At 61.7% G+C, this 57344-nt stretch carries 49 protein-coding genes, 5 tRNA genes and 1 riboswitch (2 of these 55 only partly in view); of the genes, 24 read left to right on the forward strand and 30 right to left on the reverse strand.

The features are described 5' to 3' along the window. The 5 genes from AACW18_RS15065 to AACW18_RS15085 form a co-directional block, all read right to left on the reverse strand. Nucleotides 1-154, reverse strand: partial view of a cytochrome c oxidase assembly protein gene (locus tag AACW18_RS15065; RefSeq protein WP_218389122.1) — the 5' portion only. It extends 401 nt beyond the left edge of the window; 154 of the gene's 555 nt are visible here — the first part of the coding sequence; the start codon lies at nt 152-154; the stop codon falls past the left edge of the window. Nucleotides 155-163: 9 nt separating this feature from the next. Next, complete coding sequence (gene ctaD / locus AACW18_RS15070; protein WP_033129467.1) at nt 164-1750, reverse strand: cytochrome c oxidase subunit I; 1587 nt, start codon at nt 1748-1750, stop codon at nt 164-166. 9 nt (nt 1751-1759) lie between these two features. After that, nucleotides 1760-2944, reverse strand: a complete 1185-nt coding sequence (coxB, locus tag AACW18_RS15075) for a cytochrome c oxidase subunit II (protein WP_256351898.1) — start codon at nt 2942-2944, stop codon at nt 1760-1762. Between the two features lie 254 nt (nt 2945-3198). After that, a complete protein-coding gene (locus tag AACW18_RS15080; RefSeq protein ID WP_218389123.1) occupies nt 3199-5271 on the reverse strand; it encodes a tRNA(Met) cytidine acetyltransferase TmcA in 2073 nt (690 codons plus the stop codon). Beyond that, a complete protein-coding gene (locus AACW18_RS15085) occupies nt 5268-5582 on the reverse strand; it encodes an HlyU family transcriptional regulator (RefSeq protein ID WP_218389124.1) in 315 nt (104 codons plus the stop codon). Before AACW18_RS15085 ends, AACW18_RS15080 begins: the two co-directional genes overlap by 4 nt. A 138-nt stretch (nt 5583-5720) precedes the next feature. Here AACW18_RS15085 and AACW18_RS15090 point away from each other — a divergent pair, with 138 nt between their 5' ends. The 4 genes from AACW18_RS15090 to AACW18_RS15105 all read left to right on the forward strand — a co-directional run bounded on the left by AACW18_RS15090 (nt 5721) and on the right by AACW18_RS15105 (nt 9406). Next, nucleotides 5721-5927: a bacterioferritin-associated ferredoxin gene (locus AACW18_RS15090; RefSeq protein WP_218389125.1), complete on the forward strand. Its 207-nt coding sequence runs from the start codon at nt 5721-5723 to the stop codon at nt 5925-5927. Between the two features lie 144 nt (nt 5928-6071). Then, nucleotides 6072-6551, forward strand: a complete 480-nt coding sequence (bfr, locus tag AACW18_RS15095) for a bacterioferritin (RefSeq protein ID WP_042653177.1) — start codon at nt 6072-6074, stop codon at nt 6549-6551. A gap of 201 nt (nt 6552-6752) precedes the next feature. Continuing rightward, entirely contained in the window at nt 6753-8858 is a 2106-nt protein-coding gene (locus AACW18_RS15100) for a DUF885 domain-containing protein (RefSeq protein ID WP_218389126.1), read from the forward strand. Nucleotides 8859-8947: 89 nt separating this feature from the next. Then, on the forward strand, nt 8948-9406 hold the full coding sequence (locus AACW18_RS15105; RefSeq protein WP_218389127.1) for a methylglyoxal synthase: 459 nt from the start codon (nt 8948-8950) through the stop codon (nt 9404-9406). Nucleotides 9407-9670: 264 nt separating this feature from the next. Here the strand turns inward: AACW18_RS15105 and AACW18_RS15110 are convergent, their stop codons facing one another. Then, nucleotides 9671-10258 (reverse strand): superinfection exclusion B family protein, encoded by a 588-nt coding sequence (locus AACW18_RS15110; protein ID WP_033129473.1) that lies wholly within the window; start codon nt 10256-10258, stop codon nt 9671-9673. Nucleotides 10259-10428: 170 nt separating this feature from the next. Continuing rightward, a riboswitch (yybP-ykoY riboswitch) is annotated at nt 10429-10538 on the forward strand. Between the two features lie 88 nt (nt 10539-10626). On the opposite strand from AACW18_RS15110, the gene AACW18_RS15115 reads away from it, so the two are divergent. Then, a complete protein-coding gene (locus AACW18_RS15115) occupies nt 10627-11613 on the forward strand; it encodes a sodium:calcium antiporter (RefSeq protein ID WP_218389128.1) in 987 nt (328 codons plus the stop codon). 102 nt (nt 11614-11715) lie between these two features. Here AACW18_RS15115 and ansB read toward each other — a convergent pair whose 3' ends face one another. The 3 genes from ansB to AACW18_RS15130 all read right to left on the reverse strand — a co-directional run bounded on the left by ansB (nt 11716) and on the right by AACW18_RS15130 (nt 14267). Further along, nucleotides 11716-12774, reverse strand: coding sequence for an L-asparaginase 2 (ansB, locus tag AACW18_RS15120; RefSeq protein ID WP_218389129.1), 1059 nt, complete (start codon nt 12772-12774; stop codon nt 11716-11718). Nucleotides 12775-12903: 129 nt separating this feature from the next. Beyond that, a complete protein-coding gene (locus tag AACW18_RS15125) occupies nt 12904-13098 on the reverse strand; it encodes a heavy-metal-associated domain-containing protein (protein WP_042653182.1) in 195 nt (64 codons plus the stop codon). Nucleotides 13099-13316: 218 nt separating this feature from the next. Beyond that, complete coding sequence (locus AACW18_RS15130; RefSeq protein WP_218389130.1) at nt 13317-14267, reverse strand: AEC family transporter; 951 nt, start codon at nt 14265-14267, stop codon at nt 13317-13319. A 153-nt stretch (nt 14268-14420) separates the two neighbouring features. On the opposite strand from AACW18_RS15130, the gene treR reads away from it, so the two are divergent. The 4 genes from treR (at nt 14421) to AACW18_RS15150 (ending at nt 19394) form a co-directional block, all read left to right on the forward strand. Beyond that, the gene (gene treR / locus AACW18_RS15135; RefSeq protein ID WP_218389131.1) at nt 14421-15368 is read left to right on the forward strand and encodes a trehalose operon repressor TreR; all 948 of its coding nucleotides are present in this window, start codon (nt 14421-14423) and stop codon (nt 15366-15368) included. Nucleotides 15369-15559: 191 nt separating this feature from the next. Next, nucleotides 15560-16984 carry a PTS trehalose transporter subunit IIBC gene (gene treB / locus AACW18_RS15140; RefSeq protein WP_218389132.1) on the forward strand — a complete coding sequence of 475 codons (1425 nt, stop codon included), beginning with the start codon at nt 15560-15562 and terminating at the stop codon, nt 16982-16984. A gap of 91 nt (nt 16985-17075) precedes the next feature. After that, the gene (gene treC / locus AACW18_RS15145) at nt 17076-18737 is read left to right on the forward strand and encodes an alpha,alpha-phosphotrehalase (RefSeq protein ID WP_218389133.1); all 1662 of its coding nucleotides are present in this window, start codon (nt 17076-17078) and stop codon (nt 18735-18737) included. A 21-nt stretch (nt 18738-18758) separates the two neighbouring features. Further along, nucleotides 18759-19394, forward strand: coding sequence for a sugar O-acetyltransferase (locus tag AACW18_RS15150; protein WP_305730703.1), 636 nt, complete (start codon nt 18759-18761; stop codon nt 19392-19394). A gap of 85 nt (nt 19395-19479) precedes the next feature. On the opposite strand, the gene AACW18_RS15155 is transcribed toward AACW18_RS15150, so the two are convergent. The 8 genes from AACW18_RS15155 to plsY all read right to left on the reverse strand — a co-directional run bounded on the left by AACW18_RS15155 (nt 19480) and on the right by plsY (nt 23095). Further along, a complete protein-coding gene (locus AACW18_RS15155; protein ID WP_042653188.1) occupies nt 19480-20076 on the reverse strand; it encodes a Yip1 family protein in 597 nt (198 codons plus the stop codon). A 374-nt stretch (nt 20077-20450) separates the two neighbouring features. Further along, nucleotides 20451-21455, reverse strand: coding sequence for an OmpA family protein (locus AACW18_RS15160; protein ID WP_042653189.1), 1005 nt, complete (start codon nt 21453-21455; stop codon nt 20451-20453). Nucleotides 21456-21690: 235 nt separating this feature from the next. Beyond that, nucleotides 21691-21764, reverse strand: a tRNA-Asn gene (locus AACW18_RS15165). Between the two features lie 218 nt (nt 21765-21982). Beyond that, nucleotides 21983-22058 (reverse strand) — tRNA-Asn (locus AACW18_RS15170). A gap of 44 nt (nt 22059-22102) precedes the next feature. Further along, nucleotides 22103-22178: transfer RNA gene (locus AACW18_RS15175), tRNA-Phe, on the reverse strand. Between the two features lie 3 nt (nt 22179-22181). Then, a tRNA-Thr gene (locus AACW18_RS15180) sits at nt 22182-22257 on the reverse strand. Between the two features lie 52 nt (nt 22258-22309). Further along, a tRNA-Phe gene (locus tag AACW18_RS15185) sits at nt 22310-22385 on the reverse strand. Between the two features lie 47 nt (nt 22386-22432). Next, the gene (gene plsY, locus AACW18_RS15190; protein ID WP_042641224.1) at nt 22433-23095 is read right to left on the reverse strand and encodes a glycerol-3-phosphate 1-O-acyltransferase PlsY; all 663 of its coding nucleotides are present in this window, start codon (nt 23093-23095) and stop codon (nt 22433-22435) included. 171 nt (nt 23096-23266) lie between these two features. Here plsY and folB point away from each other — a divergent pair, with 171 nt between their 5' ends. The 3 genes from folB to AACW18_RS15205 all read left to right on the forward strand — a co-directional run bounded on the left by folB (nt 23267) and on the right by AACW18_RS15205 (nt 24781). Next, nucleotides 23267-23638 carry a dihydroneopterin aldolase gene (folB, locus tag AACW18_RS15195; protein ID WP_218389134.1) on the forward strand — a complete coding sequence of 124 codons (372 nt, stop codon included), beginning with the start codon at nt 23267-23269 and terminating at the stop codon, nt 23636-23638. 38 nt (nt 23639-23676) lie between these two features. Continuing rightward, on the forward strand, nt 23677-24186 hold the full coding sequence (gene folK, locus AACW18_RS15200) for a 2-amino-4-hydroxy-6-hydroxymethyldihydropteridine diphosphokinase (protein ID WP_218389190.1): 510 nt from the start codon (nt 23677-23679) through the stop codon (nt 24184-24186). Nucleotides 24187-24292: 106 nt separating this feature from the next. Next, the gene (locus AACW18_RS15205; RefSeq protein WP_218389135.1) at nt 24293-24781 is read left to right on the forward strand and encodes a YbaK/EbsC family protein; all 489 of its coding nucleotides are present in this window, start codon (nt 24293-24295) and stop codon (nt 24779-24781) included. A 41-nt stretch (nt 24782-24822) separates the two neighbouring features. Here the strand turns inward: AACW18_RS15205 and mdtD are convergent, their stop codons facing one another. The 7 genes from mdtD to AACW18_RS15240 all read right to left on the reverse strand — a co-directional run bounded on the left by mdtD (nt 24823) and on the right by AACW18_RS15240 (nt 37655). Next, nucleotides 24823-26217, reverse strand: coding sequence for a multidrug transporter subunit MdtD (gene mdtD, locus AACW18_RS15210; RefSeq protein ID WP_218329439.1), 1395 nt, complete (start codon nt 26215-26217; stop codon nt 24823-24825). 83 nt (nt 26218-26300) lie between these two features. Further along, a complete protein-coding gene (locus AACW18_RS15215; RefSeq protein WP_218389136.1) occupies nt 26301-27428 on the reverse strand; it encodes a CobW family GTP-binding protein in 1128 nt (375 codons plus the stop codon). Nucleotides 27429-27437: 9 nt separating this feature from the next. After that, entirely contained in the window at nt 27438-28832 is a 1395-nt protein-coding gene (locus AACW18_RS15220) for a D-arabinono-1,4-lactone oxidase (RefSeq protein ID WP_218389137.1), read from the reverse strand. Nucleotides 28833-28987: 155 nt separating this feature from the next. Next, nucleotides 28988-30553 carry an EAL domain-containing protein gene (locus AACW18_RS15225; RefSeq protein ID WP_218389138.1) on the reverse strand — a complete coding sequence of 522 codons (1566 nt, stop codon included), beginning with the start codon at nt 30551-30553 and terminating at the stop codon, nt 28988-28990. Nucleotides 30554-30665: 112 nt separating this feature from the next. Then, nucleotides 30666-32240, reverse strand: a complete 1575-nt coding sequence (locus AACW18_RS15230; RefSeq protein WP_218291529.1) for an EAL domain-containing protein — start codon at nt 32238-32240, stop codon at nt 30666-30668. 329 nt (nt 32241-32569) lie between these two features. Further along, nucleotides 32570-35167, reverse strand: coding sequence for a bifunctional aconitate hydratase 2/2-methylisocitrate dehydratase (gene acnB / locus AACW18_RS15235; RefSeq protein ID WP_042641451.1), 2598 nt, complete (start codon nt 35165-35167; stop codon nt 32570-32572). Nucleotides 35168-35396: 229 nt separating this feature from the next. Beyond that, nucleotides 35397-37655, reverse strand: coding sequence for a patatin-like phospholipase family protein (locus AACW18_RS15240; protein ID WP_218389139.1), 2259 nt, complete (start codon nt 37653-37655; stop codon nt 35397-35399). Between the two features lie 262 nt (nt 37656-37917). Here AACW18_RS15240 and AACW18_RS15245 point away from each other — a divergent pair, with 262 nt between their 5' ends. From AACW18_RS15245 to AACW18_RS15255, 3 genes are all read left to right on the forward strand, one after another. Beyond that, nucleotides 37918-39828 (forward strand): methyl-accepting chemotaxis protein, encoded by a 1911-nt coding sequence (locus tag AACW18_RS15245; protein WP_218389140.1) that lies wholly within the window; start codon nt 37918-37920, stop codon nt 39826-39828. A 146-nt stretch (nt 39829-39974) separates the two neighbouring features. After that, on the forward strand, nt 39975-40187 hold the full coding sequence (locus AACW18_RS15250) for a hypothetical protein (RefSeq protein ID WP_163154529.1): 213 nt from the start codon (nt 39975-39977) through the stop codon (nt 40185-40187). Nucleotides 40188-40813: 626 nt separating this feature from the next. Further along, a complete protein-coding gene (locus tag AACW18_RS15255) occupies nt 40814-41128 on the forward strand; it encodes a hypothetical protein (RefSeq protein ID WP_163154525.1) in 315 nt (104 codons plus the stop codon). 86 nt (nt 41129-41214) lie between these two features. On the opposite strand, the gene lpdA is transcribed toward AACW18_RS15255, so the two are convergent. The 5 genes from lpdA to ampD form a co-directional block, all read right to left on the reverse strand. Next, nucleotides 41215-42642, reverse strand: a complete 1428-nt coding sequence (gene lpdA / locus AACW18_RS15260) for a dihydrolipoyl dehydrogenase (RefSeq protein WP_042653200.1) — start codon at nt 42640-42642, stop codon at nt 41215-41217. A 153-nt stretch (nt 42643-42795) separates the two neighbouring features. Then, nucleotides 42796-44685 (reverse strand): pyruvate dehydrogenase complex dihydrolipoyllysine-residue acetyltransferase, encoded by a 1890-nt coding sequence (gene aceF, locus AACW18_RS15265; protein WP_218389141.1) that lies wholly within the window; start codon nt 44683-44685, stop codon nt 42796-42798. Between the two features lie 167 nt (nt 44686-44852). Beyond that, complete coding sequence (gene aceE / locus AACW18_RS15270) at nt 44853-47513, reverse strand: pyruvate dehydrogenase (acetyl-transferring), homodimeric type (RefSeq protein ID WP_218389142.1); 2661 nt, start codon at nt 47511-47513, stop codon at nt 44853-44855. A 69-nt stretch (nt 47514-47582) separates the two neighbouring features. Then, nucleotides 47583-48347, reverse strand: a complete 765-nt coding sequence (pdhR, locus tag AACW18_RS15275; protein ID WP_042653203.1) for a pyruvate dehydrogenase complex transcriptional repressor PdhR — start codon at nt 48345-48347, stop codon at nt 47583-47585. A gap of 276 nt (nt 48348-48623) precedes the next feature. After that, complete coding sequence (gene ampD, locus AACW18_RS15280; protein ID WP_218389143.1) at nt 48624-49196, reverse strand: 1,6-anhydro-N-acetylmuramyl-L-alanine amidase AmpD; 573 nt, start codon at nt 49194-49196, stop codon at nt 48624-48626. Nucleotides 49197-49330: 134 nt separating this feature from the next. On the opposite strand from ampD, the gene AACW18_RS15285 reads away from it, so the two are divergent. From AACW18_RS15285 to yacG, 9 genes are all read left to right on the forward strand, one after another. Next, nucleotides 49331-49801 carry a retropepsin-like aspartic protease family protein gene (locus AACW18_RS15285; RefSeq protein WP_042653204.1) on the forward strand — a complete coding sequence of 157 codons (471 nt, stop codon included), beginning with the start codon at nt 49331-49333 and terminating at the stop codon, nt 49799-49801. A gap of 3 nt (nt 49802-49804) precedes the next feature. Continuing rightward, nucleotides 49805-50662, forward strand: a complete 858-nt coding sequence (nadC, locus tag AACW18_RS15290; RefSeq protein ID WP_218389144.1) for a carboxylating nicotinate-nucleotide diphosphorylase — start codon at nt 49805-49807, stop codon at nt 50660-50662. 323 nt (nt 50663-50985) lie between these two features. Continuing rightward, nucleotides 50986-51426, forward strand: a complete 441-nt coding sequence (locus tag AACW18_RS15295; protein ID WP_218389145.1) for a pilin — start codon at nt 50986-50988, stop codon at nt 51424-51426. A gap of 3 nt (nt 51427-51429) precedes the next feature. Continuing rightward, nucleotides 51430-53136 (forward strand): PilB family type IVa pilus assembly ATPase TapB, encoded by a 1707-nt coding sequence (tapB, locus tag AACW18_RS15300; protein WP_218389146.1) that lies wholly within the window; start codon nt 51430-51432, stop codon nt 53134-53136. Nucleotides 53137-53267: 131 nt separating this feature from the next. Beyond that, nucleotides 53268-54509: a type II secretion system F family protein gene (locus AACW18_RS15305; protein WP_218389147.1), complete on the forward strand. Its 1242-nt coding sequence runs from the start codon at nt 53268-53270 to the stop codon at nt 54507-54509. Nucleotides 54510-54614: 105 nt separating this feature from the next. Further along, entirely contained in the window at nt 54615-55487 is an 873-nt protein-coding gene (locus AACW18_RS15310) for a prepilin peptidase (RefSeq protein WP_218389148.1), read from the forward strand. 18 nt (nt 55488-55505) lie between these two features. Next, entirely contained in the window at nt 55506-56120 is a 615-nt protein-coding gene (coaE, locus tag AACW18_RS15315) for a dephospho-CoA kinase (protein WP_218389149.1), read from the forward strand. A gap of 37 nt (nt 56121-56157) precedes the next feature. Next, on the forward strand, nt 56158-56880 hold the full coding sequence (zapD, locus tag AACW18_RS15320) for a cell division protein ZapD (protein WP_218329451.1): 723 nt from the start codon (nt 56158-56160) through the stop codon (nt 56878-56880). 16 nt (nt 56881-56896) lie between these two features. After that, the gene (yacG, locus tag AACW18_RS15325; protein ID WP_218389150.1) at nt 56897-57091 is read left to right on the forward strand and encodes a DNA gyrase inhibitor YacG; all 195 of its coding nucleotides are present in this window, start codon (nt 56897-56899) and stop codon (nt 57089-57091) included. Nucleotides 57092-57147: 56 nt separating this feature from the next. Here yacG and mutT read toward each other — a convergent pair whose 3' ends face one another. Next, nucleotides 57148-57344 carry the 3' end of an 8-oxo-dGTP diphosphatase MutT gene (gene mutT / locus AACW18_RS15330; protein ID WP_218389151.1) on the reverse strand. 211 nt of this gene lie beyond the right edge of the window, so only the last 197 of its 408 coding nucleotides appear in the window; its start codon lies off the right edge, out of view — the gene reads right to left on this strand; its stop codon occupies nt 57148-57150.

A 57344-nucleotide genomic window follows, 5' to 3' on the forward strand; every position in this document is an offset into this window, starting at 1 on the left:
CGGCCGAGGCCGGCTGGGCGGCTGTCTTGCCATTGAGGCCGGTGATCCGGCAAAAGACGTCATAGAGTGGCACCAAGGCAAAGGCAAAGCCGAACATAACGACGATCACCAAAGCCAGTTTCCTGAGCAGGGGGCCGTGATTCACTTGTGTCATATGTCCTCCCTACTGCACTTCTGGTGGGGTCTTGAAACTGTGGTAAGGCGGGGGAGAGGGCAAGGTCCACTCCAGCCCTTCCGCCCCCTCCCACACCTGGGCTGTGGCTGGCTTTCCCCCCCTGATACATCTGATCACGCCCCAGACGAAGAGCAGTTGCGACAACCCGAAGGCAAAGCCACCAATACTGATAAACATATTGAAATCAGCAAATTGCAACGCATAGTCGGGGATCCGGCGGGGCATGCCCGCCAGCCCGACGAAGTGCATGGGGAAGAACAGCATGTTGACCGAGATCAGCGAGCACCAGAAATGCCACTGCCCCAGCCGCTCGTCATACATGTGCCCCGTCCACTTCGGCAACCAGTAATAAGCCGCGGCCAGGATAGAAAAGACGGCGCCGGTGACCAGCACATAATGAAAATGGGCCACGACAAAATAGGTGTCGTGATATTGGAAATCGGCCGGGATCATAGCCAGCATCAACCCCGAGAAGCCCCCTATGGTGAACAGGGTAATGAAGGCGATGGCAAACAGCATGGGGGTCTCGAACGTCAGGGAACCCCGCCACATGGTGGCAACCCAGTTAAATACCTTCACCCCGGTCGGCACCGCGATCAACATGGTGGCGTACATGAAGAACAGTTCGGCGACCACGGGCAGCCCAGTCGTGAACATGTGGTGAGCCCAGACCATGAAGGACAGCAACGCTATGCTGCTGGTGGCATAGACCATGGAGCGATAGCCGAACAGTTTCTTGCGGGAGAAGGTGGGAATGATGCTGGATACGATGCCAAAGGCCGGCAGTATCATGATGTACACCTCCGGATGGCCAAAGAACCAGAATATGTGCTGGAACATCACCGGATCCCCTCCTCCGGCCGCATCGAAGAAGCTGGTACCAAAATACTTGTCCGTCAGCACCATGGTCACCGCCGCCGCCAGTACCGGCATGACCGCAATGAGCAGGAAGGCCGTGATCAGCCAGGTCCAGACAAACAGCGGCATCTTCATCCAGCCCATGCCCGGCGCCCGCAGATTGAAGATGGTGACGATGACGTTGATGGCCCCCATGATGGATGAGATCCCCATGATATGGATGGCGAAGACGAACAGCGCCGTGCTGTTGCCGCTGTATTTGGTCGACAAGGGGGCATAGAAGGTCCAGCCCGAACTGGGGCCGCCGCCCTCCATGAACAGGCTCGACAGCAGGATCAGGAAGGCAAACGGCAGGATCCAGAAACTCCAGTTGTTCATCCGGGGCAGCGCCATGTCCGGCGCCCCGATCATCATGGGGATCAACCAGTTGGCCAGGCCGGTGAAGGCCGGCATCACGGCACCAAAGACCATGATGAGGCCATGCACAGTGGTCATCTGATTGAAGAACAGCGGCTCGACCAGTTGCAGCCCAGGCTGGAACAGCTCGGCCCGGATCACCATGGCCATGGTGCCGCCGGTGAAGAACATGGCCAGGGCGAAGAGCAGGTAGAGGGTGCCGATATCTTTGTGGTTCGTGGTATAGAGCCAGCGCCTCAGCCCCGATGCCGGCCGGTGGGAGTGGTCTGCGTGCAGGGTATCCGTGATTCCATCACTCATGCCGGCTCCTCACTTGTCATTTTTCAGAAGGGACTGCACATCGGCAGCCTGAATGAGGTCACCGGTATTGTTGCCCCAGGCATTGCGTTCATAGGTCACCACGGCGGCAAGCTCCTGGACCGTGAGCTGCTTGCCGAAGGGCTGCATCGCAGTCCCGCTCTTGCCATGCAGGACCAGGTTCAGGTGCTGGGCCCGGTTCTCGGCCAGGGTGGTGATCTTGCTGCCCTTCAGCGCGGGGAAGATGCCGGGCAAGCCGGTACCCGCGGGCTGATGGCAGGCGGCGCAGTGACCCAGGAATACCTTCTCCCCCAACTCCATGGCCTGCGGCAGAGTCATGGTTTGGCTGACCAGGTCTTGCTGCTGGGCCTTGGCGGCGGCCTGATCATCTGCAGTCTTGGCAATCCAGCCATCAAACTCTTCGGCCGGTTTTGCCACCACCACTATGGGCATGAAGCCATGATCCTTGCCGCATAGCTCAGCACACTGCCCCCGATAGGTGCCGGGTCTGTCTATCCTGGTCCAGGACTCATTGATGTAGCCCGGGTTGGCATCCTTCTTCACCGCGAAGGCGGGCACCCACCAGGAATGAATGACATCATCCGAGGTCATCAGGAATCTGATTTTCTTGCCGACGGGCAATACCAGGGGGTGGTCGACCTCCAGCAAATAGGTGTCGCTCTTGGGCTGCTCACCCGAGATCTGTTTCTTGCTGGTGGCCAGCAGGGAATAAAACTCCACCGGGTGCTCGAGATACTTGTAATGCCACTTCCATTGGGATCCCGTGATGAGCACGGTCAAGTCGGCCTTGGAGGTATCTTCCATCTTCAACAGGGTCGAGGTGGCCGGGGCGGCCATCGCCACCAATATCAGCACGGGGATGGCGGTCCATAGCAATTCGATACGGGTGCTCTCATGGAATTGGGCGGCCTTGGCGCCACGGGATTTCCGATGATGGATGATGGACCAGAGCATGGCCCCGAACACGAGCAGCCCGATCAGACAGCAGATATAGAAGATGGTCATGTGCAGGTCATAGACCCGCTGACTGATAGCGGTGGCCCCGCGCGTCATGTTGAATGTTATTTCGCTGGCGGAAACACTGCCGCCAGCGAGACATATCAGCCATGCGCCATGGTTAATTGCATTTTTTCCCACATGGCACTCCCTGTGCACGCTAGAAAAGATGGTGAGCATTAACCGCTGACATAACTAACCATCTGAAAATAATGCATTTATTAAAATCACTTTCACAATCAAGTATTAGTCCATATTCCGAAAAAGCCAAAATGAGGCCGATCAAGATGGACTCATCAGAGCGATTTTCATCGAATCCGATGGTGAGCCGCGCTCCTGAAGAGTGGCAGATAAACAAGGGGCGCATGGCGCCCCTTGTTTATCTATGCTGACTCACCATGCCGGTTTGCCGACCCGGGCCGTCCCCTCCTGCCTCAGCCCCTGTCCTCGCCCCCGTCCAGCAACCGGGCCACCAGGGTCCTCAGGGATTTGATCAGGGCAGGCTTGCCCGCCAGTTTCAGCGCCCTGGCCAGCTCAGACCAGGGGGCATATTGCCAGATGCTGGCGATCAGCAGCCGGCGCTCGTCGGGCACCAGCTCATCCAGTGCGGCCACCCGGGCAGCCAGCCAGCGTTGCAGGCTGGACTGACACAGCTCGAACGGCTTGTGATGATGGGCAAAGCACATCAGCTCCTGGTGCTCAAACTCATCCGGCTCGGCCACATCGGTGACCATATCCCCGCTCAGGCACTGCCAGATCAGCTCGGTGTCCAGCCCCCTGAGCTCTCCCGCCAGCAGGGTCGGCAACTGACGCACGAAGCGCCGCCGCCATCCGGTCAGCTCCGGCTCCAGCGCCGTTTTCAGCGGCTTGAGCAGCAGGGCAGCATGGCTGCCGCTGGCCGCATCCCGTTGCAGGCCGATGCGCAGCACCCTCAGCCCCGCCTTGCGCCAGAAGGGGAGCAAGTCGGCACTGGCGGAAAAGGCGGAGCCCAGATAGTCGAGCCCCAGTGCGCGGTAATGTGTCTCCAGCTTGCCCAGCAGCAAGGAGCCCAGCCCGTGGCGATGCAGCAGCGGATGGATGGCGATGCGCATCACCCTGGCATAGCTGCGCTCGCCCGCCGTGGTGAACCCGGCGTGGGCGAGCAGGGACTGGGGCAACAAATGACCCCGGGGTCGTCGCCGCCCGGCCCAGATATCGCGGGCCAGCGCCGGCGCTATGTTGCCTTCCCGTGCCACCAGCGCGACCCCGAGCAGGCTCTGCTCTTGCTCCAGCAGGTGGATGTCGAGATCCGGGCTCTCCAGCAGGGATCTGAGATCGCTCGGGCTGGTCTGGTAGTGGGCCAGCACCAGCAGGCCGAATACCTGATCGAGCAGCGCCTCATCCTCCGCCAGCTTGTCTTGCCCGATCTGCCGCCAGCCTGGCGCCGTCGGGGGCGGTGGTGACAGGACCTCGGCATTGAGGCCGAGCAGGCGGAACACCAGTGGCTCCAGCGGATCGTGCTGGCTCCAGCGAATGGGTTCGGCCAGGTGTAGCTCCTGCCAATCCGGGGTCTGCCGATCCAGTACCCGCTTGAAACGCAGATGAAAGCCGCGTCCCGTGCCCTCATAGCCGTGCTCCGTGGTCGCGAAGACGATGCGGCTGTGGCGAGCCAGCATGGCCTCCAGCAGCGGGGTCGGGATGGCGGCCGCCTCGTCCACCAGCAGCAGCGCCGGCTGAAGATCCCCCTGTACCAACCGGTCCGGTGATACATAGCTCAGCCCGGCCAGCCGCTCCGGCGTGCTCGCCAGCGCCTCGGCGGCATGGGCAAACAGGGTCGCGACCGTGGCCTGGGACGGGGCCGTCACCACTATCTGCAGGGCGGGATCCTGACGCAGCAAGTCGGCGGCGGCGAGACCGAGCAGGGCGCTCTTGCCGCGGCCACGGTCGGCGCTGAGCACCAACGGGCGGCCACGATGACCATGCAACACCTTGTGGATCGCGGGCAGGGCATGAGCCTGATCGGCACTGAGTGGCCGGCCGGGTCCCAGGGGTTGCCAGGGTTCCACCCCGGTCGGCGGGCTCAGGGAGAGCGCAGGATCCCCCGCCAGCAACCGCACCAGCCGGGCGATAAAGCCGTGCCCCGCCCGGCCCGCATCCTCCGGCTGGGCCACCAGCCGCAGCCGGTCCGGATCCGGATAAGTGGGCCACTGCGCCCGGGGCGGTGTCAGCAGCAACAGCAGACCGCCGGCGCGCAGCGTGCCGGCCAAGGCGCCGAAGGCATCGGGATGAAAACCGCTGAATGCGTTTAGCACGAGCGTGTCGCACTCCTGACCCAGCCGCTGCAACGCCTTGGCGGCCGGCAAGGGGGCGTACCGCTCAGGCCCCTCCCCCAGCCAGAAGACAGCCTCCCCGAGCAGGGGCTCGGCCCGGGCAATGCAATCCGCCTCCACCCCTTCCAGCCAGATCAGACGCCGCTCGCCACCATGGGCAAGCGCCCGGCGCAGGGTACTCGACTCGGCGGGGGTCATGAGGCGCCGTGGTCGCCGGATTTGACGCGGGGCTCGAACATGCGCTCCCCCATCTGATCGATGAAGGTATGCGCCTTCTGCACCATGAAACGCTCGGCATCGGCCGGGCTCGCGAACAGATCGGAGCGGATGAAGCGGTGGGTCAGCAGGGCGCCATCCACCTCCTTGGTGATGCGGCCCGCCAGCCGGTACTGGCCCACTTCCGCCATGGGCTCGGGGTAGATGAGATAACCGGCGTATTCGGTCGGGGTCACCTCGACAACCGGTGTCGGTTGGCCTTTGAACAGGGTGCTAAACAGTTTCTTGAGCATGGTAGTTTCCTCTCTGATGGGAGCATTGTCCCCAAGGGGCGAATGGCTGGCAAGCGGGTGAGCTTATTCCTAATTGTTATTTGCATTGCGAACAGTTCTCATTTAGATTTCATCTCAATCCAGCATGAGGTCAGAATTATGTACGTGTGTTTGTGCCGCGGCATCACAGATACCCAGATCCGCAAGGCGGTACAGGCAGGCAAGACCGAGTTCCGTCAACTGAAACAGTCGCTGGAAGTGGGTGCCCAGTGCGGCAAGTGTGTACGTACGACCATGGAGATCATCGCCGCCGAACTCGACAAGGTGGAATCGGATCAGGAACCGCTCTATTACGAAGTGGCCTGATACCGCGATTTGATTTTCTACGCAGATCCCTCATGGGATCCCCGCACCCTCAGGCGAGCCAATTCGTCAGCCCTCTTATGGTCATCTTTCTGGACTAAGCTCTAGTGATCGACGCCGCAGGCACGAACATAAGGAGTAATGTCGATGAAAGGAGATCCCAAGATCATTGCCCACCTGAACAGGGTGCTGGCCAATGAGCTGGTTGCCATCAACCAATACTTCCTGCATGCCCGTATCTACGATGACTGGGGCCTCAAGGGGCTCGGGCACAAGGAATACCATGAATCCATCGACGAGATGAAACACGCCGACGAGCTGGTCAAGCGGGTGCTGTTTCTCGAGGGGCTGCCCAACTTGCAGGATCTGGGCAAGCTGCGCATCGGCGAAACAGTGGAAGAGATGCTGCGCTGCGATCTTTCCCTGGAGATGGATGCCATCCCCGACCTGAAGGTGGCCATCACCTACGCCGAGTCCGTGCATGACTACGTCAGTCGCGACCTGTTTCAGGATATCCTGGAGGACGAGGAGGAACATGTCGACTGGCTGGAGACCCAGCTCGATCTCATCGATCGCATCGGCCTGGAAAACTATCAGCAATCACAGCTCCACTCGGGCACATCCTGAATAGTTATCGCATGAATAAACGACTCCAAAACCCGCTGAGGCGGGTTTTTTATGCTCCCCATGCATAGCTTTTCATCACGCTTATACATATGAAAAGCAAGGTTATTTTTGTTAAGCAAGTCGCAAAAAACCGATCCTCGGAGGTGCACTATTGGAACCCCTTTGGGAGTTCACAATAACAATGCTTTAAAGGACTAAAACATGCACTTCTTGCCCAACAAGGTGACGCTGGCCTGCGCCATCGCCCTCACGCTGACCGCCTGCAACGACAACAGCTCCACTGCCCCGGCGGATCCCGCCGCCACCAAGGCCGCCCTGATGCAAACCATGGACGATGCTCTGCGCGAGAGCCAGGCGCTGGATCCCTATGGCTTTGCCATCGATGAACAGACCCTCGCCAAACGCAAGGCGCTCGACGGGTCGCTGCTCAAGCGACTGGACGCCATGGACCCGAACGTACTGAGCGAGCGGGATCGGTTGTTCTACGACATGATCCGCTGGGATCTGCAGATCAACCTGGCCGGCTACGAACTGCCCCAATCCCAAATCCCCATCCATCACTTCCGCAACCGGGTGGTGGATCTGGCCGATGAGGTCGGCACAGCCCCCGCCAGTGGCAGGGCCGCCCGCACCGTCGGCAGCGGCTTCGACTATTTCGAGCAGAGCTCGGCAGATAGGGTGGCCCCGGGTGATGCCGCCTGGCGGCGGGATCTCGACCGCACGGCCACGGCACCTGCGCCGGCCACTCAGGCGCGGGCGGCGACGGCCCCCCTGGCCTGGTATCAGGAGCATCTGACCTGGCTCAAGGCCTATGACGCCTATCTGGCCGAGGTAAAGCACCAATTCGAACTGGGCAGCGCCCAGGGCAACACCCTGCCGGATGAGCTGGTGGACAGGCTGCTGGCCCAGCTGAACAGCAAGCTGGATGGTGAGGCGATCGCCGGCGCCTATCTCGGCTGGCAACAACTGCCGGGGGAGGCCGACGAGGCGCTGCGCACCGACTACAAGGGGGTGCTGGACAGAATCAACGGCAGCTATCTGGCGCTGCGGGACTATCTGGATTATCGGCATGGCGGTGCCTATGCGGTACGCCTGGGCAGCGGTGAGTGCGACGACGGCTTCTGCGGCATGACCAATGGTCGCGACTGGTATCGCTGGCTGCTGAAGAAGCACAGCACCACTAACATGACGCCGGAGGAGGTGCATGAGCTGGGGCTGAGCGAGGTGGATCGGATCTTCGGCGCCATGGTCAAGGTGTGCCATACCGTCGGCAAGTGTGACAGCAAGGAGGTGGCCAAGAGCAAGCAGAACGGCCAGATCTACGCCTTCTTCCGCTACCTCAACGAGCCGGGCTTCTTCTACCAGAATCCGCTGTCGGCCTGGTCTGCCGGCCTCAATCCGGGCAACGCGGCCGGGGCTGCGCTGAGCGAGCCGCAGCAACAGGCGCTGGCCGAGCATGAGCGGGCGCTGCGGGAGTACAACGCCTTCAAGAGCAAGGCGGCGCTGGTGCTGCCGGACTTCTTCGATGCCGAGCGCACCATCCCCAAACTGGACTACGAGGTGGTGCCCGTCGCCTACGGGGATGCGCCCTACGGCGGGGTCGCCTGGTATCAGGACGGCAACCCGCAGACCGGGCGCAAGGGGCAGTTCTTCCTCAACACCTTCTACCCCTATGGCCTGCAGAGCTGGAATATCAGCACCCTGCTGGCCCACGAGGGCGCGCCGGGCCACCACTTCCAGATCACCATAGCGCAGGAGCTGGCGGCCAAGGATCCCGACTTCCCGCAGTACGTGGCGAACGCCTCCTACACCGCCTATGCGGAAGGCTGGGCACTCTACACCGAATACCTGGCGGATCACGACATGGGGCTCTATCAGGGCCGTGGCCTCTACGACCCCGCAGTGGGAGATGCCAAGGTGGAGGGCTCGCCTGCGTTCAACAACCAGTTGCAGTACTTCGGGCGCCTCAACGAGGAGATGCTCAGGGCCATGCGGCTGGTGGTGGATACCGGCATTCACTGGTATGGCTGGAGCCACGACAGGGCCGTCGGTTACATGCAGGAGAACTCGGCGCTGGGGGCGGGAGACATCAGCTCAGAAGTGCCGCGCTACATGGCCTACACCGGTCAGGCGACCTCCTACAAGGCAGGCCAGCTGGCACTGATCCGGATGCGCGAATCCGCCGAGCAGGCCATGGGCGGCCGGTTCGACCTCAAGGCATTCCACCATCAGGTGCTGGAATACGGCATGCTGCCCATCTCGGTGCTGGAGCGGAAGAATCAGCAGTGGATTGAACAGTCGAAGTGATCACAGTTACGGCGCCCGGCAAGGCAGCGGGCGCCGCTTTCGATTAGGATACAGCCCTACATTCCATCACTATGCTACGGATGATATCCATGGACCAGATTACACGTGAGATGGCGCCCCACAAGCGGGTGGCGCTGGTGGCTCACGACAACATGAAGACCCCATTGCTGAACTGGGTGCTGCGCCGCAAGGAGGAGCTCAAGCTCCACCACCTCTATGCGACCGGCACCACCGGCACCCTGCTCGGCAAGCAGGCACAGCTGCCCATCACCTGCCTCTTCTCCGGCCCCATGGGCGGCGACCAGCAGCTGGGCGCCCTCATCGCCGAGGGCAAGATCGACGTGATGATCTTCTTCTGGGATCCCCTCAATGCCGCGGCGCACGATCCGGATGTGAAGGCGCTGCTGCGCCTGGCGGCGGTGTGGAACATCCCGGTCGCCACCAACGAGGCAACCGCAGACTTCATCATGGACAGCCCCCACATGCAGCGGGCCTTCAGCGTGCAGATCCCCGACTACGCCGGTTACTTGAAAGCCAGAACCGAGTAACGGCAGATCCGCCAATCTGTGCCGGTTATTTGAAAGCCAGAACCGAATAACGGCAGATCCGCCAATCTGTGCCGGTTATTTGAAAGCCAGAACCGAATAACGGCAGATCCGTCAATCTGTGCCGGTTACTTGAAGGCCAGAACCGAATAACGGCAGATCCAACAATCTGCGCCGGTTACTTGAAAGCCAGAACCGCATAAAAACAGCCAGATAGCAAAGAGCCGGACATTGTCCGGCTCTTTTCATGTGAAGGATGACGGCGACTCAGCGCTGGAGGCTCTTCTGGGCGAACTTGGGCCTGGCGTTCATGATCTGCTCCACCTGCTCGTCGCTCATCTTGCCACGGGAGAGCCCCAACACCTTGTAGGTGAGCAGCGGCCGCGCCGGCAGGGCGATCATCAGGGCGCGGATCTGGTTCTCGTCTTCTTTCTCCCGCACCGGCTTGCCGTAGGCATAGGTCAGCACCCCGGCATCCATCAGGTTTTTGACGGCGGGCTCGGTGATCGGCAAGTTTATGACGCTTTTACGCTGCAGCACGAACTCGCGCAGCACCGCCTTCTCGTTGAAATCGAGGAAGCCGATCATCTGGGCCAGCAGCCCCTGCTGACGGCGGGACTGCCACTCGTCACAGGCCCACTCCCAGGCGATCAGGAAACCCTGGCTGCAGAAGTAGGAGATGGCGATCAGCATGCCAACCCCGAGCCAGGCGGCATGTACCGTGGCCCACTGGCTGACGGCCCCCTTCATCAGGCCGGCCGGAAACAGCAAGATGATGCTGCAGCAGAGCAGCAACCAGACCATGAGCCAGTTGAGGCGGTTCAGCTGATAGAAATGTTGGATCCACCGTTTCATCGTTCATCCTTCCCAGAGCATTGTGGACAGTACTCAGCTGATAGCAATCGCTGTGCCAATGCGCAGCTAAGGTGGGCAAGGAAACAGACCGGGCGTTACATCCCCTTACAACTTGTTGATCCCATTATTATTAATTTCCCTTGTGAGACGGCCACCGGGTTGGTAAAAAACCTGCACTGTCATTGGGGAGTAGCAACCCGCCCGTGATCCGGGCAGGGCTCATGTCAACATTCTTGGATCTTTCGGTCCATGGCATGGGCGGCGATAGCATCTATCGCTCTGCAAGACCTTTGGCCTCGATATGCTAGCCAGCCAGGCGAGCCGTATCGGGTCCATCGGTTGTTCTGCTCGCCTGGCGGTTGCCCATCATGCCGATCACCCTGCTGTTGTTCCTGCTCTCCGCCGTCACCATCTATCTCGCCTGCGAATATTTCGTCAACGGCATCGAGTGGACCGGTCATCACCTCAAATTATCCCAGAGCGCCACCGGCTCCCTGCTTGCCGCCCTCGGCACGGCGTTGCCGGAGTGCATCGTCACCCTGAGCGCCCTGCTGATGGGGGATGCCCCTGCTCAGCAACAGATAGGGATAGGTGCCGCCCTCGGCGGTCCGTTGGTGCTCTCCACCCTGGGTTATGCCGCCGTCGGCCTGACCCTGCTGCTCTGCCTTAGCCCCGAGCAGAGGGTCATCGAGGAGGCAGTGCAACGGGAGATAGGCCGGGATCAACTCTGGTTTGCCGGCATCTTCCTGGTGGCGGTGGCGCTCGGCATGGTGAGCTTCGACGGCAAGGCCTGGCTGGCGCCGCTGTTCGTGCTGATCTATCTGGTCTATGTGCGGCGTGAGCTGAGGCAGACCGACAGCCATGAGGTCTCGTTGCCGGCCCCCCTCAAGCTGGATCCCGGGGCCAGGACCCCGGCGCCGGGCAAGGTGTTGCTGCAGACCCTCGGGGCGCTGCTGGCGGTGACGCTGGCGGCTCAACTCTTTGTTCATCAGCTGGAGAGCATGGGCGAACTGCTCGGCCTCTCCCCCGCCTTGGCGGCCCTGTTGCTGAGCCCGGTGGCGACCGAGATGCCGGAGCTGATGAACGTGCTGATCTGGGTGCGCCAGGGCAAGAACCGGCTGGCGCTGGCCAACATCTCCGGCGCCATGATGATCCAGGGCACCATTCCCAAGGCGTTCTGCCTGCTGTTCACCCCCTGGCTGCTGGACAGCACCATGCTGGTCTCCTCGCTGGTGACCCTGCTGGCGGTGGTGCTGCTGTGGTGGGGCTTTCGCCGGGGGAGGATGACGGCGGCCAGGCTGGCCTGGGTGGGGCTGGTCTATCTCGCTTTCTGTGGCTGGCTGGGGGTGAGCTGAGGCCGCGCTGGTTTGTATGCATGACGCCATGAGAAAGGGCAGGATGAGATCCTGCCCTTGTTTATTTTCATGGGGTTATGTCAGCCGGGTTGAGCCCCGGGATCAGAACTGCTGGAACCAGCGCTGGATCTGGGCCGGATCCTTGCTCTGGGTCAGGGAGAGCATCAGCAGGATGCGCGCCTTCTGCGGGTTCAGGGTGCCGGCGGCCACGAAGCCGTACTTGGCGTCATCGATCTCGGCATCCAGGGTGGTGGCGCCGGTCGGCACGCGGGCGGAACGCACCACCCGGATGCCATCCTTGCTCGCCTTGGCCAGGGTATCGAACAGGGTGTGGTAGAGGTTGCCGTTGCCCACACCGGCGCTGACGATGCCGTCAAACTTGGCATCCACCATGGCTTTGGCGGGCAGATCGGTGGCGTTGGCGTAGTTGTAGACGATGCCCACCTGCGGCAGCTTGTCGAGCTTGCTCACGTCGAACGGGGTCTTGCTGGTGTGCAGGCGGGCCGGGCTGCGCTGGTAGTCGATCTTGCCGTTGTGGATGTAACCGAGCGGGCCGAAGTTGGGGGCGGCAAAGGTCTGCACCCCTGTGGTGTTGGTCTTGGTGACGTCACGGGCGTCCAGCACGGTGTCGTTCATGGCCACCATGACGCCACGGCCCTTGGAGTCGGGATCGGAGGCGGTGACCACGGCGTTGTACAGATTGAGCGGGCCGTCGGCGCTCATGGCGGTGGAGGGGCGCATGGCGCCGACCAGCACCACCGGCTTGTCGCTCTTGACGGTGAGGTTGAGGAAGTAGGCGGTCTCCTCCATGGTGTCGGTGCCGTGGGTGATGACGATGCCATCCACGTCATCCTTGGCCAGCAGTTCATTCACCCGTTTGGCCAGCTTGAGCCACACCTCGTCATTCATGTCCTGGGAGCCGATCTTGACCACCTGCTCCCCCTGCACCGCGGCGATGTTCTTCATCTCGGGCACGGCGGCGATCAGCGTCTCGATGGCGACCTTTCCAGCCTCGTAGTTGGACTGGGTCGCAGACTGCCCTGCCCCGGCAATGGTGCCGCCCGTCGCCAGTATGTGCACGCTGGGCAGAGCCATGGCCATGGGGGAGAGGGTCATGCCGAGGACGACGGCGAGCAGGGTCTTGCGGATAGGGTGGGTCATGCTGCAATCCTTTTGGGTTAGTTGACTGCAGCATTTTCATCCATTTTGAATCGTTTTTAAGTGATCACTCTCAACAATAAAAACAAGTAAACAGAATATTGGTCTGATTTTTACCCACATAGGGATAAATCACTCCGCACTGAACCCCTTGGCTTCGATCAGCGCGATCAACTCGGCCTTGCTCAGCTCGCTCTCGATGACGGCCTTGCTGCTGCCAAAGTCGACCCGGGCCTGACTGACGGCGCCTTGGGCCAGCAGGGCCTTCTGCAGACTGGCGGCGCAGCCACCGCAGGACATGCCGGATACTTTGAGTTCTATGGTCATGAGATGTCTCCTCTGTTGATGTGATCTCAGCCTAAAGCTACCGCTAGCGGCAAGGTCAAGCCCCGCTCGTCATCAATAAACATGCCCTGTATTCACCGTCATCCCATCAGTCCCAAGTAGTTCATCAGGGCGGCACCCAGGCTGGTGCTGATCAGCGAGCCCAGGGTGGTGGTGGCGATGACATATTGACGGCGAACACGCCGTCATCGGATGCATCGCTAGCCCATCAGCCCGAGGTAGTTCATCAGGGCGGCGCCCAGGCTGGTACTGATCAATGAACCGAGCGTGGTGGTGGCGATGATGTTGGCGGCCAGCACGCTGTCGCCGCCCATGGCGCGGGTCATCACATAGCTGGCGGCCGCCGTCGGCGTGGAGCTGATCAGGAACAGAATGCCAAGCGCCTGGGTGCTGAAGCCGAGCGCCCAGGCCCCCACCACCAGTAGCACCGGAATACAGAACAGGCGGTTGGCGGTGGCCCAGCCGGTCAGCGTCGCACCGCCGCGCAGGGCCTTGAGATTGAGGCTGGCGCCGGTGCACAGCAGCGCCAGCGGCAGTGTCATGTTGGCAAAGTAGTTGCCGGTGGTGATGACCAGTTGCGGCAATTCGATGCCGAGCAGGCCGAAAGGCAGCGCCGAGAGTATGGCGATGATCAGTGGGTTCTTGGCGATCCCCTTCAGGATCGGCTTGATCCCCCGCCCTCCCCCCAGGCTACGGGTGAGGGTGATGACAGCGAGAATGTTGTAGAGCACGGTCACCGCCCCCACCAGCAGCGCCGCGGCCCCTATCCCCTCTGGGCCATAGGCATTCTGCACATAGGCCAGCCCCATGATCCCCATGTTGCCGCGAAAGCTGCCCTGCACGAAGATGCCGCGCTGGCGCGGCTCCGCGATGAAACGGGACGCCAATGCCTCGAGCACCAGGAAGGCGGCGAGCGTGCCCAGCAAGCCGTAGAGGATGAGCCAGGGACTCGGCATGGTGGAGAAGTCGGTGCGCACCATGCTGAGGAACAGCAGGGCCGGCAGGGTGACCTGGAACACCAGCCGCGAGGCGGACTCGACGAAGCTGTCTGGCAACAGACCGAGGCGCTTGAGCCAGATCCCGAGCAGCAGCACCATGCAGATGGGGCCCGTGATGGAGAGGGAGAAGTGCAGACTTGCCAACAGATCCATGATGCGCGTCCTGTGCGATGCGAGCGGCAGGCCGCCAGCCGGAATGGAGAGGGGAAGAGCCGCCATTCTAACGCCATGGGCTTGTATTCACAGGGGTTAATCACAACAATGTGGGCAATGACCTGCAGCCCTGATGTGGAAAGCACCCGACCTATGGAAAAGAAACTGACCATCCTCGACATCGCCCGTCTCTGTGGCGTCGGCAAGTCGACCGTCTCCCGGGTGCTCAATCAGGACCCCAAGGTCAAGCCACAGACCCGCGAGCGGGTGGAGCAGGTCATCGCCCAGCACGGCTTCGTGCCGAGCAAGTCGGCCAGGGCCATGCGCAACCAGAGCCAGCAGGTGGTGGGCATCATCGTCTCCCGGCTCGATTCCAGCTCGGAAAACCAAGCGGTGCGCGGCATGCTGGAGACCCTCTACGCCCGCGGCTACGACGCCGTGCTGATGGAGAGCAAGTTCTCCCCCGACAAGGTGAGCGAACACCTGGCCGTGCTGGCGCGGCGCGGGGTGGATGGCATCATCCTGTTTGCCTTCAACGATCTCGACTATGCCGCCATGACTCCGCTGCGAGAGAGGTTGGTGCTGGTGGCCCGCGAATACCCCGGTTTCTCCTCGGTCTGCTTCGACGATGGGGGGGCGGTGCGCACCATGCTGACACAGCTGGAAGCACGCGGCGCCCGCGACATCGCCTACCTCGGGGTGGATGCCTCGGATCTCACCACCGGCCAGCGTCGGCTGGATGCCTATCTGGCCTACTGCCGGGAACAGGGTCGCCTACCGCGCTCCGCGCTCGGGGATCTCAGCCTGCAGAGCGGTTATCGGCTGGCGGCCGAGCTGCTCACCCCCACCACCCAGGCGCTGGTCTGCGCCAGCGATACCCTCGCCATGGGCGCGGCCAAATACCTGCAGGAGCAAGGCCGCGGCGAGGTGCTGGTGACCGGCCTTGGCAACAATCCCCTGCTCAGCTTCCTGTTTCCCAACGCCCTCAGCCTGGATCTCGGCTACAAGGGCGCGGGGGAGCAAGCCGCACGCCAGCTGCTCGGTCAGATCGAGCAGGGCAGATCGCCGCAAGCCACCATAGCCCCCTGCCAGCTGTTGTGAGCCTCATCACTCGTTGCTGAGCGAAATTCGCACATTCTGTGACTCTCACCACGAAATGGGAACGTTCCCATTTCTGTCGGGAGCGATTGGTAGCATGCTAAATAGGAACTATACCAAGAACACTTGGGCCAGCAGGCTGGCCCTACAGGGTGATGCATACCAAACTCAATAGAGTCACAGAGGGAAGACTCATGTCCAAGATCAACGCACAACATCTGGCCCAGCTTATCGACAAGATCGGCGGCAAGGAGAACATCGCCACCGTCAGCCACTGCCTGACCCGGCTGCGCTTCGTGCTCAATGACCCTACCAAGGCCGACTCCAAGGCCATCGAGACCATTCCGGCGGTGAAGGGAAGCTTCACCCAGGGCGGCCAGTTCCAGGTGGTCATCGGCAACGAGGTGGAGCAGTGGTACAAGGCGCTCACCGAGGAGATCGGGGTCAGCGGTGCCAGCAAGGATGCCGCCAAGCAGGCGGCGCGCCACAACATGAACCCGCTGGAGCGCGGCATCTCCCATCTGGCGGAGATCTTCGTGCCGCTGCTGCCCGCCATCATCACCGGCGGTCTGATCCTGGGGTTTCGCAACGTCATCGGCGACATCAAGATGTTCGATGGCAAGACCCTCACCGAGATCAGCCAGTTCTGGGCCCAGGTGCACGCCTTCCTCTGGCTGCTGGGTGAGGCGATCTTCCACTTCCTGCCGGTCGGCGTCTGCTGGTCCGCGGTGAAGAAGATGGGGGGCTCCGAGATCCTGGGGATAGTGCTGGGGATCACGCTCGTCTCTCCGCAGCTGATGAATGCCTACGCCATCGGCCAGCAGGTGCCCGAGGTGTGGGACTTCGGTCTGTTCGTCATCGAGAAGGTGGGCTATCAGGCCCAGGTCATTCCGGCCCTGCTGGCGGGGGTGGCGCTCGCCTATATCGAGACCAACCTCAAGCGCATCATCCCGGCCTATCTCTACCTGGTGATAGTGCCCTTCATCTCCCTGCTGCTGGCGGTGATCCTGGCCCACACCCTGATCGGCCCCTTCGGCCGCTGGATTGGTGAAGGCGTTGGCTTCGCCGCCAAGGCCGCCATGACCGGCTCCTTCGCCCCCATAGGCGCGGCCCTGTTCGGCTTCCTCTACGCCCCCCTGGTCATCACCGGCATCCACCACACCACCAACGCGGTGGACCTGCAGCTGATGCAGAGCATGGGTGGCACCCCGATCTGGCCGCTGATCGCACTCTCCAACATCGCCCAGGCGTCCGCGGTGGTGGGCATCATCCTGATCAGCCGCAAGGAGAACGAGCGGGAGATCTCGGTGCCTGCCGCCATCTCCGCCTACCTCGGCGTGACCGAGCCGGCCATGTACGGCATCAACCTCAAGTACAAGTTCCCCATGCTGTGCGCCATGGTGGGCTCGAGCTGCGCGGCCCTCATCTGCGGCTTCGCCGGGGTGATGGCCAATGGCATTGGGGTCGGCGGCCTGCCGGGCATCCTCTCCATCCAGCCGCAGTACTGGGCCATCTATGCCGTCGCCATGCTGGTGGCCATAGTGGTGCCCCTAGCACTGACCCTGCTGGTCTACAAACGCCAGCAGGCGGCCGGCAAGCTGGAACTGACTGCCGCCTAAGTGGCTGGCACAGAGGCGGAGCCCAGGCTCCGCCCTTTTTATCGTCCTTTTTCAATCCGTTACCCGTTTCAACAAGATGAGCGACCCGACCATGAAACAGACTCCCTGGTGGCAGAGTGCCGTGATTTACCAGATCTACCCCAAGAGCTTTCAGGATTCCGGCGCCCGCGGCACCGGCGATCTCAAGGGGATCATGGCCCGCCTCGACTACCTCAAGACCTTAGGGATAGATGCCCTCTGGCTGACCCCGGTCTACGTCTCCCCCCAAATAGACAACGGCTACGACATCGCCGACTACCTGGCGATCGATCCCGCCTACGGCACCATGGCCGATTTCGAGGCGCTGCTGGCGGCCGCCCACGAGCGCGGCATCCGCATCGTGATGGACATAGTGGTGAACCACACCTCCACCGAACACGCCTGGTTCAAATCCGCCATGGGGGATAAACACAGCCCCTATCGCGACTACTATATCTGGCAAGATCCTGTGGCGGGCGGCGTGCCCAACAACTGGCAGTCCAAGTTTGGCGGCAGCGCCTGGGAACTGGACCCCGCCACCGGCCAGTACTATCTGCATCTGTTTGCCCGCGAACAGGCGGATCTCAACTGGGAGAATCCGGCGGTGCGGGCCGAGGTGAAGAAGGTCATCCACTTCTGGGCCGACAAGGGAGTCGATGGCTTCCGGCTCGACGTCATCAACCTCATCTCCAAGGATCAGGCCTTCCCGAACGACGACCTGGGCGATGGCCGTCGCTTCTACACCGACGGGCCGCGCATTCACGAATTCCTGCAGGATATCAGCCGCGATGTCTTCGCCCCGGTGGGCGCCATGACGGTGGGCGAGATGTCCTCCACCTCGCTGGCGCACTGCCAGCGCTACGGCGCGCTGGATGGCTCAGAGCTCTCCATGGTGTTCAACTTCCATCATCTGAAGGTCGACTACCCGAACGGTGACAAGTGGACCAAGGCCCCCTTCGATTTCCTCGAGCTCAAGCGCATCTTCAACCACTGGCAGAGCGGCATGCACGGCAAGGCCTGGTCGGCCCTGTTCTGGTGCAACCACGATCAGCCGCGCATCGTCTCCCGCTTCGGCGACGAGGGCGAGCACAGGGTGGCGGCCGCCAAGATGCTGGCCAGCACCCTGCACGGCCTGCAGGGCACCCCCTACATCTATCAGGGGGAGGAGATCGGCATGACCAACCCCGGCTATGGCAGCATCCATGACTATCAGGATGTGGAGAGTCGCAACATCTTCGCCATCAAGCAGGGCGAAGGGGTGCCAGAGGCGGAGATCCTCGCCATCCTCGGCGCCAAGTCGCGGGACAACTCCCGTACCCCCATGCAGTGGAACGCCGCCACCAACGCCGGTTTCACCAAAAGCACCCCCTGGCTCAAACCCGCCGCCAACTACCCCGAGATCAATGCCGAGGCCGCGCTGGCCGACGCCAACTCGGTGTTCTGGCACTACCGGGATCTGATCCGGCTTCGCAAGGCGCACCCCATCTTCACTCAGGGGGATTATCAGGAGCTGCTGCCGGGGCATGCTCAGATCTGGGCCTATAGCCGCAGCTGGCATGGGCAACGCCTGCTGGTGGTCAGCAACTTCTACGGCGAGCCGGCGGACTTTGCCCTGCCCGAAGGGATGCAAGCAGGCGAGGGACGCCTGCTGCTTGGCAACTACCAAGACAGCCCGGCCAACCCGCAATCTTGCAGGTTGCGCCCCTATGAATCCCTGATCTGGCTGGTGGAGTAGACGATGACTGAAGCAACGACTATGGTGACAACCCAGTCGCAACAGGGGACTCAGCCACAGCCAGAACGTGGCCAGGAATGGCACAAGATGGTAGCGGGGCAGCCCTATGATGCGGCTGACCCCGAGCTCAAGGCGGCGCGCGAGCGCTGCCGCTGCCTCTATCACAGCTTCAACACCCGTTGGCAGGAGAAACCCGAGCGGGACGCCCTGCTGCGCGAGTTGCTCGGCAGCCGCGGCGCTTCCTGTGCCATCAACCCACCCTTCTTCTGCGACTATGGCGCCAATATCTTTGTGGGGGAGAACTTCTACGCCAACGTCAACTGCACCATCCTCGACGTGTGCGAGGTGCATATCGGCGACAACGTGCTGCTGGCGCCCGGGGTGCAGATCTACACCGCCGCCCACCCGATCGCGGTGGTGCCACGGGTGGCCGGGGTCGAGTTCGGCAAGCCGGTGCGGATCGGCCACAACGTCTGGATCGGCGGTAGCACCGTGATCTGCCCCGGCGTCACCATAGGCGACAACAGCGTCATCGGCGCCGGTTCAGTGGTGACCAGGGATATTCCGGCCAATGTGGTCGCCGTCGGCAATCCCTGCAAGGTGCTAAGGCCCATGACGGCGGAGGAGCTGGCAGGGATGGGCCCTGCGGAGGCGTAGTGAACCTGTATCGAACGATGACAAAGGCGCCATAGAGGCGCCTTTGTCATTTCCGATGAAGGACCTGGTGCAGGCCCCTGCCTCGCTAGGTAAACACCGGACCAAAGCCAGAGCCCCACAGAACGGCGGTGGTCGCCAGCACGCAGACCAGCAGCACCAATCCGACCGTGACCACAGAGCTGGCATAGATGAACCCCTGCTCCTTGGGAATGTGCATCAGGATAGGGACGCCGACATAGAGCAGGTAGACGGAGTAGCTGAGCCCGATGAGGCCGATGATCATGACGAACCAGAGATGGGGGTAGAAGGCCGATAGCCCGACCATGAACAGCGGGGTGGAGGTATAGGCTGCCAGCTCGAGTGTCGTAGTGTAGCTGGGGTCGGAGCCGAAGGTGTGACCCATCCAGTGCGCCAGATAGGCCAGGGCAAACACCCCTATGACCAGCGCCACGTACATGGCCACCGACAGCATGAAGGCGCTGTCCGAGGTCAGGGTGATGGGATCGCCTACACCTATGCTCCAGCCGATATGGACGGCGGAGTAATAGGCGCAGACTGACGGGATAAGGGCCACGATAAGAATATGGGTCAGACTGTTTCTGAAACTGTCGTGCGCCTCGTCTATGGTATGCCATTCGGTGTGAGGATGGGCATACAATCCCCATAAGTGGTTTAATATCATAGCGTTATTCCTTTTCAGCTTGGATTGTGAATCGTCGTATACCGCTCGCGCTCCTCTCTATCATTGTTGCATCGCTCGACGGGCCGTCCATTGCAACCGCTACGGCTAGCTTTAAATAAAGCTGCTCCCCTCCCCGGGCGTCAAGGAAGGAACCGGGAACCACAGAAACAGAAAAGCCCGGCGTTGCGGCCGGGCTCTTGAATTGCGCTCTGGGATTTGGCTTGCAGCGGTGATATGCGGAGCTGCAGCCCACAATGCAACGCTCGAACCGCTCGTCACAACCACCTTTCCTGGCCAGCCACGGCTCTGCATTGCGGATAAGCAAAAGGGGATGCCATGGCATCCCCTCTTCGCATTATCTGAGCTGAGTCAGATTACTGCTGTACTTCCTGCACGCCGGAGACGCGGACTTCGACGCGACGGTCCGGGGACAGGCAGGAGACCAGCTGATCCTTGGCGGTGATGCCATCGCACTGGGTGCCGGTTACCGGGTCGGCTTCGCCACGACCTTCGATGGAGATCTTGCTGGTGGCCAGACCCTTGCTCACCAGGAAGTCTGCGACGGTGCGGGCACGCGCCTCGGACAGCTGCTGGTTGTAAGCCTCGGAACCGATACGGTCGGTGTAACCGACAACGACGGCGCTGCCATCTTTCGGCTGGAATTCAACGATTTGCTGATACAGACCGTTCAGGGCTTCAACCCCTTCCGGCTTCAGTTCTGCCTTGCCAAAGGCAAACAGCACGTCTGAGTTCAGGGCAAAGTTCTTCTCGACAACCACAGGGGCCGCTTCTGCAACGACGGGTGCAGCAACAGGCTCAACATAGGAGGTGCGGAACGGGTGATATACCGCTTCCAGCGTCGCTACACTCTGGTTGGACTTGTACTGCTCGCCAGTGGAGGTGGTCAGGTCAGCCACGTCCCACATGTAGCGGTAGCGCGCCTGCAGATCCAGCGCATCGTTCAGCTTGTAGGTCAGACCGATACCGGCCAACGGGGAGACACGGGTATCGCTGTTGTCCAGACCATCGGTGTGGGCCCAGTAGGCACCGGCTTCACCGAACAGGGAGAAATCTTCGCTCAGCGGCAGACGGGCGATACCGGACAGGGTGGCGCCCTGGTTCTCATAGCGCTCGCCATCGGTGCTGCCACGGCCGGCGTACTGGTAACCCAGTTCGGCACCGAAGGTTTCGTTGAAGTTGTAACCCATGAAGAGGTTGGTGGCAGTCGCATCTTCGGTACCATCTTCGACAGCCGCGTTATTCAGGCCGTTGAAGTGGGTGGCGCCGATACCGGCACCAAAATAGATGTCGTCGGTAGCGTGAGCTGCAGTGCTTGCCAATGCCAGTGCAATCCAGACAGGAGTCAGTCGTAAGTTCATCGTATAGCCTCATCAATGCTAAATGGTGGGCGTTCAGCCCTTGTTATGTATGGCCGCCATTCTATAGGCGAAATCATGTACAGGACCTTAAGCGCAGAGACTATTTACCACTCATTTTACTGTTTGTTTTTCATGCACTTCTCTGCCTTCAACAGAAAAACGTTTTCACTCAATAGCGGACTTCTTATGGCCTGGGATATTGGTGATGGATGGCGACTGAGTGAATAACCATGGGCTCCTCCTACTGGACTTGAACCAGTGGCACATGGATCAAACAGACCGCGGTTCTACCGACTGGAATAAGGAGGATATATGCCTTTAGTAGCGGATATACGGGCCCCCATCATCCCGATAGAAGGGCCCAGAAGAAATTGAGGCGGCGGCCAGCGAAGCCCCGACTTTTAAAGATGATATTAAGAAAAGAGGGCAGCGATATATCGATAGCGCCCAGCAAACCTGTCCCCAGATCAACCAACCGTGAAAAACAGGCAAAGAAAAAGCCCAGCTTTGCAGCTGGGCTTTTGTGTTGGCTCCTCCTGCTGGACTTGAACCAGCGACATACGGATTAACAGTCCGCCGTTCTACCGACTGAACTAAGGAGGAATTGTACTTTGGATGCAAGATATCGCTATCTCATCATCCTTAATTGGTGCCCAGAGACGGAATCGAACCGCCGACACGGGGATTTTCAATCCCCTGCTCTACCGACTGAGCTATCTGGGCAAATGGTGCCGGCTACCGGAATCGAACTGGTGACCTACTGATTACAAGTCAGTTGCTCTACCTACTGAGCTAAGCCGGCACACTTTAAACCACTGTGCATGAACACATTTTCACTTCATGGCACCAAATCTTGGTGCCCAGAGACGGAATCGAACCGCCGACACGGGGATTTTCAATCCCCTGCTCTACCGACTGAGCTATCTGGGCGTGGGCGCTATTAAACGGATTTTAGGGCGGGTGGTCAACGGGAAATTTCACTTTCCGTCTCGTTCGTCTCTTTTTTGCGCAGCATCGCCCGTTTTTATCACTTCCGCAGGTGAAGCCACCTCCCGACGGCCCCAGAGTCGAGATTCCTCTCCCTTCAACAGGCGGGTGATGTTCTCGTGATGGCGGATCAGAATGAGGCAGGAGAGCAAGGAGACCGGCAGGGTGTATTCCGGTTTGAGCAGGTAGGTGAAGAGCGGGGTCAGCAGTACGGTGACGATGGAGGCCAGCGACGAATAGCCGCTTACCAGCAGCACCAGCAGCCAGGTGGCGATCGCCGCGCCCCCCATGGCAAAACCGATGGGCAGCATGGTACCCAGTGCCGTGGCAACGCCCTTGCCACCCCGGAAGTGAAAGAAGATGGGATACATGTGACCGAGACAGGCCGCCACGCCGATGAAGCCGAGGTAGATGGGCTTGATCTGCAGATACCAGGCGAGGTAGACGGGCGCCGTGCCCTTGAGCACATCGAGCAGCAGCACGACCAGCGCCGCCATCCGCCCGCCGAGGCGCAGCACATTGGTCGCCCCCGGGTTGTGGGAGCCATGATCGCGAGGATCCGGCAGCCCCCTGATGCGGGAGACCAGCACGGCACTGGACAGCGAGCCGCCCAGATAGGCCAGAATAATCATCAAAATCGTCAGGGCCGTCATCTTGGTCGTTTTTACCACGATATGAATGGGGTATGATGCGGGCCACATTCTCTGGCTTGGGGTTGCCCAACAGCGTGTCGCCCAAACCGACCGTCAGCAGCAATCTGCTGGCCAGACCTGCATCCCTGCGCTGTTCTCACAGCCCATCAAGAGTAAAGAAGAAGTACTGTCATGGACAAGGTGTTTATTCGCGGACTCGAGGTTTTGACCACCATAGGGGTATATGAGTGGGAGAAAGGCATTCGCCAGAAGCTCTGTTTCGATCTCGAGATGGGCTTTGACAACCGCCCCGCCGCCGCAACCGACGATATCAAGCTGGCATTGGATTATGCCACCCTCTCACGCAAGATCTGTGATCACGCCGCCGGCACCATAGTCGAGCTGGTCGAGACCATGGCCGAGCAGGTCGCCGCCCTGGTGCTGGCCGATGAGCGGGTGCAGTGGGTCAGGGTCGTGCTGACCAAACCGGGCGCCGTGCCCAACGCCGCCGGCGTCGGCGTCGAGATCCTGCGCCACCGTATCCCGGCCGCGAGTGCCCAGTGATGGGCATCCGCACCGATGACGATCAGGGCGGTGACAGCATGACCCGCATCTACATCAGCCTGGGCTCCAACATCGAGCGGGAGCGCCACATCCGGGCCGGGCTCGATGCCCTGCAGGCCGAATTTGGCGAGCTTGAGGTCTCCCGGGTGTTCGAGAGCGAGGCGGTGGGCTTTGCCGGCCGCCCCTTCTACAACCTGGTGGTGGGTGCCGACACCGAGCTGCCGCTGGCGATCTTGTGCCAGCGCCTACGGGCCGTGGAGTTCGCCCATGGCCGCGAGCCGGACGCCAAGAAGTTCGCCCCGCGCACCCTGGATCTGGACCTGCTGCTCTATGGGGATCTGGTCTGCGAGGATCCGGTGGCACTGCCTCGCGGCGAGATCCTCAGCAACGCCTTCGTGCTCTGGCCGCTGGCCGAGCTGGCCTCCAGCCTGCGCCATCCCACCGATGGCCGCACCCTGGGGGAGTTGTGGCACTGCTACGACAAGGCATCGCAGCGACTCTGCCCCATACCCTTCCACTGGGCGGCGTGCGAGTTGCAGCCTCACTGAAGCACAAGGGCACCTCGCGGTGCCCTTGTGCTTATCAGCCATCAGAAAGAGTGATTGGGCCCAAGCCCCGGCGACTGGCAGCATGGCCCTGACACAGGAGAGCACAATGCCACTCGATACCATTCATGACTTCAACTGCCAGCTGCTGAGCACTCTGCCTCACCAGCACTATCAACACGAACCCATCCTGGATTACGCCACCGACGAGCGGGTCAAGGCTCGCCTCGGCTGGCAGGCTGAATTCAGCAAGACCCTGTTCCTCAAGTTCAAGGATGGCCGCTTCGCCCTGCTGCTGACCCACAGGGACGGGCGGCTGGATAACAAGGCGGTCAAGGCCAGTCTGGGGGCCAAGCCCTCCATCTGCACGCCACAGGAGATGCAGGCGGAGATCGGCTGCCTGCCGGGGGCCGTCTGCCCCTTCCTGCCCCGTGCCGACATCCCGCTGCTGGTGGACTCCGCCCTGCTGGCCCACCACGCCTTCACCTGGACCCCGGGCCACCCGGAGCAGACCTTCCTGCTGGCGACCGAGCACCTGACCACCCTGCTGGTGGCCCTGCCCTGCCAGGTCAGCTACCTGCCCGTGGCGCAGGCCTGATCACTGCTTTTCATCTGACCGAACGGGGCACCAGGCCCCGCTCACCCCTGCTCCTTCCTGGCCAGCTGGGCGAAGATCAGCGCCGCCAGCATGGACATCAGGCCGATGCAGAGATAGGTCAGGTGGAAGCCACCCAGCCACTGCTCACTGCCCTCTGCCGGCTGCCCGGCGGAGAATAGCCCGAGCAGGCTGGCGGCGATGGCCACCCCCAGGCTCATGGAGAGCTGCATCACCACCGACAGCAGGCCGTTGCCGCTGCTGGCATGGTCGGCGCTCAAGTCCTGCAGCGTCAGGGTATTCATGGCGGAGAATTGCAGCGAGTTGATGGCACCGAACACCATCAGCCAGGCCAGCAGCAGCCAGTGCGGCACCTGGTTGTCGATGAGGGAGAAGCTGGCGATCAGCACCCCCAGCGCCAGGGTGTTGACGATCAGGATGCGGCGATAACCCACCTTGGGGATCAGCTTGTTGACCAGGGTCTTGGTCAGCATGGCGCCGATCACCGTGGGGATCATGGTCATGCCCGCCTTGCTCGGCGAGAAGCCCAGCCCCAACTGCAGGAACAGCGGGGTGAGGAAGGGCATGGCGCCGCTGCCGAGACGGGCAAACAGGTTGCCCCAGATGCCGATGGCAAAGGTCGAGGTCTGGAACAGCGCCAGGCTGAACAGCGGCTGCTCGGTGTTGGCCGCATAGAGCCAGTAACTCGCCATGGCCGCCAGGCCAAACAGCACCGCAAACAGCGCCCAACCGGTGGAGATGCTGTGTTCACCCAGCCCCTGCAGGCCGACCGAGACCAGCACCATGCCGGCGCTGAACAGCACAAAGCCCTGCCAGTCGAAGCGGGCGGTATGCTGGCGCAGATCCGGCATGAAACTCCAGCTGGCGATGAAACCTATCACCCCCACCGGCAGGTTGATGAGGAACACCCAATGCCAGCTCGCCACCTCCACCAGCCAACCCCCCAGCGCCGGGCCGAGCAACGGCCCCAGCAAACCCGGGATGGTGACGAAGGACATCACCCGCAGCAGCTCATGCTTGCTGTAGACCCGCAGCACGGCGAGGCGCCCTATGGGCATCAGCAAAGCTCCGCCCACCCCTTGCAGCACCCGGGCGGCGACCAGCATGGGCAGGCTGTTGGCCGCGGCGCAGGCCAGGGAACCCAGGGTGAACAGCAGTATGGCCGCCAGGTAGACGCGGCGGGTGCCGAATCTGTCCGCCAGCCAGCCGGAGGCGGGGATGAGCAGCGCCACCGTCAGCATGTAGGCGATGATCACCGACTGCATCTGCAGCGGGCTCTCCCCCAACGCCGCGGCCATGCTGGGCAGGGCGGTGTTGAGTATGGTGCCATCGAGTGTCTGCATGAAGAAGCCGACCGCGGTCAGCAGGGGCAGCCACTTGCGTTGGGCAGGGGTAACCAGGTGCGAGTGTTCGGGCATGGGCAGCAACCTCTCCTTGTTGTCTTGACCTAAAAAGAGACCCGCACTCGCTTTTTGAAAACGGGGCGGGTCACATCAGGATATCAGGCATCCGGCTGGCCGAGCATGGCTCTGAGCTGCTCTTCGAGCGTGGGCTCAGGTGCCTTGAGAGTCTCGAGGAACAGGGTCTCGATCCCGGCCTTGTCCTGGCTCCTGACGATAAACACCAGTCTGGACTGGGCCCGCCCTTCCGGCCACTCCCCCAGGGTCTGCAGCGGATAGAGCTGGCCGTGGACGCCGTGGATCACCACCGGCTGACTCTCTCCCTCCAGCAGCAGTATCCCCTTGAGCCGCAGCAGGGCGTCGCCGTATTGGGCCTGCACCGCATCGATCGCCGCCAGCAGCCGGGAGGGTTTCAGTGGCTCGCCGATGCGCAGGGAGAAGCTCTCGATGTTGCCGTGCTCGAAGTGGGTCGGGGTGGCGGTGCCCACCCTGGCCGCGACCGGCGTCATCCTCGGCTGCAGTGGCGAGGCCAGCCCCTGCTTCGGGGATTCGGTGCGCAGCCAGGCCAGCAGCTGGCGCACATCGCGCCCCGCCGCCTCGTTGTAGGCGCCGAGCTTCTCCAGCACGGTCGGCGACAGCTCGCCATTGCACACCCGCTGGATCGGCACCGCCGGGTTGAGCAGTGCCAGCCGGGCTTCCACCCGAGCCAGCACCTCGGTCTCCACCAGGTCGCCCTTGCTCACCACCAGCAGATCCGCCAGCGCCACCTGCTTGACCGCCTCGTACTGCTGGCCGAGCTGCTGCTCGATATGGCCGGCATCCACGACGGTGACTGTGCCATCGAAGCGGTAACGCTGGGCGATGAAGCCCTCCTCCTTCAGGGTGAACAGCACGGGGGCCGGATCCGCCAGCCCGGTGGTCTCTATGATGAGCCGCTTGAAGGGTTTGATCTTGCGCTGGATGGCCTTCATAAACAGCCCCTGCAGCGCCTCCACCAGGGAGCCCTGCACCGAGCAGCAGATACAGCCGGAATCGAGCAGCACCACCTGCTCGTCCACCTGCTGCACCAGATGATGATCCAGCCCCACAGAACCGAACTCGTTGATCAGCACCGCGCATTCGCCGAGCTCGGGCTGCTTGACCCAGTGGTTGAGCAAGGTGGTCTTGCCGCTGCCGAGGAAGCCGGTCAGCAGGGTGACGGGAATGCGGGTATCTTGCATATCGGTCATGTTAGCGCCTCATCGGTTGGCAAACAGATCGGCGAGCCAGCGGTTTTCGAACCGGCCGCAGGGATCGAGCTCGGCCTTGAGGGCCAGGAAGTCGTGCCAGCGCGGCAGCAGGGCCGGGAAGTCGTAGAGATCCATCGCCAGGTGCTTGCCGAAGTGGGGAATGCCGCCGAGCGGCACCAACAGTTGTTGCAGCTCGCGCATCTGCTCCATGGAGCCATTGACGAAGGTGCCATCCGCCGCCAGATAGACCAGGAAGCCGACCCAGCACACCGACTGGTCATAGGCCGCGCTGAGCCAGGCCTCGGAGGGGCCGGTGCAGCGCAGGATGAAGGGGTAGTGCAGCACGCCGGGGTTGGCCTGCTGCCAGCGTTGCAGGATCTCCAGCGCCTCGGCCATGCGATGCAGCGGCACCGCCACCTCGCAGTTGATCTGGGGCGCGGGTATCCCCTTGCAGAGGATCTGGTAGACGTTGCCCACCAGATCGGAGGCGTCCTTGAAGCGGCGCACCGTCTCGAAGTGCTCCCCGAGCCGCGCCTCATCCTTGGTGTCCTTGGCCATCTTCTGCAGGGTGGCATCTATGGTGGCATTCATGCGGGCGTCGATGTCCCCCTCCAGCAGCAGCGGCTCGCTGCCCGCGGCGCGGTAACGATCGACCTCCTCGTCACTGGCCGGATCCACCAGCCAGATGTGGCTCTCGCCGGTCCAGGCGAACCACCAGCTCTTCACGAAGCCGTGCTCGCGGTTGAGCCGCTCGTTGTGCTCCAGCAGGAAGGGGTAATCGGTGGTGAACTTGGTGCAGCGCATGATGCGGTTCGGCACGGTGCGCAGGGTGACGTCGAGCAGGATGCCGAGCATCCCCATGCCCATCACGAAGGCGCCGAAGCGCGGGTCGGTGCGATCCACCCGGATGAGGTCGCCATTGGCCAGCATGAGGGTCATGGCCTCCACCGCATCGCACAGGGCGGACTGGTGCAGCCCCTGGCCGTGGGTGCCGGTGCTGAGCGCGCCCCCCAGGGTCTGGATGCCGATGACCCCCGGCGAGGCGGGCAGCATCCGCTCCATGGCGATGAGATCCCCATAGACGGTATCGAGCGGCGTCCCCGCCTGATAGGTGACGCTCTCTTCTGTCTTGCTGAGCTGGCCACGCAGATGATGCAAGTCCACCAGCAGCGCCTGGCTGCCCTCGGCATAGACGCTGTGAATGGGTTCGAAGGAGAGCCCTGAGCCGATCAGCCGCAGCTTGCGCTCGGGATGTTCACGCAGCAGGCGTTGCAGCTGGTCGCGGCTGGTCGGGCGCCACACCTGCTCCAGCGCACCGAGGGGGTTGGTCCTGGACCAGTTGAACAGCACCTCTCGATTGCCAATCGCCTTGATGCTGTGAAATGCCTGGAACCTGACCGTCATACCGCGCCTCATCTGACTTCAAAATGAGCGTCAATTCTACCGAAAAGTGAGCCGCAAGGCATGAAAAACAAGCCCCTACAGTCGAGGGGTGGATAACGAAGGCCTGACCCATGCAAAGCGGGGATGCTGGCGGCCATCGCAAGACCCAAGCGCGATCAGCTGGCGAGCGACATGGCCCGGCTGGCCGCCTCCGCCCGCAGCACAGCACAAAACTGCCGGAGCGGCACCGGGCGACCGAACAGATAGCCCTGCAGGTAGGTCACCTTGCCCTTGAGATAATTCGCCTGCTGGCGGGTCTCGACCCCTTCGGCGATCAGGGTCAGTCCGAGCCGGCTACCGAGGTCGATCACGTTGTCGACTATGTGCTCGGACAGGGATTCGGTGCCGATCCGGCCGATGAAGGATTGATCGATCTTGAGGTAGTCCACATTGAATTGCTGCAGATAGACCAGGCTGGAGTGGCCGGTGCCGAAGTCATCCATGGCCAGCCTGACCCCCATCTCGTTCAGTTGCCTGAACAGCGAGAGGGTATGGGGATCCGCCACCAGCAGATCACGCTCGGTCAGCTCGAGCACCAGCACCACCTTGCCCGGCTCGAAGCGGGCGAGAAACTCGCGGCACTCCCTCAGCAGGATGTAGTCGCGGCAATGGGCCGCGCTGATGTTGAAGCTGATGTGAAAACCTTCGGGCAGACGCCGCTGTTCGGCGGCCAGCCGCTGGCCCACCTCCGCCATGATGAGGCTGGTCATGGGCACGATCAGGCCGCTGACCTCCGCCTGGGGAATGAACAGGTCCGGGCGGATCAGGCCCGCGTTCGGATGCTGCCAGCGCATCAGCACCTCGGCCCCCATGATCCGCTCGCCATCGGTCGACACCAGGGGCTGCAGGAAGGGGACAAATTCCCGCGCCTGCAGGGCGCGCGCCAGCTCATTGGCCGGGGAGCGGGGACGACTCAGCAGCCACCACATGAGCAGGGCAAAGCCGATGCAGATCCCCGTCAGCACCAGCAGTCCAAACCAACGGTGCTGCAACAACCCATGCCAGCTGGTGGAAAACTTCTGCCCCACGTAAATGGCGAGGGGATAATCCTGCGAGCGCAGCATGACATGGGCCTCGCCGGACAGGGCGGGGGCCTCGCTGAAGAAGTTGCCCTGCTCGTCGAGCCAGTGGCTACCGACGTTCAGCATCAGCTCGAGGGAGGGAATATGGAGGCTCAGGATGAAGCTGAGGTAGTCACCATCGATCAGCGCCAGGGTGGACGCCTCCCCCTGCACGGCCCGCACCGCCAGGAAGGGGTGACCATTGCGAACGGGGCTGCTGTTGCTCAGCAGCAGCTGCCCCTGGCTGTATTTCTCCGCCGCATAGGGCATCTGATAGGAGCCGAAGAAGGAGGTGCAGTAGATGTTGCCCTGATGCGCCAGATTGACCGAGCGGATGAAAGACTCCATGGCCGCCTTCTCCCTCAGATCGAACAGCACGGCTTCGCAGGGCTTGCCCAGCAGCGGCAACGCATTGCGGTTGGCCTCCTTGGCATGCCCCAGCATGTTTTCCAGCATGGTCATGGCGCGATCCGCCGCCTGATTGGACTCCAGCAACAGACCCGCCTGATAACGGTTGTACAACGCCCAGCTGCCGAGCAGCATGGGCAGTGTGAATACCAGCAAGGTGATGGTCAGACGCAGCCAGGGCCGAGCCGTGTCGAACGCGGGGGAATAGGTCATGGGTGGTCCTGCTGCACAAGGACCGCCATGTTAACGATAGAAACTGAACCCAGGCCTAACCGTACAAAAAACAACCATACGAAGATGTTCTGGCGGGCGCCATGAGGCGCCTCTAGGCAAGATCCGCGAGCCTCGGCTCCGCCGACCCGGCTTCCGGCTGCAGCTCGGCGCAGAATTGCGGCAGCGGGATCGGCTGACCGAACAGGTAGCCCTGCAGATAGTCGACCCCCTTGTCGCGCAGATAGTCGGCCTGCGCCTCGGTCTCGACCCCTTCCGCCACCAGCGCCAGCCCCAGCCGCGAGCCCAGATCGATAACGTTGTCCACTATGTGTTCGGAGAGGGACTCGGTGCCGATCCGGCCGATGAAGGAGCGGTCGATCTTGAGATAGTCCACGTGGAACTGCTGCAGATAGAGGAGGCTGGAATGGCCGGTGCCGAAGTCGTCGACCGCCAGCTTGACCCCCATCTCGTCCAGCTGCTTGAACAGGGAGAGCGTGTGCGCGTCCGCCACCAGCAGCTCGCGCTCGGTCAGCTCCAGCACCAGCACCACCCGGCCCGGGATGAAGTGCGCGAGGAAGCCGCGGCACTCCTCCAGCAGGGAGAGATCCCGGCAATGGGCCGCACTGATGTTGAGTCCGACATGGAAGCCGTCCGGCAGCTTGTCCTGCCGGGCCGCCAGTTGCACGGCCACCGCCTGGATCAGCTGGCTGGTCATGGGGACTATCACCCCGCACTCCTCGGCCTGGGGAATGAACAGGTCGGGGCGGATCAGACCAGAGCTTGGGTGCTGCCAGCGCATCAGCACCTCGGCCCCCATCACCTTGCCGTCGCCACTGGTCACCAGGGGTTGCAGATAGGGCACGAACTCCCGCGCCCGCAGCGCCCGCTTCAGCTCCCCCTCCATGGAGCGTGGCCGCCCCAGCAGCCACCACACCAGCAGCGAGATGCACAGCGAGAAGCCCAGCAGCATCAGGATGGTCAGGTGCCTGACATGCCACAGCGCCCCCCAGATGGAGGGCAGTTCGAAACCGGCATAGACGGAGAGCGGATAGTGCTCGGACTTGAGCTTGTGCACCGCCAGGGTCGGCAATCTGTGATAGCCCTCCATCAGGTGCCCCTTCTCATCCAGCCAGGCGTTGCCCACATGCAGCTGCACCTCCCCCGAGACCGGGGCACTCAGGGCCAGCATCAGCTTCAGGTATTCGCTGTCGATGGTGCTGAGCACGGCCCCATCCTGCGATTCGGTGCGCACCGCCAGCATGGGGTGATTGGCCCTGACCGGATTGCCCGACAGCAGGCGCAGGAAGCCCCCGCTGTAGGCACCGACATCGTCCTCCCAGTGCACATCCCCGAACAGCGAGTTGCAGTAGACCCCGTAGTCGTTGATGAGGCTGGCGCTACGGACGAAAGGGGCCAGCGTGACCTCCCTGCGCAGGGTCAGCAATGAGGTTTTGCAGGGGTGCCTGATCAGCGGGAAGATGTTTCTGTTGGCCCCCTCGGCATGATGCAGCATCGCCTCCATCAGGCGCACCGCCTTGGTGGCGGCCAGCTCGGATTGCTTGTCCAGGGTGTGCAGATAGTTGCTGTGCAGCTCCCACAGGCCCACCGAGGTCGGGAGCGCAAACACCAGCAAGGCACATAACAGCCGCCAGCAGGGGCGCGCGGCATCTAATCCCAATAGAAACATTGTCTGACCATCCAGGAATGAGGCGGATAGAACGACCAGCCCCATGACATCGGCACCTCGCCGGCATGAGGCCCAGAGTCGCAGCCAAAAAAGCGGGGCATGATACAGCGGCCGATCCGTTGCGCTCACGAACCAGATCAGTTTTTACTCAATAAAGAGAGAAATGCGTCGAGGGGGATGGCGGGGCATGGGGGCGTTCCCCTCCCCTTATCTCGCCAGCGTCAGGCCGTAGGATCCTGAGGCGTCTCAGTCTGCTTGGCGCCATGAAAAAGCCCCGACATGGGCCGGGGCTTTTTATCAGACTGCGTGCGCCGCGTCGGCGCCCAGCCTTACACCGCTTGCTGCAAGATCACCGCATCGGCCTTCTTGGTATAGGAGGCGATCTCGTTGAAGTTGAGGTAGCGATAGGTATCGGCCGCGGTGGCATCCAGCGCCTTGGCGTACTGCAGGTACTCCGCCACGGTCGGGATCTTGCCGGTGATGGCGGCAACCGCGGCCAGCTCGGCGGAGGCCAGGTAGACGTTGGCTCCCTTGCCCAGACGGTTCGGGAAGTTACGGGTGGAGGTGGAGACCACGGAAGCCCCCTCCGCAACCCGCGCCTGGTTACCCATGCACAGGGAGCAACCCGGGATCTCGATGCGGGCACCGACCCGGCCGAAGATGCCGTAGTAGCCCTCTTCGGTCAGCTGATCCTTGTCCATCTTGGTGGGCGGGGCTATCCACATGCGGGTCGGCAGCTCGCCCTGGTACTTCTCGAGCAGCTTGCCGGCGGCGCGGAAGTGGCCGATGTTGGTCATGCAGGAGCCGATGAACACCTCATCGATCTGGCAGCCAGCCACATCGCTCAGCAGGCGGGCATCGTCCGGATCGTTCGGCGCACAGAGGATGGGTTCCTTGATGGTGGCGAGATCGATCTCGATGATTTCGGCGTACTCGGCATCCTTGTCCGCCTCCATCAGCACCGGATTGGCCAGCCACTCCTCCATCCCCCTGATACGGCGGGTGATGGTGCGCACGTCGCCGTAGCCTTCGGACAGCATCCACTTGAGCATGACGATGTTGGACTTGAGGTACTCGATGATCGGTGCCTGATCCAGCTTGATGGTACAACCGGCGGCGGAGCGCTCGGCGCTGGCGTCGGCCAGCTCGAACGCCTGCTCCACCTTCAGGGTCGGCAGCCCCTCGATCTCGAGGATGCGGCCGGAGAAGATGTTCTTCTTGCCCGCCTTCTCCACGGTCAGCAGGCCACGCTGGATGGCGGCGTAGGGGATGGCATGAACCAGGTCACGCAGGGTGATGCCCGGTTGCAGCTCGCCCTTGAAGCGCACCAGCACGGATTCCGGCATGTCCAGCGGCATCACGCCGGTGGCGGCGGCGAAGGCCACGAGACCAGAGCCCGCCGGGAAGGAGATCCCGATGGGGAAACGGGTGTGAGAGTCACCGCCGGTGCCCACGGTGTCCGGCAACAGCATGCGGTTCAGCCAGGAGTGGATGACGCCGTCACCGGGACGCAGGGAGACGCCGCCGCGGTTCATGATGAAGTCCGGCAGGGTGTGGTGGGTCTGCACGTCGATGGGCTTCGGATAGGCGGCGGTGTGGCAGAAGGACTGCATGGTCAGATCGGCGGAGAAGCCGAGGCAGGCCAGGTCTTTCAGCTCATCGCGGGTCATCGGGCCAGTGGTGTCCTGGGAACCGACCGTGGTCATGCGGGGCTCGCAGTAGGTGCCGGGACGGATGCCCTGCACGCCGCAGGCCTTGCCCACCATCTTCTGGGCCAGGGTGTAACCCTTGCCGGTGTCGGCCACGGGCACAGGGCGACGGAACACGGTGGAGAACGGCAGCGCCAGCGCCTCGCGCGCCTTGTCGGTCAGGCCGCGGCCGATGATCAGCGGGATACGGCCACCGGCGCGCACCTCGTCGATCAGCACCTCGGTCTTGAGGGTGAACTCGGCCAGCACCTCACCGGTGCCGTGGCGGGTGATCTTGCCCTCATAGGGGAAGATGTCGATCACATCGCCCATCTCCAGCTTGGAGACATCCACCTCTATGGGCAGGGCGCCGGCATCTTCCATGGTGTTGAAGAAGATGGGGGCGATCTTGCCGCCGAGGCAGACGCCGCCAGCACGCTTGTTTGGCACGAACGGGATGTCGTCGCCCATGAACCAGAGCACCGAGTTGGTGGCGGACTTGCGGGAAGAGCCGGTACCGACCACGTCACCGACGTAGGCCAGCGGGAAGCCGGTCTGCTTAAGCTCTTCGATGGCCTTGACCGGGCCTATCACGCCATCCTTGTCCGGGGTGATGCCGGGGCGGGCGTTTTTCAGCATGGCCAGGGCATGGAGCGGGATATCGGGACGGGACCAGGCATCCGGTGCCGGTGACAGGTCATCGGTGTTGGTCTCACCGGTCACCTTGAACACGGTGACGGTGATCTTCTCGGCCAGGGCCGGGCGGTTCAGGAACCACTCGGCATCGGCCCAGGACTGCAGCACCCGTTGGGCGTGCGCGTTACCGGCCTTGGCCTTCTCTTCCACGTCGTGGAAGGAGTCGAACATCAGCAGGGTGTGGGAGAGGCCCTTGGCAGCAAGAGGGGCCAGCTCGGCATCATCCAGCAGATCGATCAGCGGCTGGATGTTGTAACCACCCTGCATGGTGCCGAGCAGCTCGACGGCTTCGGCCGCGGTCAGGATCGGGGAGTGCGCCTCGCCCTTGGCGACGGCGGTGAGGAAACCGGCCTTCACATAGGCCGCTTCATCAACACCAGGTGGAATTCGGGAGGACAACAGTTCTTTCAGAAAATCTTGTTCACCGGCGGGCGGGTTCTTGAGCAGTTCAACCAGGGCGGCGACTTGCTCTGCATCCAGAGGTTTGGCAACCACGCCCTCGGCGGCACGTTCTGCGACGTGTTTACGGTAGGTTTCAAGCACGACTAATTCCTCTTTGGTCTTTTTTTTGGGGTTCGCCCAAGCTCGCGGCGATCGTCCTTGCGGGACACCCGTAGGGTGCCCCCCACTATATAAGTTTTAACGAGTAAGTAAAATCCAAACCCTGTTCACTTATTCATCAAATCAACATAACCATCTAACCTTGTTCAGGTTTTTTAAAAGTACAAAAAACACACCCGACCAGAGTTAACAAAAAAGCAGCATTTAGCCCTTATTCAAAGGTGGTGCCCAATTGCAGATAGAACATGTCGTGGCCCCCCTCCGCCACGCCATAACCGAGGAAGATGGGGCCGAGGAAGCTCTCCACCCCCACATAGACGGAGCCGGCGGTGTAGGAGGACTCCAGGCTGATGTCCTTACCCTTGTCCCAGACCCCGCCCTGCTCGAGAGAGCCACCGAGGAACAGCGGTGCCTTGACCGCGCCGAAGTCGTTGTCCGCCACCCGATAGATGTAGCGCAGACCGCTGAACAGGCTGTAGCGGCCGCTCAGCTGGTAGTGCTGGAAGCCGGACAGCCGGAACAGGCCGCCGAGATCCTGCACGAACAGCGGCACCTCTTCCTCCGAGGTGGAGCCGCCCCCTTCCAGCATCAGGTTGAGGCTGTGTCGCCCCCATGACCAGGGCTTGATCAGCGCCAGGTGATAGTTGATCCCCTCGGTATTTTCGGTCGGCGCATTGGTCGGTTCGACCTTGATGTGGGAGTAGCCGCCCTTGATGTCCCAGTAGATCCCCTCGTAGGGGAAGTAGCGACTGTCGAGGGTATCGTGCTCGAAGCGGACATAGGGTCCCCAGGAGGAGGCATCCGCATCCGCATCGGACAGGTTCTGAATATCGACGCTGCCCACCTTGCCCTCCAGCCCCAGGGACAGCCGGCTCCAGGGCTGACGGTTCCAGCCGACGGAGAGATCCACGCTGGTGAAGCTGTACTCCGAGTCCAGGTAGCTCACGCCGGACGTCTGCACCTCATCCTCCGGGAAGAAGACCCGGCGCTGGGTCTTGTCATAGGCCAGGCTCGCCTCGCCGAAGAAGGTCTGGGAGGGCTCGAGCGGGGTGTAGAAGTCGGTCTTGAGGTGCTTGGCCGTGCCCAAGGAAGCCTCGGTCAGCCACTCGGCCCCCCAGTCATTGACGTTGGTCAGGTTGTAGGACATGCCGACGTTGTAGTTGGAGGTGCTCTCGAAATCATCGGAGAAACCGAGCTGGAAGTTGAGATAACCCGGCCCCCAGTTCTTCTCGCTGGCATTGACCACCAGCACGTTCTCACCGCTCCGCTCCTCCACCTCATAGGTGATGCGATCGAACGACTCCAGCGCATAGAGCCGGCGGATGCCCGCCTCCAGGCTCTCATAGGTCTGCACCTTGTCCGGGCGCACCTTGAGCATGGCGCGCACCGTGTCGTCGGAGAGGCGCGATTTGTTGACGATCTCCACCTTGTCGATGTAGTAGGCCGGCTGACCGCTGCGCTCGGCGCGGCGGCTCAACTTCTGGTTGCGGTAATCGGCATAGCGTTCCGGCGAGAGCGACAGGGCATCGAGCTGGCTAGAGGCGCGGTTGGCCACCACCTCCCCGACCCGGATCCCCTCCGGCATGCGGGCAAAATCGGCGATGCCCATGTCACCGAACTCGGGGCTGAGCAGCACATCCTTGGGCCCCAGCAGGGCCTTCTGCTTGTCGGTGCCGACCTGGGTCATGTAGGTGGTGAGCTGATCGATCATCGCCAGCCCCGACTTCAGCGACTCGCGGGTGCGCAGCTTGGCACCTATGTCCACCGCGATGACGATGTCGGCGCCCATGGCCTTGGCCACGTCCACCGGCATGTTGTTGACAGTGCCGCCGTCGGCCAGGATATGCCCCTCCCACTCCACCGGCTTGAGGGCGCCGGGGATGGACATGGAGGCCTGCATCGCCTTGGCGAGGCTGCCGTGATCCAGCACGAAGGGGGTCACCGTCTCCATGTCCGTGGCCATGGCGCGGTAGGGAATGGGCAGGTTGTCGAAACTCTTCTGCACCGGCAGGTTGGAGGTCGCGTGACGCAGCAGGCTGGCCATGGACTGGCCCTGGAAGAAGCCGTCCGGCAACTGAACAGAATCACCATTGACGCCGATGTCGGTACGCAGCTGGTATTTCTCGCTCTGCTGCTTCTTGCGCAGGGAGAGTTCATCGCGGCCAACCTTGTCCTGATAGCCCTTGTTCCAGTCGATGGAGAGGGTCATGCGCTCCACCTCCTCGGCGCTGAGCCCCATGGCGTACATGCCCGCCACGTAGGAGCCCATGCTGGTGCCCACCACTATGTCGACCGGGATGCGCTTCTCTTCCAGCACCTTGAGCACCCCGATGTGGGCCGCCCCCTTGGCGCCGCCACCGCTCAGCACCAACGCGATCCTGGGTCGATCAGACTGGGCCGCCGCCATGAAAGGCAGGGTCGCCAGCAAGAGCAGAAGCAGGTGGGTCCATCCCCGATGAAAGATGCGCATATGATTGTCCATTGATCCAGTGCGAGCCGAGTGAGCCGTGATGCCTACTATAAGATGAGGAACTGTAACCGCAACTGCCTGTGCTGGCGAGATTTCATCAAGATCCCGTCGGCCGGCCGGGAGCATGGGCGGCGTCAATCCAGTCCCGGCCTGATGTGAGCGCAAACGTTAATCGGCAATAAACGCCGGCATCGCCTCAAGGGCGCGGGTCGGCGGCCGCTAATATGGGCTCAACCTTCGGCCCACACTCCCGAGTCACCCTATGTTTGCAAGCCTGACACTCAAACAGAAAATTCTGGCCACCGTCATCCTGGCCGTGGCGCTCTCCTGCCTGCTGGTGGGCTACTTCAGCCAGCGCTCGGCCCAGCAGCTGATCGAGACCCGCATGTTCGAGCAGGAGTTGCCGAACCTGACCCAGCGCATCGGCAAGGAGATCGAGAAGGATCTCACCTCGGTCGCCAATGCCGCCAAACAGCTCGCCAACGATCGCTTCGTGCTGGACTGGGTGGCCCGTGGCATGCCCAAGGAGCAGGAGTCCATCCTCGTCGATCAGCTCAAGGACATGACCGCCCAGTACGGCCTGGTCACCGCCTCCTTCGCCGATCGACAGAGCGCCGCCTACTACAACCAGGACGGCTTCCTGCGCAACCTGACCCCGGAGCAGGATGGCTGGTTCTACGGCTACACCAAGAGCCCGCAGGATCTGATGCTCAGCATCTTTCGCGAGAGCAACGGCGAGGTAAAGCTGTTCGTCAACTTCCAACAGCTCGACGGCCGCGGCCTGGCGGGGCTCGCCAAGTCCCTCGACAGCATGGTCAGCATGCTGGCCAACTTCCGCATCGGCGACAGCGGCTTCGTGTTCATGACAGATGGCAGCGGCAAGGTGAAGCTGCACCCGGACGCCGCCCGCATCGACCGCGATACCCTGTCCCAGCTGGCCGGGGCCAGTGCCGCTGGCCTGTTGACCAAGCAGGCATTCGCCGCCACCCACGCCGAGATCGATGGCCAGCCGGTCGTGCTCGCCACCAGCTATATTCCGCTGCTCGACTGGTACCTGGTGGCCCAGGTACCAGAGGCCGAGATCTACGCCGAGCTGGATCGGGCCCGGCTGCACATCCTGCTGGTGAGCCTGGCGATCGCCGTCGGCATGGGGCTGCTAGGCGTGCTGCTGGCAGGCTCGGTCAGCCGCCCACTCAACGAACTGGCCCGCCTGTTCCGCGAACTCGGCAGTGGTGACGGGGATCTGACCCAGCGCCTCAAGGTGGAGGGACGAGACGAACTCGCCCAGGTCGCGACCGGCTTCAACAACTTCGTGGCCAAGATCCACGGCTCCATCGAGCAGGTGGCCAGCAACTCCCGCCAGCTCGCCGCCACCGCCAACGAGGTGGCCAGCAAGGCCCAGCTGACCCAGCACAACTGCACCGCCCAGCGCGATCGAACAGTGCAGGTGGCCACCGCCATCCACGAGATGGGCGCCACCGTCGGCGAGATCGCCGGCAACGCCTCCCTGGCCGCCGACGTGGCCAAGCAGGCCAACGAGCAGGCCGATGCAGGCGCCCTGATGGTGGCCCAGGCACGCCACGGTATCGTCGGCCTCTCCGACGAGATCGAGCAGGTATCCGGCGTCATCGAATCGCTGGCCAACCAGACCGACTCCATCGGCAGCATCCTCGACACCATCCGCAGCATCTCGGAGCAGACCAACCTGCTGGCGCTCAACGCCGCCATCGAGGCCGCCCGTGCCGGTGAGCAGGGCCGTGGCTTCGCCGTGGTGGCCGACGAGGTGCGCAACCTCGCCAGCCGCTCCGCCGCCTCCACCGCCGAGATCCAGGGCATGATCAACCGCCTGCAGGAGCAGAGCGCCCGCGCCGTCAGCGCTATGACCCAGGGCCGCAGCCAGAGTCTGGCGGTGGTGGCCCAGGCCGACGAGGCCGATGCGGCCCTCGGCCAGATCACCGGCCATATCACCCAGATCAGCGACATGAACATCCAGGTCGCCACCGCCACCGAGGAGCAATCCAGCGTGGTCGGCGAGATCAACCGCAACGTGGAAGACATCAACCAGCTGACCATGGAGACCGCCGACATCGCCCACCAGCTGACCGAGTCCAGCCGCAGCCTGCAGCAGCTCTCTGGCGAGCTTGACAAGCTGGTCGGCAACTTCCGGCTCTGAGTCTCCTCCGCCCTTTCCCCTCATCCAGGGAGCGCAGCCGCGCTCCCTTTTTGCGACAACGGCAAGCCATGACGCAGCACCGCCAACTCGACTCAGGATCCCGGCAGGAATGACGCATAATCAGAGGAGAACCAAGGAGAACGGAAATGGGTAAACTGATGATGGTAATGGTACTGGGGGCGCTGTTGTCGGCCTGCAGCAGCGGGCCGGTGCGAGTGCACGGCGCCGATGTCAGTGTGGATGACACCCGGATCCGGGTCTACGACGGCCATAATGATGGCTATTACGATGATGACTATCACGGCGGCCAACGGGGTCGTTTCTGTCCCCCGGGACAGGCCAAGAAAGGGCGCTGCTAGCGCCTTTTTTTATGGCCGTCATCTGCTGGTCGGCCTGCTGCAAGCGCGCGTCCAATGCGGGCGGCGGCGGATATTAGTACTCCACCCCGGCGATGCAGCCCCATAAGGTTTGACCGCCTCCCCTCGACTATCACCTGCCTCACCTCCTCGGCACTGGCCCCCACGGCATAGCGCCATCCCATGCCGGCATCGACTACCATATCAGCCGGGATACGCCTCTCTTCCACTGCCTTGAGCCCCGCTATGGGCCACGCCCTTGACGCTTCCCCTGCTCGGCACCGAGTCAATTCAGGCTCGAACCGATCGCTCGCCGGACGCCCCTCTACAGGATGCAGACAGTTGGCCGGAACGGCTCTCCCTCAACACCATCTCGTGTCGCTCTGGCCGGGCATATCAGCCATCCCACCATAGGGTGGCACCGACATGGCGCGGCAATGAAACGGCGACGCAAGCAAGGGCGCATCGCTGCCGGTCATGACCTTCGAAATACGCGTTCTGCCCCATACTTGAGGGAACACCGCATGCTCCCTGTTATGCCAGCGGCAAGTCATGACGCAACGCCACCAACGCACCCCGGTGTCCATGGGGAACGGCAGCATAATCAGGGGAAACCATAGGAGGTTGTTATGGACAAGCGGATTCTGATGGTACTGCTTGGCGCGCTGCTCACCGCCTGCACCAGTGGCCCAATACGGGTACATGGCGCAGATTTCAGTGTGGACGATGCCCATATCCGGGTCACTGACGGCTACTACCGCTACCATGGGGGTCATTACTATCGCTATTACGATGACCACCATCACCACGATGGCTATTACCGCCGCTATTACGATGACCGCCACCCCGATCGCTATTACTACCGCCATGATGGTCACCACCATCGCCAGGAGGGTTATCGCTCCTTTTGTCCGCCAGGCCAGGCCAAGAAAGGGCGCTGCTGACAGCAGCCAGCCAGCCAGCCAGCCAGGTGACAGACAACAAAAAAGCCGCTCATGGGAGCGGCTTTTTCATCACGGCAGGAAGAAGATTATTTCTTCTTCTTGGCCTTGGCGTTCGGCAGATCGGTGATGGATCCTTCGTACACTTCGGCAGCCAGACCCACGGACTCGTGCAGAGTCGGGTGAGCATGGATGGTCAGCGCCAGATCTTCGGCGTCGGCACCCATCTCGATGGCCAGACCGATCTCACCCAGCAGTTCACCACCGTTGGTACCGACGATGGCACCACCGATGACGCGATGGCTGTCCTTGTCGAAGATCAACTTGGTCATGCCGTCGGAGCAATCGGAGGCGATGGCGCGGCCGGAGGCAGCCCAGGGGAAGGTGGCGACTTCGAAGTTCAGGCCCTGTTGCTTGGCTTCCTTCTCGGTCAGACCGACCCAGGCCATCTCTGGCTCTGTGTAGGCGATGGACGGGATCACTTTCGGGTCGAAGTAGTGCTTCTTGCCGGCAATGACTTCGGCCGCCACGTGGCCTTCGTGCACACCCTTGTGCGCCAGCATCGGCTGACCGACGATGTCACCGATGGCGTGGATGTGAGCGACGTTGGTACGCAGCTGCTTGTCCACCTCGATGAAACCGCGCTCGTTGACGGCCACACCGGCTTTCTCGGCGTCCATCAGCTTGCCGTTCGGCACACGACCGACCGCGACCAGCACGTTGTCGTAGCGAACCGGCTCGGCCGGGGCGTGCTTGCCTTCGTAGGAGACGTAGAGACCGTCTGCACGGGCTTCAACTGCGGTGACCTTGGTCTCCAGCATGATGTTGAATTTCTTGGCAACACGCTTGGTGTAGATCTTGACGATGTCTTTGTCGGCAGCCGGCACCAGCTGATCGGCAAATTCCACCACGTCGATCTCGGAACCCAGGGAGGAGTACACGGTACCCATCTCCAGGCCGATGATGCCGCCACCGATGACCAGCAGCTTGCCCGGAACTGTGGTCAGTTCCAGCGCATCGGTTGAATCCCATACGCGCGGGTCATCGTGGGGGATGAACGGCAGCTTCACCGGACGGGAACCCGCGGCGATGATGGCGTTGTCGAAGGTGACTGTGGTCTTGCCGTCGTCCCCGGTCACTTCCAGCGTGTTCGGGCCGGTGAACTTGCCGAAGCCGTTCACAACCTGGACCTTACGCATCTTGGCCATGCCGGCCAGACCGCCGGTCAGCTGGTTGATGACCTTCTCTTTCCACAGACGGACCTTGGTGATGTCAGTCTGGGGGGCACCGAAGACGATGCCGTGATCGGCCAGCGCCTTGGCTTCTTCGATGACTTTAGCGACGTGCAGCAGCGCCTTGGACGGGATGCAGCCCACGTTCAGGCAGACGCCACCCAGGGTGGAGTAGCGCTCGACGATAACGGTATCCAGACCCAGATCGGCGGCACGGAAAGCAGCGGAATAACCGGCAGGGCCGGCACCCAGTACTACGACCTGAGTTTTGATTTCTTTACTCATCATGACCTCTTTGTCGTTCTATATCCCCGGACAGCACAGTCTTATGCCAAAGAAGGCGGCTGCAGCCGTGAAAAAAACGGGGCAAGTTTATAATTTTGTTAATGAAATGAGAAGTGAAAAGGGCGAGCTCTGTGCTCGCCCTCTCATTTACATTTACAGAACCAGTCGACGAATGTCGGACAGCACACCACTCAGAGTGGTGACGAAGCGAGCACCGTCAGCACCGTCGATGACGCGGTGGTCATAGCTCAGTGCCAGCGGCAGCATCAGACGCGGCACGAACTCCTTGCCGTTCCACTTCGGCTTCATCTCGGACTTGGAAACACCGAGGATGGCCACTTCCGGCGCGTTGACGATCGGGGTAAAGCTGGTACCGCCGATGCCACCCAGGCTGGAGATGGTGAAGCAACCGCCCTGCATGTCGGCAGCGGTCAGCTTGCCGGCACGGGCCTTCTTGGAGATCTCGGCGAGATCGCGGGACAGCTCATAGATGCCCTTCTTGTTGACGTCGCGAACGACCGGTACTACCAGGCCCCCCGGAGTGTCAACCGCCACACCGATGTGGATGTACTTCTTCATGATCAGCTTGCTGCCGTCTTCGGACAGGGCGCTGCAGAAGCGCGGATGCGCCTCCAGGGCCTTGGCGGCGGCTTTCAGGATGAACACCAGCGGGGTGATCTTCACATCCAGCTTCTGCTTCTCGGCCAGCATGTTCTGCTCTTTGCGGAACGCTTCCAGATCGGTGGTATCGGCTTCGTCGAACTGGGTGACATGAGGGATCATGGCCCAGTTGCGGTGCAGGGCAGGACCGGAGATCTTCTGGATCCGGGTCAGGTCCAGCTCTTCGACCGGGCCGAACTTGCTGAAGTCCACCTTCGGCCATGGCAGCACGTTCATGCCGTTGCCATTGCCGGTACCGGCAGCAGGAGCGGACTCGGCGCGCTTGACGGCATCCTTCACGTAGGCTTGCACGTCTTCTTTGACGATGCGGCCCTTGCGACCGGAGGCCTTCACCTTGGCCAGGTTGACGCCGAACTCACGGGCCAGACGACGCACGGCCGGAGAGGCGTGAACATAGGCATCGTTGGCGACGAAGTCGGAAGAAGCGGCAGCCGGGGCAGCGGCCTGAGCCACCGGGGCGGCAGGTGCAGCGGCAACGGGTGCAGCAGCCTGGGCAACCGGGGCGGCGGCAGGTGCGGCGCCAGCCACTTCGAATACCATGATCAGGGAACCGGTAGAGACCTTGTCACCGGCCTTCACCTTGATTTCCTTGACGATACCGGCGAACGGCGCAGGTACTTCCATGGAGGCCTTGTCACCTTCGACCGCGATCAGGGACTGGTCGGCTTCGACCTTGTCACCCACGGCGACCATGATTTCGGTCACTTCCACTTCGTCACCGCCGATGTCAGGTACGTTGACCTCTTTGGCAGCGGCGGCAGCCGGGGCAGCAGCCACGGGAGCGGCAGCCTGAGCCGGGGCAGCCACGGCGGCAGGTGCGGCACCCGCCACTTCGAATACCATCACCAGGGAACCGGTAGAAACCTTGGCGCCGGCGGCAACCTTGATCTCGACCACGCGGCCCGCGAACGGAGCCGGTACTTCCATGGAGGCCTTGTCACCTTCCACGGCGATGATGGACTGGTCGGCTTCGACCATATCGCCCACGGCAACCATAATCTCGGTCACGTCCACTTCGTCGTCACCGATGTCCGGCACGTGCACGTCTTTGCGAGCGGCAGCAACAGGAGCAGCCGGCGCTGCAGCAGCAACCGGGGCGGCAGCCTGAGCCGGCGCGGCGGCAGCCGCACCCTCGGCTTCGAAGATCATGATCTGGGAACCGGTGGCAACCTTGTCGCCCACCTTGATCAGGATCTCTTTGACGATACCCGCGGCCGGAGCCGGGACTTCCATGGAGGCCTTGTCGCCTTCTACCGCGATGATGGACTGGTCGAGCTCGACCTTGTCACCCACGGCAACCATGATTTCGGTCACTTCAACTTCATCGGCACCGATATCCGGCACCATAATCTGTTTGGACATTGTGATTTATCCTCTTACGCGTACGTTTATCGCGTTAACCTTGGCAAGAGCAGGTTCCGGCTCGTTGTTGCCGTCCGAACCCTGTGTTTGTCCTCTTACCCTTATGTCGCATTAACCTGGGCAAGGCCCTGTCCGGCACGCAGGTCCGGACAGGGCACTCAATCCTCTTACGCGTACAGCGGGTTAACCTTGTCGGCATCGATGCCGTATTTAGCGATGGCGTCGGCCACAACCTGCTTGTCGATCTCACCGCGCTTGGCCAGTTCGGTCAGGGCAGCAACGACGACATAGAACTCGTTCACTTCGAAGTGACGACGCAGGTTGGCACGGCTGTCGGAACGGCCGTAACCATCGGTACCCAGTACCCGGTAGTGCTCGGTCGGCACGAAGGCACGTACCTGCTCGGCGAAGGACTTCATGTAGTCGGTCGCGGCGATGGTGGCATCGCTACCCAGCACTGAGGTGATGTAGGGTACGCGGGCAGTTGCGGTCGGGTGCAGCATGTTCCAGCGATCGGCGTCCTGACCATCACGAGCCAGCTCGTTGAAGGAGGTCACGCTGAACACATCGGAACCCACGCCGTATTCGCTCGCCAGGATCTGGGCGGCGGTACGCACGTGACCCAGGATGGAGCCACAACCCAGCAGCTGTACCTTGGCCTTGTTACCGGCCACGGATTCCAGCTTGTAGATACCCTTGCGGATGCCTTCCTCGGCGCCTTCCGGCATGGCCGGCATGGCATAGTTCTCGTTCAGGGTGGTGATGTAGTAGAAGACGTTCTCCGGCTTCTCACCGTACATGCGGCGCAGGCCGTCCTGTACGATCACCGCCACTTCATAGGCGTAGGACGGATCGTAGGAGATGCAGTTCGGGATGGTGCCGGCCAGGATGTGGCTGTGACCATCTTCGTGTTGCAAGCCCTCTCCGTTAAGAGTGGTACGACCGGAGGTCGCGCCCAGCAGGAAGCCACGGGCTTGCTGGTCACCGGCTGCCCACGCCATGTCGCCGATCCGCTGGAAGCCGAACATGGAGTAGTAGATGTAGAACGGGATCATCGGGCAATCGTTGGTGCTGTAAGAGGTCGCAGCAGCCAGCCAGGAGGACATGGCGCCCAGCTCGTTGATACCGTCTTGCAGAACCTGACCCTGCTTGTCTTCCTTGTAGTAGGAGACGATGTCACGGTCTTGCGGGGTGTACTGCTGACCGTGCGGGCTGTAGATGCCGATCTGACGGAACAGACCTTCCATCCCGAAGGTACGGGCTTCGTCGGCCAGGATCGGGACGATGCGCTTGCCGATGGACTTGTCTTTCAGCAGCACGTTCAGGGAACGCACGAACGCCATGGTGGTGGAGATCTCGCGCGCCTGCTCACCCAGCAGCGGGCCGAAGGCATCCAGCGCCGGGATTTCCAGCTTGGTGGTGCTCTCGCGCAGACGGGTCGGTACATAGCCCTTCAGCGCGGCACGGCGAGCGTGCAGGTACTTGTGCTCTTCGGTACCTTCTTCGATCTTCAGGTACGGCAACTCTTCCAGCTGCTCATCAGTGACCGGCAGGCTGAAACGATCGCGCAGGTGACGCACTGAGCCCAGATCCATCTTCTTGACCTGGTGAGCGATGTTCTTGCCTTCAGCCGCTTCGCCCATGCCATAACCCTTGATGGTCTTGGCCAGGATGACGGTCGGCTTGCCCTTGGTCGCTGCGGCCTTGGAGAAGGCGGCGAACAATTTACGGGGATCGTGACCACCGCGGTTCAGAGCGAAGATCTCCTCGTCGGTCATGTCTTTGACCAGCGCGGCGGTTTCCGGGTAACGGTTGAAGAACTGCTCACGGACGTAAGCGCCGTCACGGGACTTCATGGTCTGATAGTCGCCGTCCACGGTTTCGTTCATCAACTGGATCAGCTTGCCGGAAGTGTCTTTCTTCAGCAGCTCATCCCACTTGCGACCCCAGATAACCTTGGTGACATCCCAGCCGGCGCCTGCGAACAGACCTTCCAGCTCGTTGATGACCTTGCCGTTACCCACGACCGGACCGTCCAGACGCTGCAGGTTGCAGTTGACCACGAAGACCAGGTTGTCGAGCTTTTCACGCACGGCAACGGTCAGGGCACCCTTGGCTTCCGGCTCGTCCATCTCGCCGTCACCCAGGAAGGCGTAAACGGTCTGCTCGGAGCAATCCTTGATACCACGGTCGGTCAGGTACTTCAGGAAGCGAGCCTGATAAATGGCGGCGATGGGGCCCAGACCCATGGAAACGGTCGGGAACTGCCAGAAGTCCGGCATCAGTTTCGGGTGCGGATAGGAAGGGATGCCCTTGCCGTCCACTTCCTGACGGAAGTTGTCCAGCTGATCTTCGGTCAGACGACCTTCAGCGAAGGCACGGGCGTAGATGCCCGGGGAGATGTGGCCCTGGAAGTAGACCAGATCGCCACCGTCCTTCTCGCTGCGAGCGCGGAAGAAGTGGTTGTAGCAGACTTCGTAGATGGTCGCGGAAGAGGCGAAGGAAGACATGTGACCGCCGAGGTCCAGGTCTTTCTTGGAGGCGCGCAGCACTATCATCATGGCATTCCAGCGGATGATCGCGCGGATGCGACGTTCCATCTCCAGGTCGCCCGGGTAAGCCGGTTCGTCGCTGGCAGGGATGGTATTGATGTAGTCGCGATTCGCCTTTTCAGCCACGTCAACACCGCTGATGCGTGCCTTCTCAGTAAGCTGTTCAAGGATGAACTGAGCGCGTTGGGGACCCTCTTCACGCAGCAGGGATTCCAGAGAGGCAAGCCACTCCAGCGTTTCTATCGGGTCCACATCGTTCTTCAGGATATCAGACATGGCTGGTTCCTATTGTTATTTGCACGGCGGTTAAGATGCGCAAGAATTCGACAATAAAGCCTTGTGGGATTAGTTTTCCTGCTGACGGATCCGACGCATGGATCGCTGGATCCGGCTGTCTTCCCTCTGCATATCCAACAAGGTGTCCTCGATAAAGGCCAGGTGCTCATGACAAGCAGCCCTGGCCCGCTCCGGAGCCCCCGACAGGATAGCCTCGATCAGGCTCGCACGATGGCGACGGATCTTGGCTACCACTCCCGGACGGCGATTCAAAATTTCATTATTTCGTAAAATATTCTGTTCGAGCATGGGGCCCATGGCCCGCAACAGGTGCAGCAGCACCACGTTGTGCGATGCCTCGGCGACCGCCAGATAAAACTGGGTGACGGCGGCAGATTCGACCACCAGCGACCCCTGCTGACCCGCCTCTTCGATGGCGGACTGCGCCTGGCGGATCCGCTCGAAATCGGCCTCGGTCCCCCGCAGTGCGGCATAGTAGGCACAGATGCCTTCCAGCGCGTGACGAAACTCCAGCAGATCGTACTGGGCTTCAGGGTGAGTGCTGAGCAGTTCGAACAGGGGATCGGCGATCCCCTTGCTCAGGGCATTCTGCACATAGGTGCCGCCACCCTGACGACGATACAAGAGTCCTCTCGCTTCCAGGCGCTGGATGGCTTCGCGCAGGGAGGGGCGCGATACCTGAAACTGGATGGCGAGTTCGCGCTCCGGTGGCAGCTTCTGCCCCGGCTGCAAGCTGCCTTCCAGAATCATGCTTTCCAGCTCGGCGACGATGGCGTCGGCCAGCTTGGGCTGAGTAATCTTGATATAGGGCATGGGGCTACTTTGTTAAATTGGTATTACCAATTCTATGATTGGGGCGAAAATTAGCAGAGGGCATAGGAAAAGTCCACCCAAAATATGATCTGCATCAAGATTGAAGGTTGCCACTTTAGGGGTAAAAGACGGGAATTATGATGTGGCTCAAAGAAAATGGTCTGACCAATATTTATGAGCTTCCTCACAGATAACATTTGGCCAACAGCCTGAAAGAATGGCTCGCCATAGAGACAAGCCATTGATTTTAAAAATACAAACTAAAGTTTAGCTTTGTCACTTGAAGTTGAGCAGATGGCGATAGTGAGCCCATTCGAAACTATCGCCCGGATCCGTCTTGCGACCGGGGGCAATATCGCAATGACCGACAATCCGCTCCGGGGTGATGGCAGGATATTGGCCTGATATGGCTCGGGTGAGCCCCGCCAGCGTCAGGTACTGCGCCTCCTCGTAGGGCAGCTCATCTGTCCCCTCCAGCTCGATGCCGATGGAGAAATCGTTGCACGCCTCCCTGCCCTCCCAGCTCGACACCCCGGCATGCCAGGCGCGGGCACCGAATGGCACATATTGCACCAGCTCACCATCGCGCCGGATCAGGCAATGGGCCGAGACTCGCAGCTGATGGATCTCGGCGAAATAGGGGTGCGCGGCAGGATCCAGTCGCCCCAGGAAGAGGTCATCTATCCAGGGACCGCCGAACTGCCTGGGTGGCAGGCTGATGCCGTGCACCACCAGCAGGGAGATGTCGTCCGGGCTGGCCCGCTCGTTTTGGTGGGGGGATGGCACCCGACGGGCCTGCTCACACCACCCCTCGGCATCGATGGAAAAAACTGCTATGGGCTGCGTCATCATCTACTCGATCCACAATGGAAATGTGCCCGCTAGCGGGCGGCCGCTCCCATCATAAACTGGGAACAAGCATCTGAATTCATGGGTGAAACTGTGTTAGGCTGAACCATCATTCGCAAGGCACTGGACCCCATATGCACCCGATGGCACGCCGTCTCTGGCTGCTGGCCTGGCTCTCCCTGCTGGGGCTACTGACCCTCTACTTCTACTCAGGTGCTCAGCCGACCGTGACCGCCAGCGGCGATCTGCTGCTCAAGGCCGATGCCAGCGGCCACTATCGTCTGGAGGGTGCCATCAACGGTCAACCGGTGCAACTGCTGCTGGACACGGGAGCCACCCGGGTGACGGTACCGAGCCAGGTGGCCAACCGCCTCGGCCTGATCGCCACCGGCCGCAGCCGGGTCAACACGGCGGCCGGCGAGATCCAGGTCCATACCAGCCAGATCGAAAGCCTGGCGATGGGCCCACTGACCTTGTACGATTTGTCCGTGTTTATCAATCCGGCGGCCGACGGGGAGGAGATCCTGGTGGGCATGAATGCCCTCGGCCGGCTGGAATTGCGCCAGAAAGACAGGCAGTTGCTTCTCAGACCCTTGCAGGAATAAGGCATGTTACAACAGGACATCAGCCGCGCCGTACGCGCCGCACTACTCGAAGACTTAGGTCAAGCCCTCACCGTACTGGATCAACCGGACGCCAGCGCCGACATCACGGCCCAGCTGATCCCGGCCGATCGCATCTCGACCGCCCGTGTCATCACCCGCGAAGCTGGCGTGTTCTGCGGCCAGCCCTGGGTCGATGAGGTGTTCGCCCAGCTAGGTGGCGAGGTCAAGGTGGAATGGAAGGTCCAGGATGGTGAACAGCTCTCACCGGGTCAGGAGCTGTTCCGCCTCCATGGCCCGGCCCGCATCCTGCTGACCGGCGAGCGCAACGCCTTGAACTTCGTGCAGACCCTCTCCGGCGTCGCGACCCTCACCGCCCGTTATGTCGCCGAGCTGGCAGGCACCGAATGTCGCCTGCTCGACACCCGCAAGACGCTGCCCGGCCTGCGCAACGCCCAGAAATATGCCGTCACCTGTGGCGGTGGCAAGAACCACAGGATCGGTCTGTTTGATGCCTACCTCATCAAGGAGAACCACATCCTCGCCTGCGGCGGCATCAAAGAGGCCATCGCCGAGGCCCGCCGCCTCAACCCGGGTAAGCCGGTGGAAGTGGAAGTGGAGTCGCTGGCCGAGCTGGAGCTGGCCCTCAGCGCCGCCGCCGACATCGTCATGCTGGATAACTTCGATGTGACCATGATGCGCGAGGCGGTCACCCTCAATCAGGGCCGCGCCAAGCTGGAGGTGTCTGGCAATGTCACCCTGGAGACGCTCGCCGACTATGCCGCCACCGGCGTCGACTTCATCTCGGTGGGTGCACTGACCAAGCATGTGCGGGCGCTGGATCTCTCGATGCGCTTTGTCTGAATGCGGACGGGAGAGAAACCCTTCGTTTCGCCCTGCCAGATATTACAGGTCTCGAAACTTGCAAAAGGCGCCACTGGCGCCTTTTCTTTATGCAGGATCCCACGGCATAAGGAGTGTGAAGATGGGCCCTCCCGACGATGAAGAAAAGAGCCATTAGAGGCTAATTAATGTTTGATTTTTCTATGATTTTCACTAAATGACAGAAAAGTGGTTAACAAAGGGATAACCTCTGTTGCCAACCCGAAGCGCTCGGATAAGATACTGCCTTGTGGATAGATTTCCACCAGCACTTATCAGGAACCATGGACAAAAGGATATTTGACATGAAAAGACAATCAGGGTTTACGCTTATCGAATTGATGATAGTGGTTGCGATCGTCGCCATCCTGGCCGCCATCGCACTGCCGGCCTATCAGACCTACACCAAAAAAGCGAAGTTCTCAGAAGTTGTCACTGCGACTGGTGCATTTAAAACCGCGGTAGAAGTGTGCGCGCAGAAAGATGGTGATATGGCGAATTGTACAACGGCAGGAAGCAATGGTATCCCACAAGATGTCAGTGGTGCCGCTGGTAGTTTTGTTGCGTCAGTTACCATAGGCCCAGGGACAGCTAGTGGTGCAGTTGAAATATTGGCCACCGGGGCGAACCCTCCCTTCGAAGATGCGGAGAAAACTTACATTTTGGGCGGTCAATTTACTAATGGCCAAGTTATATGGACCAATGCGGCAAGCGGTAGTTTATGCTTGACTTCTGGTATCTGCTAACGCATGACCTCTAGCCCCAATAGCGGCCTGGCCACCAGCCTGGCCGCCTCTTCCCTCCTCAGTGAGCCGGACTCACAGCGCTTCCTGAGCCAGGCCAGGGCGCAGCGCAAGCCTTTTGTCACCTTCCTGATCGAAAACGATATCCTCGACAGCAAGGCGCTGGCGGATTTCTGCGAGCTGGAATATGGGGTACCTCTGCTGGATCTTGCCGCCTTCGATCTGGCCGAGATCCCGCAGAAATACCTCAATCAGAAGCTGATTGAGAAACACCATGTGCTGCCCATCTACACCCAGGGCCACACCCTCTATATCGCCATGTCGGATCCGACCAATGTGTCGGCACTGGAGGATTTCGGCTTCAGCTTCGGCCTGCACACGGAAGCCTTGCTGGTCGAGGAGAGCAAACTGACCACCGCCATCGGCAAGCTGATGGAGAACGAGCAGGATGCGCTCGGCATGGACCATATCGACGAGTCCGAAATCTCGGAACTCGAAGTCTCTGACGAAGGCTCTCGGCTCGATGAGGGCGTCAATACGGCGGATGACGATGCCCCCATCGTGAAGTACATCAACAAGATCATGATGGATGCCATCAAGCGCGGCGCCTCGGATCTGCACTTCGAACCCTATGAGACCAAGTACCGGATCCGCTTTCGGATCGACGGCATTCTGCATGAAATCGCCACCCCACCGGTCAACCTGGCCAACCGCTTCTCCGCCCGTCTCAAGGTGATGGCGCGGCTCGATATCGCCGAGCGACGCCTGCCCCAGGATGGCCGGATCAAGTTGAGGCTGTCACGCCACAGATCCATGGACATGCGGGTCAACACCCTGCCCACCATGTGGGGTGAAAAGATTGTGATCCGCCTGCTGGACTCCTCGGCGACTCGCCTCAACATAGAGCAACTAGGCTTCGACGACCGGCAGAAGGCCCAATACCTGAAAGCCCTCTCCAAACCCCAGGGCATGATCCTGGTCACCGGCCCCACTGGATCCGGTAAAACGGTCTCACTCTATACCGGCCTCAACATTCTCAATACCAACGAGGTCAATATCTCCACCGCCGAGGACCCGGTGGAGATCAACCTGCCCGGCGTCAACCAGGTGCAGATCAACCCCAAGGCCGGACTCACCTTCGCCAGTGCCCTGCGCTCTTTCCTCCGCCAGGATCCGGATATCGTCATGGTGGGGGAGATACGGGATCTGGAGACAGCCGAGATCGCCATCAAGGCGGCCCAGACCGGTCATCTGGTGCTCTCGACCCTACACACCAATTCGGCGGCCGAGACCCTGACGCGGATGATGAACATGGGGGTCCCCGCCTTCAACATCGCCTCCTCGGTGACTCTCATCATGGCCCAGCGCCTCGCCCGAAAGCTATGCGATCACTGCAAGACGCCGGAGGTGGTGCCGGACGCCGAGCTGCTGGAGCTGGGCTTTACCCCCCAGCAACTGGCCGCCGGATTGCGGCTGTTCAAGCCGGTCGGTTGCAAGGAGTGCTCGGGAGGATACCGAGGCCGCGTCGGCATCTATGAGATCATGCTCATGTCCGACAACATCGCAAAATTGATCATGCAGGGGGCCAACTCCCTGCAAATAGCTGCCATTGCCCAGAAGGAGGGCATGCGTAATCTGCGTATCTCAGGTCTCGAAAAGGCAAGGTTGGGGGTCACCAGCCTGGCCGAGATCAACCGGATCACCACCAACTGAGCCCAGCGTTTCCAACCCATTCACCCGGGTGATGCCCATGCGGCATCCCTCGAGGATGTTCTTCAAGCCAAGGCGGCCCGGACAGGGAGCTATATCATCCGGCCACCGTCGCCCAATTGCAGGATGCAGTGATGGCAACATTAGCGCAAAAACGTAACCCGCCCAAAAAGGTCTTCTCCTTCCGCTGGCACGGGGTCAATCGCAAGGGGCAGAAGGTCTCTGGCGAGTTGCAGGCCGACAGCATCACCACCGTCAAGAGCGAGCTGCGCAAGCAAGGCGTCAACGTCACCAAGGTCAGCAAGCAGAGCCAGGGGCTGTTTTCCAAGGGTGGCGCCAAGATAAAGCCGATGGACATCGCCGTCATCTCCCGCCAGATCACCACCATGCTCTCCGCCGGTGTGCCGCTGGTACAAAGCCTGCAGATCATCGCGCGCGGCCACGAAAAGGCGGCGGTACGCGACCTGATCGGCCAGATCGCCGCCGATGTAGAAACCGGCACGCCCATGTCAGAGGCACTGCGCCGCCACCCCCGCCACTTCGATACACTCTACTGCGACCTGGTAGAGGCGGGAGAGCAATCCGGTGCGCTGGAGACCATCTACGACCGGATCGCCATCTACCGCGAGAAGAGCGAGGCACTCAAGTCCAAGATCAAGAAGGCGATGCTCTACCCAGCCATGGTCATCCTGGTGGCCATCATAGTGACCTCCATCCTGCTGCTGTTCGTCATTCCCCAGTTCGAGGAGATCTTCAAGAGCTTCGGCGCCGAACTGCCCATCTTCACCCAGTTCGTCATCGGCATCTCCCGCTTCATGCAGCATTGGTGGTATGCGATCTTTGGCGGCATCGCCCTCGCCATCTTCCTCTACGTGCGCGCCTGGCGCAGCTCCCAGAAGGTACGGGATAACACGGACAGGTTCATCCTCACCATCCCCATAGTGGGCTCCATCCTGCACAAGGCGGCCATGGCCCGCTTCGCCCGCACCCTCTCCACCACCTTCTCCGCCGGTATCCCGCTGGTTGATGCCCTGGTCTCGGCCGCCGGCGCCTCCGGCAACTATGTCTACCGCACCGCCATCATGGCCATCCGCAACGAGGTCGTGGCCGGCATGCAGATCAACGTCGCCATGCGTACCGTGGACCTGTTCCCCGACATGGTGATCCAGATGGTGATGATCGGGGAAGAATCCGGCGCCATCGATGACATGCTCTCCAAGGTGGCTGCCATCTTCGAGCAGGAAGTGGACGACATGGTAGATGGCCTCACCAGCTTGCTCGAGCCCTTCATCATGGTGGTGCTGGGAGTGCTGGTCGGTGGCATGGTCGTCGCCATGTACCTGCCCATCTTCAAGCTGGGCTCTGTGATACACTGACCCCCTGCGGCCCGACCTGCAGACCCGGGTGGCAAACCCCGCCGGCATCAGCCGGCGCGGGTACGATCCTTTATGGCTCTCTTTCCCAATATAAAACGGTTGATTATGGCGTCTCTGATCGAACTGGCCCACGGCCTGCCCTGGCTCTACCTCTCCCTGACGTTTCTCTTCTCCCTGATGATCGGCAGCTTCCTCAACGTGGTGATCCATCGCCTGCCCATCATGCTGGAGCGGGAGTGGCACGCGGAATACCGCAGCTATTTTGACAGCGATGCCGAGCCCGCCCCCACCACGCCTTACAACCTGATGGTACCGCGCTCCTGCTGCCCTCATTGCAACCATCCCATCGGGGCGCTGGAGAACATCCCCCTGCTGAGCTGGCTCTGGCTCAAGGGGCGCTGCCGAGAGTGCCGGGCTCCCATCTCGGTCCGCTATCCGCTGGTCGAATTGCTGACCGCCCTGCTGTCGGTGGCCGTCGCAGCGACCCTGGCCCCGGGCTGGGGCACCCTGGCCGCTCTGGCGCTGACCTGGGTGCTGGTCGCGCTCACCTTCATCGATCTGGACAAGATGCTGCTGCCGGACCAGCTCACCCTGCCACTGCTGTGGGGAGGCCTGCTGTTCAACCTGCTGGGCGGCTTCGTCCCGCTGGGAGATGCGGTGATCGGGGCCATGGCCGGGTATCTGGTGCTATGGAGCCTCTACTGGGCCTTCAAACTGCTCACCGGCAAGGAGGGGATGGGCTACGGTGACTTCAAACTGCTGGCCGCCATCGGCGCCTGGCTGGGCTGGCAGGCTCTGCCCATAGTGCTGCTGCTCTCCTCCCTGATCGGCGCCCTGATCGGCCTCACGCTGATCGCCCTGCGTCGGCATCATCAAGCCAACCCTATTCCCTTTGGCCCCTATCTCGCCATCGCGGGCTGGATCGCGCTGCTGTGGGGGGATAGCATCACCCGCTGGTATCTGAACACCGTCCTCTAACACAAGGGTGCCCTGACAATGTATGTAGTAGCTATCACCGGCGGGATCGGCAGCGGCAAGACGACCGTCGCCAACCAGTTTGCAGCTCTGGGTATCGAGGTGATCGATGCCGACCTGATCGCCCGCGAGGCGGTGGAGCCCGGCACACCGGCACTGACCGCCATCGCCAGCCATTTTGGTCCCGGCATCCTGGATGAACAGGGGCGACTGGACAGGCGTGTCCTGCGCGAGCGAATCTTCAGCGAGCCGGCGGCCAAACACTGGCTCAACACCCTGCTCCACCCCCTCATTCGCAGCGAGATGCTGCGCCAGTGCGCGGCGGCCAGCTCGCCCTACTGCCTGTTGGTGGTGCCGTTGCTGGTAGAGAACCGGTTGATGAACTTGGCCGATCGAGTGCTGGTCATCGACGTGGATGAGGCGACCCAGATCGAACGCACCTGCCGCCGGGACGGGGTGAGCCGCGCTCAGGCGGAGGCCATTCTGGCCGCCCAGGCGAGCCGGGCCGAGCGGCTCGCGGTGGCCGATGATGTGCTGGACAACCAGAGTGGTACGAGTGAGACCATCCGGGCGCGAATTTTGGCGCTGCACGAGACATATCTGGCATTTGCCACTCAACAAGCCCGCCAAGTGTGAGTACACTAGGCCGGTTTATGGCTGGCCAGGATTAGGCATGATTTACGATTTCCCCCTCAACGAAAAAAGCCGGACCTATCTTCGTCTGGAGTCCCTGTTTTCCCAGATCCGCGACAATCTGGAGAGTGACCAGCCTTGGGCACACATCGCCTTCTTCAAGGGGTTGTTCGATCTGCAGGAGCTGCTGGAGCGCGGCGATCTGCGTGCCGATCTGATCAAGGATCTGGAGCGGCTCGGTCAGCGTCTGAGCCATTGGGCCAGCCTGCCGGAGGTCGATCTCGAGCAGATCCAGCGGATGCAGCAGGAGAGCGCCCAACTCTCCCGCAGCCTGCTCAATTCGCCACGGCCCGGTGCTCGCCTGAAAGAGGATCGCCTGCTCGGCTCCATTCGCCAGCGCTTTTCCATTCCGGGTGGCCTGTGCGCCTTCGACGTGCCACAGCTGCACCACTGGCTGGCGACCCCGGCCGTCGCTCGCCATCAACAGATGCAACAGTGGCTCAGCGACATCAACCTGCTGATGAACGCCATCTCCCTGCTGCTGCGGCTGTGGCGCGAGTCCGGCCACTTCAGCGACCAGGTCGCCACCAATGGCTTCTTCCAGGATACCGCCGAGGGCGCCGAGCTGATCCGCATCCGCATCCTCGGCAACCACTCCTGCTATCCGACCCTGAGCGGTCACAAGAACCGGTTCGCCCTGCGCTTCCAGCCGACGACGGAGCAGCAGATCGGCGACGTCCCCTTCCAGCTAGCCTGTTGCTAACGGTCAAGGAGCCAATATGGTCACCAAGGTGAAGTGTCCGACCTGCCAAACCGAGATAGAGTGGGGCCCGCAGAGCCCGCTTCGTCCCTTCTGCAGCAAGCGCTGCCAGCTGATCGATCTCGGCGAATGGGCCGATGAAGAGAAGCGCATCCCGGGCGAGATCAATCCGGATCTGCTGCCCTACCCGGACGAGGGTGAGCAGTGGCAATGAGCCAGATACCAAAAAGGGCCCGCAGGGCCCTTTTTTAATATCGGCACCCCGGCAAATTACTCCGCCAGCGATGCCTGCAACCGCGCCACGATCGGGCCGTTGGCATCCGGGAACCGGTATTCGTGCAAATCGGCCAGCGGCACCCAGCGGCACTCCTGCCCCTCCTTGCCGAAGGGCTCGCCACTGAAGCGGGTCACCTTCCAGATATCCAGCAACACCTGCTTGTCAGGATAATCGTGGTACAGCTCCATGA

Origin of the sequence: Aeromonas sp. sia0103 (genome assembly GCF_963895295.1) — a bacterium.
GTDB lineage: Bacteria > Pseudomonadota > Gammaproteobacteria > Enterobacterales > Aeromonadaceae > Aeromonas > Aeromonas encheleia.

What these genes read in the sequence shown, in the direction of transcription:
- bfr (WP_042653177.1), top strand. Translation starts at nt 6,072, where the DNA reads ATGAAAGGAGATCCCAAGATCATTGCCCACCTGAACAGGGTGCTGGCC.
- AACW18_RS15215 (WP_218389136.1), bottom strand. Translation starts at nt 27,428, where the DNA reads ATGACCGATATGCAAGATACCCGCATTCCCGTCACCCTGCTGACCGGC.
- AACW18_RS15285 (WP_042653204.1), top strand. Translation starts at nt 49,331, where the DNA reads ATGCACCCGATGGCACGCCGTCTCTGGCTGCTGGCCTGGCTCTCCCTG.
- treB (WP_218389132.1), top strand. Translation starts at nt 15,560, where the DNA reads ATGTCCAAGATCAACGCACAACATCTGGCCCAGCTTATCGACAAGATC.
- AACW18_RS15130 (WP_218389130.1), bottom strand. Translation starts at nt 14,267, where the DNA reads ATGGATCTGTTGGCAAGTCTGCACTTCTCCCTCTCCATCACGGGCCCC.
- plsY (WP_042641224.1), bottom strand. Translation starts at nt 23,095, where the DNA reads ATGACGGCCCTGACGATTTTGATGATTATTCTGGCCTATCTGGGCGGC.
- AACW18_RS15225 (WP_218389138.1), bottom strand. Translation starts at nt 30,553, where the DNA reads ATGACCTATTCCCCCGCGTTCGACACGGCTCGGCCCTGGCTGCGTCTG.
- AACW18_RS15220 (WP_218389137.1), bottom strand. Translation starts at nt 28,832, where the DNA reads ATGACGGTCAGGTTCCAGGCATTTCACAGCATCAAGGCGATTGGCAAT.
- AACW18_RS15090 (WP_218389125.1), top strand. Translation starts at nt 5,721, where the DNA reads ATGTACGTGTGTTTGTGCCGCGGCATCACAGATACCCAGATCCGCAAG.
- AACW18_RS15110 (WP_033129473.1), bottom strand. Translation starts at nt 10,258, where the DNA reads ATGAAACGGTGGATCCAACATTTCTATCAGCTGAACCGCCTCAACTGG.
- AACW18_RS15080 (WP_218389123.1), bottom strand. Translation starts at nt 5,271, where the DNA reads ATGACCCCCGCCGAGTCGAGTACCCTGCGCCGGGCGCTTGCCCATGGT.
- AACW18_RS15295 (WP_218389145.1), top strand. Translation starts at nt 50,986, where the DNA reads ATGAAAAGACAATCAGGGTTTACGCTTATCGAATTGATGATAGTGGTT.
- folK (WP_218389190.1), top strand. Translation starts at nt 23,677, where the DNA reads ATGACCCGCATCTACATCAGCCTGGGCTCCAACATCGAGCGGGAGCGC.
- aceF (WP_218389141.1), bottom strand. Translation starts at nt 44,685, where the DNA reads ATGTCCAAACAGATTATGGTGCCGGATATCGGTGCCGATGAAGTTGAA.
- zapD (WP_218329451.1), top strand. Translation starts at nt 56,158, where the DNA reads ATGATTTACGATTTCCCCCTCAACGAAAAAAGCCGGACCTATCTTCGT.
- AACW18_RS15245 (WP_218389140.1), top strand. Translation starts at nt 37,918, where the DNA reads ATGTTTGCAAGCCTGACACTCAAACAGAAAATTCTGGCCACCGTCATC.
- AACW18_RS15305 (WP_218389147.1), top strand. Translation starts at nt 53,268, where the DNA reads ATGGCAACATTAGCGCAAAAACGTAACCCGCCCAAAAAGGTCTTCTCC.
- coaE (WP_218389149.1), top strand. Translation starts at nt 55,506, where the DNA reads ATGTATGTAGTAGCTATCACCGGCGGGATCGGCAGCGGCAAGACGACC.
- tapB (WP_218389146.1), top strand. Translation starts at nt 51,430, where the DNA reads ATGACCTCTAGCCCCAATAGCGGCCTGGCCACCAGCCTGGCCGCCTCT.
- AACW18_RS15205 (WP_218389135.1), top strand. Translation starts at nt 24,293, where the DNA reads ATGCCACTCGATACCATTCATGACTTCAACTGCCAGCTGCTGAGCACT.
- aceE (WP_218389142.1), bottom strand. Translation starts at nt 47,513, where the DNA reads ATGTCTGATATCCTGAAGAACGATGTGGACCCGATAGAAACGCTGGAG.
- AACW18_RS15125 (WP_042653182.1), bottom strand. Translation starts at nt 13,098, where the DNA reads ATGACCATAGAACTCAAAGTATCCGGCATGTCCTGCGGTGGCTGCGCC.
- AACW18_RS15250 (WP_163154529.1), top strand. Translation starts at nt 39,975, where the DNA reads ATGGGTAAACTGATGATGGTAATGGTACTGGGGGCGCTGTTGTCGGCC.
- AACW18_RS15155 (WP_042653188.1), bottom strand. Translation starts at nt 20,076, where the DNA reads ATGATATTAAACCACTTATGGGGATTGTATGCCCATCCTCACACCGAA.
- ctaD (WP_033129467.1), bottom strand. Translation starts at nt 1,750, where the DNA reads ATGAGTGATGGAATCACGGATACCCTGCACGCAGACCACTCCCACCGG.
- AACW18_RS15105 (WP_218389127.1), top strand. Translation starts at nt 8,948, where the DNA reads ATGGACCAGATTACACGTGAGATGGCGCCCCACAAGCGGGTGGCGCTG.
- AACW18_RS15160 (WP_042653189.1), bottom strand. Translation starts at nt 21,455, where the DNA reads ATGAACTTACGACTGACTCCTGTCTGGATTGCACTGGCATTGGCAAGC.
- AACW18_RS15240 (WP_218389139.1), bottom strand. Translation starts at nt 37,655, where the DNA reads ATGCGCATCTTTCATCGGGGATGGACCCACCTGCTTCTGCTCTTGCTG.
- mdtD (WP_218329439.1), bottom strand. Translation starts at nt 26,217, where the DNA reads ATGCCCGAACACTCGCACCTGGTTACCCCTGCCCAACGCAAGTGGCTG.
- AACW18_RS15100 (WP_218389126.1), top strand. Translation starts at nt 6,753, where the DNA reads ATGCACTTCTTGCCCAACAAGGTGACGCTGGCCTGCGCCATCGCCCTC.
- pdhR (WP_042653203.1), bottom strand. Translation starts at nt 48,347, where the DNA reads ATGCCCTATATCAAGATTACTCAGCCCAAGCTGGCCGACGCCATCGTC.
- AACW18_RS15310 (WP_218389148.1), top strand. Translation starts at nt 54,615, where the DNA reads ATGGCGTCTCTGATCGAACTGGCCCACGGCCTGCCCTGGCTCTACCTC.
- AACW18_RS15255 (WP_163154525.1), top strand. Translation starts at nt 40,814, where the DNA reads ATGGACAAGCGGATTCTGATGGTACTGCTTGGCGCGCTGCTCACCGCC.
- ampD (WP_218389143.1), bottom strand. Translation starts at nt 49,196, where the DNA reads ATGACGCAGCCCATAGCAGTTTTTTCCATCGATGCCGAGGGGTGGTGT.
- ansB (WP_218389129.1), bottom strand. Translation starts at nt 12,774, where the DNA reads ATGACCCACCCTATCCGCAAGACCCTGCTCGCCGTCGTCCTCGGCATG.
- folB (WP_218389134.1), top strand. Translation starts at nt 23,267, where the DNA reads ATGGACAAGGTGTTTATTCGCGGACTCGAGGTTTTGACCACCATAGGG.
- AACW18_RS15230 (WP_218291529.1), bottom strand. Translation starts at nt 32,240, where the DNA reads ATGTTTCTATTGGGATTAGATGCCGCGCGCCCCTGCTGGCGGCTGTTA.
- AACW18_RS15115 (WP_218389128.1), top strand. Translation starts at nt 10,627, where the DNA reads ATGCCGATCACCCTGCTGTTGTTCCTGCTCTCCGCCGTCACCATCTAT.
- coxB (WP_256351898.1), bottom strand. Translation starts at nt 2,944, where the DNA reads ATGCTCACCATCTTTTCTAGCGTGCACAGGGAGTGCCATGTGGGAAAA.
- lpdA (WP_042653200.1), bottom strand. Translation starts at nt 42,642, where the DNA reads ATGAGTAAAGAAATCAAAACTCAGGTCGTAGTACTGGGTGCCGGCCCT.
- AACW18_RS15150 (WP_305730703.1), top strand. Translation starts at nt 18,759, where the DNA reads ATGGTGACAACCCAGTCGCAACAGGGGACTCAGCCACAGCCAGAACGT.
- yacG (WP_218389150.1), top strand. Translation starts at nt 56,897, where the DNA reads ATGGTCACCAAGGTGAAGTGTCCGACCTGCCAAACCGAGATAGAGTGG.
- AACW18_RS15085 (WP_218389124.1), bottom strand. Translation starts at nt 5,582, where the DNA reads ATGCTCAAGAAACTGTTTAGCACCCTGTTCAAAGGCCAACCGACACCG.
- nadC (WP_218389144.1), top strand. Translation starts at nt 49,805, where the DNA reads ATGTTACAACAGGACATCAGCCGCGCCGTACGCGCCGCACTACTCGAA.
- treR (WP_218389131.1), top strand. Translation starts at nt 14,421, where the DNA reads ATGGAAAAGAAACTGACCATCCTCGACATCGCCCGTCTCTGTGGCGTC.
- treC (WP_218389133.1), top strand. Translation starts at nt 17,076, where the DNA reads ATGAAACAGACTCCCTGGTGGCAGAGTGCCGTGATTTACCAGATCTAC.